Raw genomic sequence first — 57,671 nt, 5'->3', positions numbered from 1 at the left:
AACATTTTCAAGTCCATTTTCTTCCACCAACTCTGCTGCGGTATTTAGGATTGTCTCTGTATTTAACCTTCTTTTTGCACTCATATTAATCTCCTTTATATAAAACTATAATAAATTTATTATAAACTAATATGATTAGTTTGACAATAATTTAATTTGAACTTTCAAGAATATTTTAGGTGTATAATATAAGTAAAGAAACTATACGTATGAAATACAAAAATATCTGCAATTCCATAAGTTTATAAAGATTATGTATTTTTAAAGAAAGGATGAATGTGCAATGACTCAAAAGTTGTGGTTATGGTTATGGCTGTCCGTTGTTATGGTTATTTCCGGTGCATTGTTACTGTATCCTATTGGAACAACAGCCTTAAATATCATATTTGTTGTAGTTAAAATTGGCATGTTAGCGGGTTTAGTTATACTTCTATTTTTAAGAAAAAAACTTGGCTTTTATATTTGGGCTTTATTTTCTATCGGTGCTGTTGTAATGACTATAATTAAGTGGAACATAGTGGGAAGAGTTTCTTTTCTTATAATTGCCAGCATTGTTGTTGACATACTTATGCCTGTTGTCGCATATGTACTTATAAAAAAATATGGGGTCATTTAGAACTGCAGCTAAATGGATGAAATTTAGATAATAGATAGCTTTTTACAAAACCTATCTATTATTTTTTTGACAATGCTGCTAGAATTATAGCAGCATTTAAAATAAACCGGAGATATTGTTGTTATTCCGATTTTAAAGTAAATGACAGAAAAAGACCAAATAAAACAAGCACTGTTAGAGCTAGTACTGCGGTATTGAATCCAGCAGTAACAGCGGCTTGTTCTGAAGCCAAGTTATTTAAAGCTTTTTGCTGTGAAGCCGACATAATGCCTATAAATAATGAAGAGCCAATTGCTGCTGATAATTGTTGAAGTGTATTTAATATAGCCACTCCGTGTGGGTAGTATTCTCTCGGCAATTGATTAAGGGAGCTTGTTTGAGATGGTGATAATGTGCTGCCAACTCCAATACATACTACTATATAAATAATTGTAATCTTTGCAAGAGATGTATCAAGAGTCAGTCGTGACAAAATAAATAATGATACAAGCATTATAGCAAATCCTACCTGTATTAAAATTTTTGCTCCTAATTTGTCGTAAATTTTACCTCCTATAAGTGTCACAAATCCATTGATAAGTGTTGCTGGAAGCAGTATCATTGCAGCTACAAAAGTTGTTGTTTTAAGTGCTCCTTGAAGAAACATAGGTAACATTACATTCATAGTAAATATCGTCATCATGGAAATCATGACAAGTGCTACACCAATTGAAAATAAAGGAAATTTAAAAGTACGTATTTCCAACATAGGTTCTTTTAGGGACAATTGGCGTTTACCAAATGCTATCAATGTGATCATTCCAATAATAAATGTTATACCAACTATCTTCGTATTTCCACTGTCCAGACTACTTAAGCTGTATATAATTCCTCCAACCCCAATGGTTGATAATATAATTGATGTGATATCAATTTTTGGTTTTGTAAGAGTCGATACATTTACTAAATAAATATGTCCAAATATCATAGCTAGTATTATAAGTGGAATTAACATTATAAATAACACATGCCAGTTGAAAAATTGTAATATAAATCCTGAAATTGTCGGTCCAAGTGCCGGCCCAAGCTGAATTGCACAGGCACCTATAGCCATTGCTGAACCGCGTTTTTTCTGCGGTGTTATAAGTAGTATTGTATTCATCATAATGGGAATCATCATTCCAGTACCCGAAGCTTGCAGCATTCTGGAAATAAGTAATATTGGGAAAGTCTTAGAACAAGCTGTACATATTGTCCCAATCAAAAGTATTACCATAGCTCCCAAATACAACTTTTTTAATTCGAATGATTGGATTAAAAAAGCTGTAACTGGTACCATAACAGCTACAATCATCATATATGCAGTAACTATCCATTGTATTGTTCCCGCTGTGACGTTCATTTCCTCCATGAGAATGTTTAATGCAACATTTAATATGGTTTCATTAAATACTGCTAAGAACCCACTAAATGCCAACACTGCCAGCATTGCCTTTATATTAATTTGTGTTTTAGGTTTTAATGTTTTTGAATCTTTCATTGAATTGATCTTCCTCCTTTTTATTAAGTTCGTACAGTTAATGTCCAAAAAAAAGCAAGTAGTATTGACAACCGGATTTACGTTATCAAAACTACTCGCTGTATAGATATTATATAATAAGTTATATAATAAAATAAAGCTGTTTTGTGTAAAACTGTAAAATAAAATTATGTATAATATATCAGGAGGTATTAAGATGAAGGTATTGGTTTTAACAGGAAGTCCGCATTTACAGGGAACTACAGCATTTCTTGCCGATGAGTTTTGTGATGGCGCAAAAGAAGCAGGCCATGAAATAGTTCGTTTTGATACAGCAAGATTAGATATTCATCCGTGTATAGCCTGTTCTCATTGTCTTAAGAATGATGGCAAATGTGTATATGATGATGACATGTTACAAGTTTATCCGCATCTATTGACAGCTCATGCTGTTGTTTTAGTAACACCGCTCTATTATTTTAATATGTCAGCACAGCTTAAGCGTACTATTGACCGATTTTTTTCTGTTGATTCTGCACTGCGTAAGATGTCAAAAAAACTTTATTTAATTGCTGCTGGCGGAGTTAAGGATAATTGGGCAATGGATACTTTAAAAGTGAATTTTCATTCACTATGTCATTATCTTCATTGGCAGGAGGGAGGTATGCTTCTTGTTTTGGGTTCAAGCAGCAGAAAAGATGTAGAAAATAGTGAATACCAGAAAATGGCAAGAAATTTAGGATCGGGTTTATAGTTGTGACTGATAGACACAAGCTCAATATATAATGTTTTAAAGGAGAATGATTATGACAGCTATCATTGTGTATATACTGTTGATCATAGCAGTGAGCACCTTGTTTTCAGCTTATTCAAGTTTTAAATCTGACAGTGAAATCAAGGAGAGAATAAAAAGTAATTGGGGCAGAGAAAAAGATGAAAAATACAATGATGACGATATGAATAGCATTGCTGAGTATTTTAACAACAGGAGGGAAAAAAATAGAAGTGATTTTTTTATTGATGAAATTACATGGAATGATCTGAGTATGGATGATGTTTTTAAAAACATCAACGCCACGGAAAGCAGCCCCGGTGAACAATTTTTATACAACATGCTTAGAGAACCGCTGTACGATGAGAGAGAACTTAAAAATAGGGACAGATTGATAAAATTTTTTCAGGACAACCCAATTGAAAGGGGGAAAATCCAGTATATACTTGCCAGGCTAGGTAAAAATAGGAACTGTTTTATATCTGATTATTTTTATAAAAAAGAAAGTGAGAGAAAATCAAATCTTATTTACTATAGAATCCTGGGGGGAATACCCATTTTGGGAATTGTACTGCTGTTTTTCAAGCCCTATGCTGCATTGATTATAATCATGGTATCTTTTGGTGTAAATATATATAAACATTACAGCGAGAAGAAAAAAATAGTACATAAATTTGAAGCTTTTATGTACATACTCAAAATAGCCAAATATGCAGGGTTGATTTTAAAGGAACAGGTGGAGGAACTCCAAGGCTATAATGAAAAACTAAGATATGCTCTTAAGGGCATAAAAAGCATAAAAAATGCAGCTTTTAGTCAGAGTGGAGGTGCTACGGATTCAGGTATACTTACAGAGTACATGGGAATGTTTTTTCTGGTGGAACTTATAAATTATGAAAAAATGTCCGATATGCTTATAGAAAGAAGCAGTGAGTTCGAAGCTATATTTGAGGTCGTAGGTGTAATAGACAGCTGCATATCCATAGCATCATATAGAGAGAGGATGCAAAATTATGTGACGCCTAAATTGATTAGATGCAGTAAAAAGCAGGCTCAAGTCAGTATATTTAAAGAACTCAGGCATCCTCTTATAAAAAATTCGATACCAAATTCCATAGAAATTGACAATTCAATTTTAATTACAGGATCCAATGCTTCCGGGAAATCCACCTTTTTAAAGACAGTGGCCATAAATATTATACTGGCTCAAACAATATATACTTGCCTGGCCTCGGAGTTCAAATGCTGTTATTTTAGAATATACACTTCTATGGCACTTAAAGATAATATATTCAATAATGAAAGTTATTATATAGTAGAAACAAAGTCTCTAAAGAGAATAATAGACAATATAGGGGATGACATCCCAACCATATGCTTTGTAGATGAGATATTGAGGGGAACTAATACGGTGGAAAGAATAGCGGCTTCTTCTCAGGTACTAAAATATCTTACCTTAAACAATTGCATATGTGTGGCAGCTACCCACGATGTAGAACTTACATATATACTTGAAAAATATTTTTCCAACTATCACTTTCAAGAGAGGATAGTGGATAATACTATATCTTTTGACTATAAGATACATAAAGGAAGATCCCAAACTCAAAATGCAATAAAACTCTTAGGGATTTTAGGATATAATGATGATATAGTGGAAAAAGCTAAGGAAAAGGCATCAGAATTTTTAAAGGATGGAATATGGCAGGTAGAATAATTTTTATACTGTATTAAATTAAAATGGAAAGGGGAGTGTAAAAATTTTATACTCTCCTTTCCATATAGGTTTTAGTACAGGCTACATGCTATTGATTCTGCTGAAAGTCTTTTTTCTGCATTTCAAGCAGATAAGCAGGAGCTATTTTTATAATCTTATCTTCAACCTTTAGTACAATTGTTTCATAAGATTGACTTATACATTTAGGATTTGTTGTCTTGCTTATATATCCCAGAATGTCAGCGTTATAAATATTACTTTTCTTTTTATAGTATATGTCTTTTAAATCATTTGCCGAAGGGCTCAATAATTTCCATTCTTTCAATTTTTCTATTTTGTCATTTAAATTATTGAAGACTATAAGGGATTCTAAATCTAAAACTTTTTTGGAAATATCGATATTTTCCCTATTGGTTTTATATTTGATCATATCTAAGAACTCATCTTCGTAGATTGTTTTAATATCATATCCCTGATCTTTGAGTTCAGCTGCCTTTTGTTCTTTAGAACTCATTCCGGAATTGTCAACTAGGGATTTATCCTGAATTCCCACAACTAAATAGTCTGTTTTCTTTGATACACCGCTCTTTAATATACCGCCTAAATTTACCACTTCCTGCATGGCATCTCTTCTATTTAAATTTTCTAGATCTCCTGTAAAGACCACAGTTTTATTGTAGAATGGATTGGAGGTATCGATACTGTTACACTCAGGTTTAATTTCAGATATTTTAACTGTATTGAATTTATTATGAAAAATAGGACTTCTTTTTTTGAAAAGTTCTATTTTAGGATGTAGATCCTTAAAATTTTTAACTGGAACACTGGTATATGTATTGCAGAAGGATTCAAGGCTTTTCCTATGAGAGCGTTTCACACATTCGATGACTAAATTGGCACAGGTTATGGCGTCATCGAGAGAATTATGGTGGTGTCCTAAATCTATATCAAAATACCTGGCGCGGTCTTCTAGGGACTTACCTATTTTTTTACCCCTGCATAGTCTTGTTGATATCGGTATGCTGCAAACATATTTAAAATTTGGCATGGGTATCTTGTACAATGTCAGGCAATTTTTGAGTACAGACATGTCAAATGCAGCATTGTGGGCAACCATTAGGTTGTCCTTAAAATAAGTACTTATATTATTCCATATATCGGGAAAAAGTGGTGAGTTTTCAACGTCTTCTGGAGTTATCCCATTGATGGATATATTTTTTTTGCTGAACTCAAGAGTCGGTGGGTGAATTAAAAAATATTCCTTTTTGCATATCTCGTTATTTTTTACGGCAGCAATACCTATGGAACATGCACTGGTATATTTATTATTGGATGTTTCAAAATCTATTGCTACAAAATCAAATGACATAATATCCCTCTTTTTTATTGACCTTTTTAAATTTACTCTACTACATGATTATTATATATAATTTGCAGGTGTTTATCAATTCTAAGATTTTGGATTATACATCAACAGATTTACAAATAAAAATAAGATTGGATCAGGTATTGATAATGATGTGAGTATAGCGCTAGCTCCGTTAATTTAGAAATAAACCAAAAGTTTATTAAAGAAGCTAATGACTTTTAAACTTTTGAAATTAGTGGATAAGGTTGACAATAAGCATCCGCCAGCTAAACTAGCGGATGTCTGCTTTATTTATAACCGAATTATATCTTTTTCCTTCTCTGCAACTTTATTGTATAACATTTTACACAAATCTTCCTTATCTATTATATAATTTAAATAAGAATTTTTGAAATTTGTCAACTCCAGCACCTACATACCATACACCCACTAGCATAGAGAGTCCAATTTGTATAGCTAGACTTCCTAAATTATTAATTCTGTCGGTAGTCATAATAGTCAAACCCACGGCCCATCCACACAACCATGCAGGTAGATATATCCATTTAGTAAACAATCCTGAAATTATTACTGCCAGTAACCCCAAAACAAATAGGGTAATAAACAATTCCACATTCGGATTAAACTGCATTATGTCCATCATTTTCAATGCAAAACAAGCCCATATATCACCACATAAAAAACCTATTGAAATTTTAATCCCATCTTCAATTTTATTGCCATTAGCTACATAGACAGCTGCACAAATAAGAGCCACTGCTCCCGTTGAAATTCTAATATATGGACTTATAACAGCCCATATAGACGGCAATAGTGCAATTCCAAGCGCTAATGTTAAAATATCAGGCCATTCTTTTTTACTCATTTTTCCTCTTTCATCCTCCAATCTTTAATCTATACTCAGTAGAATCATATAATGTCATAGTATGAATTTTCCATTTAAGACCTCTCCTGCCTTAACATTTGCACATTTTTCAGGAATAATAATAATTCCGTTTGATCTACTCATAGTCATTAGATGATTGGAAGATTGTGATCCTACTTTATAAGCGTAATATTTTCCATCATGTTCTTTAATTTCTACGTATATATATTTTTTCCTTCCTATTTTGGCTTTAAAATCTTCCATTAAAATAACAGGGAATTCTCCTTTATTTTCAAATTGCTTACCCATCATTTTTTCAATTGCAGGTTTAACAAGTTCTTGAAAAGTTGTTATTAAAGACAATGGATTGCCTGGCAGAGAAAAAAATAGTTTTTCCTCATATGTGGCAAAAGTTACTGGTTTTCCAGGCTTGATTGCTACTGAGGTAAATTTTATATCTGCTCCTATTTCTTTTAACAGATCGTCTATAAAGTCGTAGTCTCCAACAGATGCTCCACCTGAGCTGACTACTATATCCGCATTTTCTAAGGCATATTTAATTTTTTCTCTTAAATTGTCCTTGTCATCTTTAATTACTCCTAAGGACAAGACTTTTGCACCTAAATTTTTAATTAAAGCTTTTAGTGAATATTCATTGCTGTTTCTAATTTTACCTCTTTTCAGTTTGCTATCTATACTGACTAATTCATCCCCAGTAATGATTAAGGCAACAGTAGGGCTTTTATAGACATTTACAGAACTATACCCTAATGAAGCCAATAAGCCTATTTCTACGGGCCTAATCTTACTTCCCCTATTTAGTGCCAATTCACCAACTTTAGTTTCTTCTCCAAGCTTGACTACATTATTATCTTTGTTTACAATTTGGGATACTTTTAATATACTGCCTTTAACTTCCACCTTTTCAATTTCTATAACAGCATCTGCACCTTTAGGCAGGGGCGCTCCTGTCATAATTTTAAAAGCTTCACCGGATTTTAGTTCATCTTCGCAATAGTCTCCTGCTTTTATTGATCCTTTGATCTCAAATTCTGCCGCGTTTTCTGCATCACAGTTTCTAGTATCATCACTTTTGATAGCATATCCGTCCATTGCGGACTTGTCAAAGGGTGGGAGATCATCTTTGGAATATATGTCCTCTGCTAAAATTTTGTTAAGACAGGATAGTATATCCTTTTTTTCTAAAGGAAGCTTTTTTGTATTTTCATTAATTATATTTAGAGCATTATCTACATCAATCATTTTTAATTCCCCCTATTTTTATATTATTATATAGACAAAACTTGAATCTGCCAAATCTAACATTTAAGCTGATTCAAGTTTTGCCTAATTTTCACATAAATAATCATAGATTAATTTGGGTATAAAATTTGGAGCCAACAATGCCAAAGAATTTAATAGTTAATCCAGCAGATCTTTGGCTTTAGTATAGTTGAAAATCGGTCCCTCCAGGCAGACATAGGTTTCGTTTATCTTGCAGTGTCCGCACTTGCCTACTGCACAGGACATTTTTCTTTCAAAAGAAACCCATATTTTGGATTCTTCCACATCATTTGCAAGGCACTCCTGAGCTGCAAAGTGCATCATTATTGGAGGACCAACTATAATAACATTATAGTCTTTAAAGGTATTAAATGGAATCTTTTTAATGTGCGCTGTAACCATTCCAGTTTCAAATCCATCTACTTTAGTATTATCTAAGGTATAGATTGTATTGAATACAGTTTTGAATTTTTTAAGATCATACTCGAACAAAACGCAGTCGATATCTTTGAAGCCGGCAATTAGATTTACGGATTTGATCTCTTTTGGATGTTCATAAAAGTAGTTTAAAAGGCCTTTGACTGGAGCGAAGCCGGTACCGCCGGCAATTACCACCAGGTCTTTGTTCCTGAATTTATCTAGGGGGAAGGAGTTACCATAGGGACCTCTCATAAACAGTGTGTCATTAGGCTGCAGGCCGAAAATTCCCTCTGTAAGTCTGCCTACCTTTCGAATTGTGAATTCAAGCCATCCAGCTCCCTTGCCGCTTACGGATATCGGGGCCTCGCCTACCTTGGGAATTGACAGCTGAAAAAATTGTCCGTACTTGATATTGTCCTTATCATATGCAACCCTGAAGGTATATTCGGCATTGGTTTCATGTATCACATCTAGAATTTTATAAGGTGCAGGTAAGGTGATATTGGTCATTATTTATTCACCTCCCTGGATGATGGTTCTTCACTTGATATTTTTTCTATTTCATCGCTCAAACTGTTGATAGTATCAGAAAATGAAATCTCCTCTGGACATCGGCGGCTGCAGCGGCCGCAGCCTACACACATATGCTCTGTACCGCCAAAACGGGCATTGTAATCATAAACCTTGTGCAGGGTTTTAAATCTCATTCTTTTACCGGCTGTTTCTCTAACTTTATGTCCACCTGCCATAGTTGTAAATTCTTCAAGCATGCAGGATGACCATACTCTTCTTCTCTCTCCCCTGCGGCTTGTTTCATTGTATATGATATCCGTAGTGTCAAAACAGCTGCACGTACCACAGACTGTATTACAGGCGCCGCAGCTTATGCACTTTGTATTGAAGCTATCCCATAATTTCAAGTTGTAAACTTTTCTCAAGAGATCAATATTGTCTATTTTAGGTAATTTTACTTTTGTTTGGTTTTGCTGAACAAATTCAGGAGTAAAATCCCTTGAGGTTTCCCCGCTGAAGTATTTTTTAAATTCCTCATCCTTTACTTCTATCAATAGGCCGTTGTCTTCAAATCTTACAGCTGCGCTGTAGTTGTCAGTCCGATTTGAACCCATGGAAACGCAGAAACAATTATCCCATCCTTTCCGGCATTCCATCATGAAGATCTTTATTTTATCACGTAATCGCTTATAATAATTATCCTCTTTATCGCCGTTTTTCAGGAAAATGGTGTCCAGCCTCTTGATGCCGTTAATATCACAGGGGCGGGCAAATAAAATGATATTTTTACTGTCATCAATACTACTCTCAATACATTTATCTTCCGTAAAATAAAGAAGTGTCTGACTAATAGGGTAAAAGACTTCTTTCGGTGAAAAATCAGATTTTTCATCATAGACGATCTCTGATACCGAATTGATTTCAGCATAGCGTATTAGGTCGGTATTAGGCTTCCAACCGCGATTTTCAAAGCGTTTAGGAGCATATATTTTGTATTCTTTTTTAAGTTCATCGATTATTTTGTCCATTCTTTCCGAACTCACATAATAACCCAATGATTACCCCTCCTATCTTTTTATAAATTATATTTGCAGCTAATTCGTTAAACTTTCCAGAATTGTATTGTCCAAGTGCAAATAGCCGTTGGTGATTTTTCCAATCCCCTTGTAAAATTCTGTATCGGCATACTTTTCTATATCACTGCAGAAGCTTGGAACCCAATTCAATAAATGCTTACTTAAAAAATTCATCTGTTCCTTTAAGCAGGGCAAAAATTTTGATTCATCCTGTATATTCAAAACTTCTTGTGCCTCTTGACATAGAAATGCCATAAATTCCAGTTCCAGGGATATATGATCTTCAAAGAGATTCAGCTTTTCCTCATCTTTTTTCAGACCCTTTGCCGCATATATAGTCATCACTTTATCCCGGGCATCCTGCATCATGATTTTCTTTTCACTGGTATACACCGACTCATAGGGAAATGCAGCAGAACCCTCCGCTATTCCTGCAGCAAGAAAAATTTTCGCATAATCTACAGCCAGGTCAGTCAATGCAGTATTACCATGATTATCCAGATATTTTCCAAGCATTTGGTATCCTTCCCTGAGTTCAATTTCACAGCAATCTACAGGAAAGTCCATGTTTTTCATCTGCATAAATAAGGGTTCATCCACTTCTGATTTATAAAGGCGCTCCAAAAAACGATACAAATTTTCACGGTTTCTCATAAGTGTCAGGTACTCTGGATTCTTATTCACCTATCTTTTCCTCCCGTCCTGCTGGCTGCACTCCTGCGGGATAACATCAATCCACTTGTCACGGCGCAAAATGTATCGAACAGAAGGGTGAGTGCCAACATCCCGAAGACTATATACATTTTCACTGCCAGCTTCTTTTAATGCCAGGGATACATCGCTGTCCGGATCATTGATATCGCCAAAAATCATGGCCCTGCCTGAGCAATTTTTTACACATGCAGGTTTTTCACCTTTTTCTGTCAATTGAGTGCACAGAGTACATTTATCCATTACTCTCATTTCGTTGTTGAAGTTGTTTATTTCATAAGGACAGGCTCTATGACAGCTCTTGCAGCCTATGCATTTTTCCTGATCAATGAGAACAACACCGTCGTCACTGCGTTTATAGCATGCCCCTGTAGGACAGACCTTGACACAAGCAGGATCAGCACATTGCTGGCACATAACCGGCAGCCAATACATCTGTACATCCGGATATGTTCCTGTAGGACCTATGGTCAGTACTCTATTTCTCGAAGAACCCAGTGCAACTTCATTCTCCATTTTACATGCTACACTGCATCCATAGCAGCCGATACACCTGTCTAAATCAATTACCAAAACATTTTGTTTCATTATTTAACCACCTCCGTAGGATCGGATGGTTGAGGGAGCCATGCCTTGAACTGTTCAGGTTTAGTCCAGACTCCTTTTGGCGGACCGTCCTCAGCTCTTGAAACCCTTACGAGAAATCCTCTTAAAGTGTAGGTCCCCACAACATCGTTGTATGGAGCAGTTGATTTTGAAAGTACGTTGACGTTCATTTCACGCCATCCTTCTGTTTCAGTATGGTAATTTTCGGGGAAAACAAAACGTTCCATATATACGGCACCAGGATTTATACCCTTTGTCACATTGGCTTTTGCCTTGATCTTGCCTCTTAGTGATTCCACCCATACCCAGTCTCCATGGGAAATGCCGTAGGTTTTTGCAGCTTCCGGGTGAATCCAGATCTCAGGAACGGGGTACATTTCACGCAGCCATGGAACATTTCTCAAGGTTGAATGATGATAAAATGGAAGTCTCCCATTGGTCATAACCAAAGGGTACTTTTTAGCAAGCTCACTGTCTTCAATAGGACTTTCAGAAGGTTCCAGATAGTATGGCAGCGGGTCATAGTCTTTTGAAGCAGGAGGCAGTTCACAAGTACTGTAAGGCATTCCCGTTCTTCCTAAGGTAATGAGACTCTCCAAATAGAGTTCAATTTTCTTGGAAGGTGTATCGAATCCTCTTGGCTTGCCTGTCTTTGGGTTATTCTGCTTGTAGACATAATACTGTTTCCACTCGTTTTTAGGAAGGAACTCAAAGGGAGCTTTTTCCTTAAATTCATCCCATGTCATATCAAAGGCGCTTGTACAGCGATTTAGAAGTTCATTCATATCTTTCCAGTAAGGAAGATCGTTTCCCATAAATTCTTCATCAAATGCTTTCTTGCAGTTTTCATGTCCAAGTTCTGCACAGCGTTTTGCCAGTTTGGACCAGAATAATGTTTCATCCATGGTTTCCCAAAGGTGGGTAACTGCTTGTCTAGCAAAGACTTTATTACAGGATTCCACGGGCATATCCGTCTCCAGCCATTCTGCTGCAGGAAGGAGCATGTCTGCATAATTGGAGAATGAAGTAGGGTACATATACATATGCACAACAAACTCCATTTCTTTAATAGCGGGAACCCATGACTTACTCTCGGCTACATTGGCAAACTTATTGCCGGAACGCTCAATCCAGACTCTTGGTTTATAAGGTTTTCCAGTCAGGATTGCCTCTTTGACACTACCAGGGTGTCCTGCCCACCAGAATAGAAGTCCTTTGTATTCGTTGCCGCCCAGACGCTTTTTGAGTTGTTCCGCTGGAAGCAATTTACGGGCAGCTGGTACTATATAGGTTGAAACAGCAGCATCACCGGGAATAACACCGCTTGTTTTAAAGCGTTGCATCAGTGATCCTGGCCTTTCGATGTTGCCCATCAGCGCATTGAGAATAATTGCTGCCATGGCTGCCTGTACTGAATTGGGGCTTTGATCGGTGGCAACGCCAAGGCAGAGACCTGCAGGAGAATTTTGTGCATATATATTGATGGCCTCTTCAATTTTACTTGCGTTAAGCCAGCATATTTCTGCCGCCTTTTGAATAGTATAGGGTTCCACTCTCTCCTTTAAAAGCTGAAATCCAGTTTTACATTCAGCTCCATTTACGCTAAAGCTGCCCTCCAGTGCAGGAGACAGATCATTATTCCAGGGATAGACTAGGGGCTTAGCTGAATTGGTTTTTGTATCCCACACTATAAAAGTATCTGGAACATTAGGGTCATTGCTCTTATTAGAACGTAAGAACATCTTGGTCTTGACATCCACCAGATAAGGCAGATTTGTCCATTTCAGGACGAAATCACTGTCGTAAAGTTTTTTATCAATGATATAGCGAGTCCAGGCCTGTAGTAGTGCCACGTCGCTTCCCGGTCTTATAGGTAACCAAACATCAGCTTTAGCTGCATCTGGTGTCATACGGGGATCGATTACAACGGTTTTTACTCCCTTGGCACGAAGGTCTGCAACGGCACCTCCGCCCATTGCAGGACTGGAGTAGGAAGGAGCTGCTCCCCACAAGACCAAGCATTTCATTGGTGTATCATCGGCATAGTAAATTTCCAGGCAATTTGAGTCGGCAATACTGTAGTCAGAACCACCATACATTAAATTATTGGCTAGAATACGCGGCAGATAACATTGAGCACAACCGGGTTCAAACCAGTTGGGAGTACCAAATACATTACAAAATCTGGCGATACTCCAAAATTCAGGATTTCCACCTCCTCCAGTAGAACAGAGTACAGCTTCTGCTCCATACTTTTCACGTGTTTCCATAAGTTTCTTGGCGAGAATATCAATGGCTTCATCCCAGGAAATACGCTTCCATTTATTTTCACCTCGCTTGCCCACTCTCAGCATTGGATACTTATTACGATTTGGATTATAAAGAGCTTGTATGCCGGAAAGTCCTTTGGCACACATGGATCCTTTGCTCATAGGATTTTCAGGATCGCCTTCAAGCTTGACTACTCTGCCGTTCTTGACATGGGCAATAACACCACAGTTGGAGATACATGCTCTGCAGCATGTTTTTACAGTTTTAGTAGAGGATGATACATCATCTTGTGATGACTCATTTTGAATTAATTCCCTTGAACCATTTAGGGCTGATGTAATTCCCGTTATATTTGTTGCGCTGAGAAAATCTTTTTTATTTGTTTTTTGTTCTTCCATTTAGTTGCCTCCTTTACTGATAAATAATTTTAGATAATTATCAAATATTGTGAGTAAAGTCATTATCTAAATTTAGCATAACATCTTATAAATTCAATTTCCAATTCAAAAAAAGTGATTGCTTATTCCAAAAATGAATAATTTATGATGCCTATTAGGATAGTAAAATATTTTAACTATTCCGTTTTTGAATCGATTATATAATAATTTTAAATTGATTGCAGGTACAAATTATGATTTACTAAATTAAATGGATAATTGTTTAAGAGACGTTTATCATCTATTAAAAACGATTAAACAATATTTAGATAGATATATTAATTTTGGTGGATGTTTAAAGATGCGTGAGTATAGGAGTCACGTGATGGAGGAATAATATGATAGATTCATATGAAAGAAACATAAATTATTTGAGAATATCCGTTACAGATTTATGCAATCTCAGATGTAGATATTGTATGCCTGAAAAAGGTATAACAAAGATACAACATGATCAGATATTGAGGCTGGAGGAAATATATAAACTGGCAAAAATTTTTGTGTCACTGGGAATAAAAAAAATAAGAATAACAGGAGGAGAACCTCTAATTAGAAAGGGCATCATAAATCTAATTGAAAACATAGGCAAGTTAAATAAAATTAAAGATTTTGCCATGACTACAAATGGAATACTTCTCAAAAAGTATGCCGGAAATTTAAAAAATGCAGGCCTCAATAGGGTAAATGTTAGTCTGGATACTTTAGATCAGAAGAAATACTATGATGTAACTAGGGGAGGATGCCTGAAAGATGTTTTTGAGGGAATTGAAGAAGCTAGGAAAGTGGGACTTGCGCCGATAAAATTAAACACGGTTTTGATCAGCGGATTTAATGACAGTGAGATAGAAAGCTTTGTCAATCTAACAAAATATGAGAAAATAGATGTCAGATTTATTGAACTTATGCCCATTGGACGGACAAAGGACTGGTCACTGAATAAATTTATATCCAATAAAACGGTTTTAGAGAAAGTTAAAGAATTAAAAAAAATTGAAAGAAAAGATGTGTCATCGCCAGCTGAATACTATAAATTACCTGATGGGAAAGGTAGGGTGGGACTTATAAGTCCTGTTTCCCATAAGTTCTGTAGAAATTGCAACAGAGTCAGATTGACAGCAGATGGTAAGCTCAAAGACTGCCTCCTTTCAGATTATGAAATAGATTTGAAATCGGCACTGAGAAATGGAGGAAATTTGAAAAAAATAATAATTGACTCAATTAACAACAAACCTAAGGAACATAATCTGGAGAAGGGAGAGTATGTAAAGAGGAACATGACGGCTATAGGAGGATAATGATCATTCATTGTTTCTATCAATTAACATTTTAATTAATTCTCTGACCTTGGGATTTTTTTGACTGTGTTTGTTGATAACAGCTCCCAATGTAGCTGGAATACTGGGGGAGATAGGTATTAAGACAACATTGTTAGCTAGTAATTGGCTGGCCAGTTTACATGCTATTAAAGCAGAACCAAGTTTAGCTTCCACACCGCCTAAAATAGTTTCAGGTCTTCCTCTAAATATAATATTCGGGACAATATGATGTTCTTCGAAAAAAGCCATGCATAGATGGGATATGCATGTATAGGTTTCCATCAGCATAAGAGGGATATTTTTTAATTGTTCCTGAGTAATGTGGTCTAGTTTTGCCAGGGGATTGTCTTTGTGAACTGCCAGGACAATTTTATCCGTTGAAACAGGGACAAACGGGTTTTTGCCGTTGGTTAAGTTTTGTTCATCCCAATAGGTCAATGCTATGTCAAAATTATTGCCTAGCAATTTACGAAATAATTGAGGCTCTTCCAATTCCTTGAGGTTAATTATAAATGAAGGGTTTTCCAATTCAAATCTGCTTACTGGAATGTGAAAGCCGAAACAGCTCATTATAGGCAGAGTTAATACTGTTATTCTGTATTTGTATCCAGGTTGTAGTTTTTTTGCCATGTATTTTAGATGATAGATTTCTCCTAATATATGTCGGGCCTGGGGTAATAATTGTTTTCCTTCCTCTGTTAATTTTACATGCCTGCGGCGGCGATTAAAAAGCTGGACACCTAATTCACGTTCCAGTGCCTGTATTTGTTTGCTGACAGAAGATTGGGCAATATTTAACTCTAAGGCGGTTTCCATGTAACTGCCCGTGTCTATTATGGTTACAAAATATTTTAATTGTTCTTCTGTCATCATAACTCACCTATTCCATTTTTGAATCAATTATATAATAATTTAAAATTGATTACAAGTATCGATTTTGATATCTTGATAATGAAGCAGCCTTTTAAGATACAAACTAATGTAAACTATTTCAAAAGAATGTATTGTTATAAGGCAATATTTAAAGTATAAAGAGGGGAAATAAGAGATGCCAATTAGCTTATTACGTGAGTTTATTGTGCTTTCTAAAAACTTGAATTTTAGTATAACAGCACAGCAGCTCTATATTACACAATCTGTACTTAGTAAGCACATCGCTTTATTGGAGAAAAAAATTGGCTTAACTTTATTGACAAGAAATCACCATGGTGTTGAGTTGACTGCAATAGGAAAATTATTTTTAGTAGAGGCCATTGCTATTGTAAACAGATATGATGAAGGTATGAAAAAAGTAAAGATGGCAGTATATGGGATTAAAGCGGAATTGAAAATCGGTTATTTATATGCACATACTAAAGATATCCTTGTATCATCTATACAGCTATTTAAAAAACATTATCCTCATATTGAACTAAAATTAATGGCTTGTGAATATGGAAAATTAGCTCAAAAACTTAAAAATAGTGATTTCGATTTAATCCTGACAGTTAATTTTGATAAAGATATTCTATCCTGGTGCAATACGTACAAGCTATATGAAGATGTTCTTTGAGCTGTAGTATGTAATGATCATCCCTTAGCTAAGCAGCGAAATGTTACGATTCATGAACTGAATTCAGAACGTATTTTGATGCCTTCAAATGATGATTTTAATGGATATGCTACATTTGTGAATGAGATTTTTAATTCGGAAAAATTATCCCAAGATAGGAAGATTCGATATAAGTGTATAAATTCTTCATTATTAATGGTCGAAGCGGGATATGGTGTTGCAATTGTACCACAAAAGCTCAAGGTTAATGCAAGCAAAAAAATTTGTTTTATACCACTTAAAGGAGAACAATATTCTTTTGATGTTATTGCAGCCTGGAGAAAATCAAATAATAATCCAGCGATAAAGAAATTCATTCATATATTGTCACAAGTCAGATATGATTGTTTTTGCAATGAGAAAATTGAATCGTTTTAAAATTAAAGGGCTATCTCTAATGAAAATAATTTTCAAAGGAGGTAGCATTTTTTACTTGTAATTTGTAAAATAAAATAATAGGGACAGCAGCTAAGCTTAAAGGAAAAAATTATTTGCTTGCTGAACGTATTCTATCTAAGGTGTTTAAAGGGTGAAGAAAAAGCAAAGTGGTACTTAGGGGGAAGAAAAATGATAAAAAATCTTAATGATTTAATAGAGCAAATTAAATCAAAAAGATGGGGAAAAAAGAAAAGGATCATTGTAGCTGCAGCAGAGGATTTGGATATATTGGAAATAGTTGAAAAGGCTACAGAACTTAAATTAGGAGAATTTATACTTGTAGGAGATAAAGAAAAAATAGAAAAAATAGCAATTAAAAATAATAAGAGACTATTATGTGAAACAATTGATGAGCCTGACAATAGAAAAGCTGTAGAAAAAGCAGTGGAATTTATAGTAAAAGGTGAGGCAGATATAATAATGAAAGGACTGCTGCATACAAGTACATTTCTAAAATCAGTGCTTAATAAAGAAAATGGATTGAATGCGGGTAGATTGATAAGTCAGATCTCAGTCTTTGACAAGGAGTTTGGAGAAGGGCTTCAATTACTGACTGATTGTGCTATGGCAATACAACCTAATTTGGATGAAAAAAAGCAAATCATAGAAAATGCAGTATCACTAGCAAGAAAAATAGGATATAAAAAACCAAGGGTAGCTCTGCTATCCGCACTTGAAATAATAAACCCAACAATACAAGATACAGTAGAGGCTGCAATACTAAGCAAAATGGGTGACAGAGATCAAATAAAAAATGCAGTAATTGATGGACCTTTTGCATTGGATAATGCAATATCACTGGAGGCAGCAAAGCATAAAGGAATTAAAAGTGAGGTTGCAGGAAAAGCAGATATCCTTGTAGCACCTAATTTGCAGGTAGGTAATGTTTTGACAAAAGCACTTACATACTATGCACATAAAGATGTAGCAGCAGCAGTAATGGGAGCGAAAATACCAATTATAATGACTTCAAGGACTGATATGATAAAAAATAAATTACTTTCAGTAGCCTTAGCAAGTTACATTTCGTGATAAGTTATTTGAAAGAGAGGTATGAAATGAAATATTGTATTCTTACTCAATTAAAATATATTGGAATGCTTGCTGAAAGAGATCTTGGTTATAGATCTGTTTTTATAACGGATGATAAAATTAAGCATTCCAAGTTATTTGCCAGACGACTAATGAGTGATGAAGTGTGATCTAAATAGAATTAAATTGTAAGTGAGGCTTGCCTAATAGGGTGAGCCTTATTTTTATATTTTGACAAGTCATAGTTTGTAAAATTTTAAAATAATACTCTTCTTGAGGTTTTTTTATTTTTTCGGAAAATACTAATTTTTAGCTATCTGTTTATATTGGACAAGTATATCTCTCTATCAAATTATAGTTAATAACTATTAATAATAATAAAAGCAATAATTAGTAACTATTGGAAATAAAACAGATGTTTAAGTAAAATTTAAAATGACGAATTATTAAATTTAAGAATGTTAGGAGGAGTAAAATGGATATAAAAATTGGAAATAAAAGATGGAGAATCGTTCTATTACTGACGTTATGTTATTTAATCTTATATATGGATAGATCCTGTATGTCTATGGCAGGTCCGGAAATGATAAATTATTTTGGATGGAATGCCAGTGAATTTGGTTTAGTTTCCACAGCTTTTTTTATTGGATATGCTTGTACTCAGATTTTAGGAGGATGGCTGGCAGATCGTTTTGGTGGCGGAAGAGTTGTTATGTTTGGAGCCATATGGTGGTCCGTATTTGTTTTCCTTACTCCATTTGGATCAACAATAGGCCTTATGGTTGTAATACGTATAGTGATGGGGATGGGTGAAGGTGTTTCACTTCCAGCCATGTCTACAATTATTGCAAAATGGGTACCTAAAAAAGAATCGGGACTGGCATGGGGTATAAGTATAATGGGTGTTTCCATGGGTATTGCATGTGCAATGCCGCTTTCGGCTTGGATTATTAAAATATGGAGTTGGCAGATGGTATTTCATTCATTTGCATTTCTAGCACCAATTTGGGTAGTTATTTGGTGGAAATTTGGAAAGGACAGGCCAGAAGATTATGCTAAAATAAGTAAGGAAGAACTGACGTATATAAGGAAGAAGACATCGGATGACAGCTCCAGTCCAAATGAAGATAATGATCTCACTTATAAGGACATATTTTCTACGCTGTCTGTATGGACAGGTGCATTGTCATTTTTCTGTACCAATTATTTATTTTATCTGTTTATGACGTGGCTTCCTACATATTTTGTAAAAGGAAGGGGATTTGAAATGGGAGCAAGTGCTATTTATACGATGATGCCCTATATTGTTGCAACTTTTACATATCCTATTGGGGGATGGCTAGCAGACAAAGCAGCTAAGAAATTTGGGCATAATATGGGTAGAAAATTATTTCCACTTATTGGAATGGTGGGGGCAGGAATATTACTTGTATTGGGCTCCAGGGCATCAGATCCTATTTCCGCAGTTGTACTTATATCCATATCAAATGGTATATTGTGTTTAACAATGGGAGGGTATTATTCTATGCCTATGATCTTCTCTTCCAAAGATGCAGGAAAAATTACTGGACTTTATGCGACTTTCGCTACAATAGGAGGTATATCAGCTCCGTTGCTTACAGGGATAATAGTTGATAGTTATGGATACTCAAGTGCTTTGTATCTGGGTGCAGGCATATCTATACTGGGTGCAATTATTTTATTGACAAGTCAAGTGAGACCTATAGTACCTATATCTAGGAGAAAATCATCAGATAAAAAAGTACAAGTGTAATTTTTGATTATTTGAGAAAAGGAGTACTGTAAAGTTATTTTTTAAAATAACTTTACAGTACTCTATTTTTATAATTTTGATTTGTCTTGTATGGCAGTCTCCTATTTTTGGCTATTTGTGTATGTTAGATAAGTATGTCTTTCCCTCAAAATTATAGTTAATAACTATTGATAGTGACAAAAATGATAATTAGTAACTATTGGAAATATAATAAACGTTTAACTAAAATGGAAGCATAGAAGTTTTTACAAAATATCAGGGAGGTAGTAAGGTGTCAAAATTAAGCGAAAACGAATTCAAAGCATACTTAAAGCAGGTGAGAGCTTTAGCTGAAGGTCCTTTTGAGGAAATTCAGAAAGAAGTTGAGGTAACAAATAAGTTCCCTCAGAAATTCTTTGACCTGGCAATTCAAAACAATTTATATAGATGTGCGTTGCCGGAGAAATATGGTGGATGGGGATTGAGCCCATTGCAGATATTACAAGTACAGGAAGAGTTCAGCAGGGGACCAGGAGGAATGCGTATGCACCTTCATTATGCAGTAGATATGAACTGGAGAATTCTCGATGATTTTGGAAATAGAGAATTGAAAGATGAATATATGGACAAATTTCAGGACAAGACAATTTTTACCTGCTTTGCTTTAACGGAAAAAACGGGTGGTACAGGTGCAGATTTGCATACAAGGGCTGTAAGAGATGGTGATGACTACATAATAAATGGTGAAAAGACTTTGATTTCTCATACAGATTGTTGTGAATTTGCATATGTAATTACTGTTACTGATCCAGATGCTCCTAATGATAAGAGATTATCTGCTTTCTTTGTACCAGTTAATACTCCTGGTTATGAAGTCGTTCCTATGCCTCATATGATGGGATGTCGCGGTGCCGGGCATGCAGGATTAAAATTTACCAATATGAGAGTTAACAAGAAGTATCTACTTGGTAAAGAAGGAGACGGACTTAAGGTGGCAATACACTCATTATCTGTGTCAAGGGCTCATATAGCAGTGAGTAATCTCGGCATGGCACAAAGGATGCTGGAAATGGCTATTGCGAGAGCAAAAGACAGAGTCACATTTGGTAAACCGTTGGTTAAAAGACAAGCAATACAGCAGATGATTGCAGATATGGGTACTGAAATATTTGCACTGAGAATGATGATCTATAATTTTGCTAAAGATTATGAAGAAGGTAAAGATATTGAAATGAAAGCAGCTATGTGTAAGCTTCATAGTATAAATACCGTAAAATTAGTGTCTGATTATTGTCTGGAGATATTTGGTGGTATTGGATATTTTGAAGACAATCCTTATGGACCGGTAGAAAGAATGTATCGTGATTGTCGTGCAATGTGGTTAGAAGAGGGACCTAGATCGGTTCAAAGATTAACGGCTGCGAGAAAATTAATTGCAAGTGGCGGTGTTATTGATTAATTTTCTTATTATAATTTGCAAGGTGGAAAAAATATTTTAGTTCCAAAGTAGAAATGCTTTGTGAAAGTATTTTTGAGTTAATCCGGACTTATTCGGCTATATGCAAGAATTTGATCCGGAAACCTTGCTGTATCTAAAATAGCAGTTATTACATGGAAAAGATATTATGAAATACATTCAATATATACACTTGGGATCTAAAAGAGAATTAGAACTGCTTGAAAAATAATGAGAGGTGGAAAATTAATGAGCTTATTGTATACCAAGGAGCAGAAAGAATTAATTGCTCTTGTAAAAGAGATGGCAGAAAATGAAATTAAGCCATATATTCAGGAATTAGATGAAAAAGGCGAATGTCCCAGAGAAATGTTTAAGTGTTCTTTTGATATGGGGCTTCATATGCTTGAAATCCCTAAGAGTTATGGTGGAACTGGTTTAAGCTATGAGACTACGGCTATGATTTTTGAAGAGCTGGCAAAGGTTGATGCAGGTTATGCAATTACTTTTGTTACTACATTTGTTGCTTTAAGAAATGTGATTCTTTCCGGTACTCCTGAACAGGGCAAGTATTTTGCTGATGTTATTGGGAAAGGCAATTTTGCATCTTTTGCACTTACTGAACCCAATGCAGGTTCAGATCCTGCAGCTATTAGGGGAACTGCTGTAAAAGACGGAGATGAATATATTTTAAATGCCTCTAAGACATTTATCACAAATGGAGCCTTGGCTTCATTGTTTGTAGGATTTTTCAAAACTGATCCGGAAGCAGGACATAATGGAATTTCGGCATTTATTATTGATGCAGATACACCGGGAATTACTATTGGAAAACATGAAGATAAAATGGGACTCCGCTTATCAAATACTACGGATGTCATTTTTGAAGATGTCAGAGTCCCTGCATCCAATATGCTGGGAAAAGATGGGGGCGGATTTAAACTGGCATTAAATGCACTTAATCTATCCAGAGCTTTCGTTGCCACTTTAGCAGTAGGTATTATGCAGAGGGCTTTAGATGAATCTATAAAATATGCAAAAGAAAGAAAACAATTTGGCAAGCCTATTATTAAATTTCAGATGGTACAGCAGATGCTGGCTGATATGGCAATTAAAATAGAGGCATCTAGAGTATTGGTAAATAATACTATGCGGTTAATGGACAATGGAAATCTTGTTCGTAAGGAAGGTGCTATTACTAAGACTTTTGTATCTGATTGTGATCAAGAAGTTACGTCCAATGCAGTCCAAATTTTTGGCGGATACGGATATAGCAAAGAGTACCCTGTAGAAAAGCTTATGAGAGATTGTAAAGTATTTCAGATTTTTGAAGGAACTAATCAAATCCAAAGAATGACTATAGCAGGTGTATTAGAAAGGGAATATAAATAAGGGGGAAGCAAGATGAATATTGTTGTTTGCGTTAAGCAGGTTCCTGATACGACGGAAATTAAAATTGATCCAGTAAAAAATACTCTCATTCGTAAAGGAGTTCCAAGTATTTTAAACCCATTTGACAAAAATGCTTTAGAACAAGCTCTTAAATTGAAAGACAGATATGGTGGAAGGGTCACTGTAATTTCTATGGGGCCTGACCATGCAAAGGAAGTTTTAAGGGAAGCTCTTTCTATGGGTGCCGATAAAGCATATTTAGTTACGGATAGGGCCTTTGGTGGTTCAGATACCTATGCTACTAGTTATATTTTATCTAAGGTAATTGAAAAATTAGGGTCCTTTGATTTTGTCCTTGTGGGAAAACAGGCAATTGATGGAGATACAGGACAGACAGGTTCAAGCATTGCAGAGCATCTGGGAATTTCTAGACTGAGTTATGTCCTTGATATTGAAATAAGTAAGAGTAAATGTATTGTAAAGCGTCAGGTGGAGGAAGGTATAGAAGTGGTGGAAACAAAATTACCGGTTCTCTGTACTTTGACTAAGGAAAGCAATAAACCGAGGTATGCAACTATTAGGGGGAAAATAGACTCGTTAAAAGCAGAAATAGAGGAGATTCACTTGACGGATGTGCCCGATATCGATACTACTAAAATTGGACTCAATGGTTCGCCTACAAGGGTAAAAGCAACTTTTACACCAAAGCGTCAGTCCAGTGGTGAAATAATGGAAGCTGTAAATCCGGAAAAAACGGCGAAAGTTTTAGTGGGTAAGCTTGTGGAATCAAAATTATTATAAAGGGGATTTTTAATTATGAGTTTTGAGGAATATAAAGATATATGGGTATTTATAGAATGCTTTCAAGGACAGCCAAAAAATGTTGGATTTGAACTTTTGGGGCAGGGAAGGATACTGGCAGATAGGCTCAAACAGAAATTATGTGCAGTGGTTATTGAAAGCAATGTCGATAAGGCAATTGATGGTGCAAAGTGTTACGGTGCAGATAAAATTTATGTAGTTCAGGGAGAAGAGTATAAAAATTATTCTTCTGATTCCTATGGAAATGCATTTTTAAAATTATGTCATAAATATAGGCCAAATACCATTTTAATAGGTGCCACTATAAGGGGAAGGGAACTTGGATCTAAAATTGCAGTTAGTCTGAGGACAGGTCTTACTGCGGATTGTACAGCGTTAAGTGTAGATGAGGATAATGCAAATGTTGTATGGGAAAGGCCTGCCTTTGGAGGTAATCTCTATGCTCAGATTCTATGCAGTGGCACACGTCCTCAGATGGGTACTGTAAGGCCAGGTGCTTTTAAAAAACCGGAAAAAGAGGAGAACAATATTAGCAAAATAATTACAGAAAATATCAGGATGGATAAAGTTTCTGCTCTTACAAAAGTAATAGATTTCATTAAATCTACGGAAGATGCTGGAGTTAAACTGGAGGAAGCGGAGTATATTGTGTCTGGTGGAAGGGGAATGAAAGGACCGGAAAATTTTGCAATGCTTAAAGAACTAGCCGATTTACTGGGAGGAGCCGTGGGAGCGTCAAGAGCGGCTGTGGATTCGGGCTGGGTTCCCCAATCAAAGCAAGTAGGACAGACTGGTAAAACTGTTTCACCAAGAGTTTATATTGCATGTGGAATTTCTGGAGCAGTGCAACATCTTGCGGGAATGAGTTCTTCAGATACTATTATAGCAATTAATAAAGATGAATCTGCGCCGATTTTTGAAGTAGCGGATTATGGTGTAGTAGGTGATGTATTTGAAATGGTTCCAGCATTAATTAAAGAAGTTCGTTCAATAAAAAACCTATAATTGAAGAATGTTTCAAGCTGTGTTCTTTCTTATAAGGAGATAAAGGGCTATGATAGGTGAAATTAAGATAAATAGCAGTCGAAAAAAAATATATGAAAAAATGGGATACTGGGGGGATAAAACTCTTCTGGATTATTGGAATGTATCTGTGAAAGATTATGCGGATCGAGAATTTGTTGTAGATGATAGAGGATACCGGTACACCTATAAGGAGATAGACGAAAAGGCGGGGGTTATTGCTTCTTATTTTATTAAGGTTGGTATTGAGCCAGGAGATGTAATTTCTTTTCAGATACCTGTATGGAGTGAATTTGTTCTGATTGTTGTTGCATGTATGAAAGTAGGTGCTGTAATTAATCCTATTGGTATGTGTTATGACGAAAAAGAAGTTGTTTATCTTTTGAATCTTACTGAGAGTAAAATTTTTATTTGTCCAACATTGTATCATAAGACCGATTATGAAAAATCGATTATATCGGCTAAAAAATATATAAAAAGTTTAAGTAATGTTGTGTTGTTGGATAATCTTAAAACGAAAAAAAGTGAAAATGTTACTTTGAAAGAAATTCTTTCTACTTATACTACTTTAGCAGATGAAGTTAAAGTCAATAGTAATGATGTTGCAGCTGTTCTTTTTACTTCAGGGACTACCGGGCACACAAAAGGGGTCATGCTTACACATAACAACATAATATTTAGCGAAAGATATTTTAACAGAGAATTAAGTCTTACTAAAGATGATGTTATGTTTATGCCTGCACCGTTAAACCATGCTACTGGATTTCACCATGGAATTATTGCCCCTATGTTTATTGGAGCAAAGGTTATTTTGCAGAGTAGGTTTAAGAGTAAAGAGGCAATTGAACTTATGAATGCGGAAAAATGCACTTATTCAATGGGTTCAACCCCTTTTATATATGATATTTTAAATGATATGGAAAATGAGGGGCTGCGTCTTAATTCGTTAAAATTTTATCTTTGTGGCGGGGCTCCAGTGCCTGGGAATATGGTTCGAAGAGCTTATGAATATGGTGTTAAACTGTGTGAAGTCTATGGTTCTACAGAAAGCGTTCCTCATGCATTTGTGAGATTAGATGAAACTTTGGAATTGATGGGAAGTACTTCAGGAAGACCTGTAGAGGGAGTAGAAGTTCGTATTGTAGATGAGAATAGGCAAGATGTTTTTCCAGGAACAGTTGGGGAAGAAGTATCTCGTGGACCCAATGTATTTGTAGGATATATTAATAACAAAAAAGCTACGGATAAAGTATTGGACGATGAAGGGTGGTTCTACAGCGGCGATCTATGTGTCGGCGATGAAGATGGCAATATTAAAATAGTAGGAAGAAAGAAAGACATGATTATCAGGGGAGGAGAAAATCTTAATCCCAATATTATTGGCAGCTATATTGTCGAGTGTCCAATGATTCAGGATCAGGCAGTGATAGGGATGCCTGATGAGCGGCTTGGCGAACGGATTTGTGCTTATGTTGTATTGAAGTCAGAACAGAGATCTTTAACGTTAAAAAAACTTTTAAAGTACTTGAAACAGAAAAGGATTCCCAAAAGGTATTGGCCAGAAAGATTGGAAATTATAGGTGAAATTCCTAGAACTGATAGTGGAAAAGTGAAAAAGAATTTATTGAGGGAAGATTTAAAATTACGTATGCATAAGGAGGAATTAGTTTGCGAGAACAGGAATTTGGGCCAAGGAGATCTAAAGAGACTGTAAAACCTGGAGTTATGTGTCAAGAGATAGTGTTCTATTATTGTAAACATTGTAAAAATCTTTTTCAGCTGTTTGGTGCTGGGGAAGGAAAAATCCTTACTTGCTGTGGCGAAAAAATGCAGTTATTGGATGCTAAATCTCCTTCAGAAGTTTCAGAGTGTGTGTTGATTGATTATAAAATAACGGGGGGATACAACGAAAATGCAGTAGAAGTTTTCTGGAAAATAAAAAAAAGGAATGTTTCAATAAAATGGATTTATATTAAAACTTTTACAGGGGGACAGATAAAGTATGTGACAAATCCCCAAAAAACATCTTTTATATTTGCGTTGGCGGATGAAGATGCCTATGCGTATTGTGATGAAGATCCCTGCTTGGAATGTGTATTTCAGTGTAAAAGGGGATTTGAAATCTATGCATATATGGGGGCAGGTGTGTTGATAAAGGTTCCTCTGGAAAAATGCATGCCAATTGGCAGTCCTGATCCTATAGCTTTTTCTCCTTTTTAATTATATAGCTTATAAATGTCTTTACAGGTATGGTGTGATAATGTTTTTTACCATAACACATGTATACTATGTGTGCATTGAATTTGGATGGCATGTCCAACTTAATGAGCTTTAAATTATGAAATTGAAGTAAATACGGAGTGTGTGCAACTATGCCAACTTTATCTGTAGAAGACATAATCCCACCAATGGCAACTTCATCGTCAAAAGCATATGTTGCACGTAAACCAAAGGGCTTTAAAAGTTTTTTAACGGATTTTCCAATGGATAGATTATCCCGGTAGGTGATTAGAGAATAATTATGGATATCTTTGAGATTAACGAATTTTTCTTTTGCCAAAGTATGATTAACGTTTACAATGAGAATAAATTCCTGAGATATAATCGGAATAAACTCAAGATCAGGTTCGTTTTCCAAAAAAGAGCAAAATCCAATGTCATATTTTTCGGACTTAATACCTTGTACAATTTCCGATGTCACATTAGTGAAGATATTAAATTTTGTTTTGGCATTTAGAGTTTTTAAAAATCGGTTAATTGCCTTGGGCAAAAAATTATATAATGTTGGGACACACCCTATATCAATACTTCCAGCGATATTTCCAGTTTCTTTTTTCACATAATCAATTCCTTTTTCTAGTTCATTTAGAGATGCACACACATAATGATAGAATTGTTTTCCATACTTTGTCAGTTTAGCGTTTCGACCATTTTTAACAAAAAGTTTAATACCAAGCTCTTCTTCCAAAGATGAAATGGAGCCACTTAAAGTGGGTTGTGTTATATACAGCTCTTGAGCAGCTTTAGTGAAATGTTGTAGTTCAGCCAGTTTTTTAAAATAATATAATTGGTTTAAGTTCATGGATATTCCCCCTTAAGTATATACTTAGTTTTACAAATTTTACAGTATGTTCATGTAAATTTTATCACAATATTATGATAATTTCTACATTTTAATAAATTTTCAGCAAGATTTATGCTAATATTTTCAATTATTATAATAATGTGAAATTTTTAAGTAGGAAGGAAGTAAAAAAGACAATGAGTTCAGAAATTGGTAATAAGCGATGGTTTATTGCATTTATGATGGTTTTTGTTTATGCTGCTATGTATCTTGGCAGATCGAGTCTTTCATATGTTGGACCCGTACTTATGAAACAATTTGGTTGGAATGCTACCCAGTTTGGTTTGGCTTCTACAGCATTTTTTATAGGTTATGGTCTTACAATGCTTCCATCTGGCCCGTTAGCCGATAAATTTGGTACTACCAGAGTCTTAATATTCGGTGTTCTTTTCTGGTCAGTGTTTGTTTTCTTAACGCCATTCGTTGCATCACTTGGAATGATTATCATCGTTCGTGCCTTAACTGGTGTAGGTCAAGGTACTGTTCTACCTTCTAATGGTACGTTGATGTCAAGATGGATGCCTCAGAAGGAAGTTGGTTTAGCACAGGGCATCGTTATGATTGGCACACCGTTGGGTATTGCTCTTACCATGTTAACTGCACCATTTATCATGGCAAGTTTTGGCTGGAAGTCAGTTTTTTGGATATTTGCTCTTATAGGCCCTATATGGACATTTGTTTGGTTGAAGTTTGGTAAAGACAGGCCTGAGGATGATCACAGGCTTTCTAAGGCGGAATTAGAGTATATTAAATCAGGCCAGGTAAACAAGGAAATTACTGGGGATGCTGCCAAAGTTGTTGCCAAAGATATTTATTCAACACCATCTGTATGGATTGTTGCTCTTTCTTATTTCGCAAGTAACTATCTATTCTTTATGTTTATGACTTGGTTGCCTACTTATTTTGCCATTGGGCGTGGTTTTTCAATGAAAACAGCCGGTCTGCTTTTAGTAGCGCCTTATATTGTAGCTATGTTTTGTTATCCCCTTGGCGGCAAATTAGCCGATTCATTTGCTAAAAAACTGGGAGATAATGTAGGTCGTAAAATGTTCGAGGTTATTGGGCTAGCTGGAGCTGCTATTTTATTAGTATTATCAAGTTTGTCTACTAATATTATTGTAGCTGTTATATATCTTTCTATTTCAAATGGGCTACTTTCTATCACTCAAGCACCTTTCTTTTCAACTGCTGTCATTTATTCGCCGAAAAATGCTGGCATGATTTCTGGATTATATGGATTCTTTGGCACAGCAGCAGGCCTTATAGCTCCGATTGTTACTGGTATCATAGTTGATTCTGCTGGTTATAACAATGCCCTTTTTGTAGGTGCTGCAGTTGCCGTAGTTGGTGCAGTTATAATGTTATTTGCCAAAATTAAGCCGGTTGAAGCAAAGAAAGCTAAGTTTAAAGGCCCTGTATCTATCTAAATTAATTTGAAAATTTAGATATTTCAATAAGTAACAATTATATAAAAAATTATAAGTGAAAGGATTGATCAAAATGGATGATAAGACGACAGAAAATTGGTTCAAAAATGGTGAACCTCTAAAAGGAAAGGTAGCAGTTATAACTGGCGGCGGGACAGGAATTGGACGTGCTACTGCATTGACATTGTCTGCAGCAGGAGCAAAAGTAGTGTTAGCAGGACGAAGAGTAGGAAAACTGACAGGAGTTCAGGAAGAGATCGAGGAAGCTGGCGGCGAGGCCCTAAGTGTTGCCACAGATATCTTGGTTCAGAAAGATATAGATAATTTAATGGCACAAGCCTGTAATGCTTTTGGAACAGTTGATATCTTAGCGAACATTTCAGGTATAGCAATTCCAAGAATAAATACCCTTGATATTAAAGCAGAAGATTGGGACAAAGTTCTTAATACTAATCTGAGGGCAACATTTTTTGTTTCTCAGGCTGCTGCTAGGATTATGGCTAAGAAGGATGGAGGCAGAATCGTCACTATGACATCAGAAAGAGGTGTAAGGGCTTTACCAAATATAGTTCCCTATTGTACTTCAAAAGGAGCTTTAATGTCCATGACAACTGCATTGGCTATAGATCTTGCTCCATACAATATTAATGTTAATGCTGTAGCCCCTGGATACGTCATGACAGATATGGTTTCAGGCCTGTTGGCTGACAAAGCAAGATTACAAAGCGTTCTTGATAGAACCCCTTTAAACAAGATGGGAACCGTAGATGAAATGGCAGCTGCTGTGCTTTATTTCTGCATTCCTCAATCATCATATACTACAGGGCAGACATTGATATTGGATGGTGGATGGGGTTGTCAGTAATCCGAAAAAATTGTTTTGATTAAGCGATAAGTTATTAGTAAAGACATAAAAATTAATAAAATAAAAAATGGAGGTAAGTTTATTATGAAGGGTAATATGGATGCTATTTTAAAAACTAAAGGTGCACCTAAAAGTGTGGAATTTGCTTCTGTGCCGATTCCTCAAATCACTCCTGATCAGGTGTTAGTTCGAATTAAAGCCAGTGGAATCTGTGGAACAGACCATTCTCTATATCATTGGAGTGAGGCAATCGCAAGTTCTTATGATCTCAGTTTTCCTGCTATTTTTGGGCATGAATTTTCTGGAGTAATAGCCGAAGTGGGAAGCCAAGTAGAGGGAATTAAGGTTGGAGAACGTGTTACTGTAAATCCTATAATATATTGTGGAAAGTGTAGTTATTGTGCAGAGGGGAATATCGAAGTATGTGACAACCGTCCGTTTTTAGGAACAGACTATGATGGCGGATTTGCACAGTATGTAGCTGTTAGAGCTGTCAATATAATAAAGCTCCCGGATACTGTAAGCTTTAAATCAGGGGCGTTGATGGAACCCTTGTGTGTAGCAATCCATGCTGTGGACAGAGTTAAACCTGAATTTGGAGATTCTGTTGTAGTCATGGGGCCAGGAGCTATTGGGCTTTTGATGCTTTTAGTTTTAAAAAATATGGGTGTTGGAAAGGTAATTGTAGCTGGAACTTCAGCTGACAAGGAAAGACTGGAAATGGCCAAAACATTAGGAGCCGATTATATCCTAAATACACAGGACGAAGGTGCTGTGAAAAAGGTAAAAGATCTTACTGGAAGCAAAGGTGCAGATGTTATATTTGATGCTACCGGCCATAATTCTGCAATTCAAATGGCTGTTCAAATGATAACTAAGCGCGGCAGAATAGGTGTGACGGGATTGCCTCCAAGACCAAGTGAACTCATGATGACTCAAATAGCAATGAATGAAATTAGCATTATTGGAAATAGAGCTTATGAACGTAAGAATTGGCTCCAGGCTTGTAAAATGATAGATCAGGGTTTAAACATAGAAGCAATTGGGACCCATACGATGCCTCTAAAAGACTTTGAAAAAGGCATTGATTTGATTGATCAGAAAAAAGGATTGAGAATTATACTTCAACCGTAGCGTTTTATAAAAAGAAGATATTAGTAAATTCAGTATTCCTGATATTTGGAACTGAATTTACTATTTTATAGATTTGGAGGATTGTAGAATGAGTATAAAACCAATTACGAAAATAAAAATTCTTGATTTGACAAGGTATTTGCCGGGAGGTTATGCTACACAGGTATTTGCAGATCTTGGAGCTGAAGTAATAAAAATCGAGGAAATGAAAAAGGGTGACTTTTGCAGGGGAGATGAACCGAAAATTAATGGTGTAAGTTATTATTTTTCTGCATTATGTCGTAATAAAAAAAGTCTGACAGTTAATCTCAAAGACAGCAGTGGAAAACGAATTTTTAAATTATTAGCGAAAAAAGCGGATATAATAGTGGAAAATTTTAGGCCTGGAGTTACCAAACGATTGGGAATTGATTATGCTGAAATAAAAAAAATTAACCCTAAAATAATTTATTGTTCTTTATCAGCTTTCGGGCAGAGCAATCCTGCAAGTTTAAAGGCCACTCATGATTTAAATTTACAGGCGTTAAGTGGATATTTATCGCTAAATGGAGGTAAACCTTCTCCCATACATTTGGCGGATGTGGCAACTGCAATGGTATCTGCCATAGGAATTTCAATAGCTTTGTTTTATCGCGAAGTAACTGGGAAGGGTCAGTATGTAGATGTAGGGATGTTTGATTCTTTTTCATGGTGGCTGAGTTTGTTGTATAGTAGATTTCATTTCCAGGGAAATAAAATTTCTCCGGAGACAATTGAGTATCCGGCGCTTTGCTATAATACCTATGCAACAAAAGATAACAAGTTGATGGCATTTGGCATGGTTGAGCCTAAATTCTGGAAAGAGTTTTGTGAAAAAACAGGAATGGAGGAACTCATACCTAAGCAATTTTTGAGACGCCATGAAGCTCCGGAAGAGTGGGAAAAACTATCTGCTTTGGTAGCAAGTAAAACTCAAAAAGAATGGCTAGAGTGGCTTAAAGGTAAAGATATTTGTATTGCTCCAGTTAAGAATGTAGCGGAAGCTGTAAAAGATATGATGGAAGATGATACTGGAATAGTTGATTATGTGAATTTTCCCGTAGTGGGGAGCATACTGCAAACGGCATTGCCATTAAAAATGTCGGAGGTTCCCGTGTCATTTCAATCAGCAACTCCGCCACCAGCATTAGGGGAAAATACCGCAGAAATATTAGAGAAAATTGGATTTAGTAAAGAAGATATAAAAGATCTGGCGGAACAGGGAGTTATATCTCTATATAAAGAATTGGATTAATAAAATAAACTAAATAAAGGAGAGGTTTATGAGTATGAAAGGCTTAGAAGGACTTAAAGTTATAGAGTTAGCTGGTTATGTGGCAGCACCAGCATGTCCAAGGATTCTTGGCGAGATGGGAGCAGAGATTATTAAAATTGAGCCGTTTACAGGAGATGAACAGCGTACACAGGGTGCCAGCCATGGAATGTTGAAAACGGATGTTGAAGATCCATCATTTGATATGAGCAGTATAAATAAAAACTGGCTGGCGGTAAATTTAAAAACTGACGAGGGAAGAGAATTTGCTTATAAATTGATAGAGACAGCTGATATTTTTATTACAAGTTTCAGGGATAAGGCTCTGGAAAGATTGGGCATGGACTATGAAACCATTCACAAAAAATTTCCACATGTTGTTTGGGGCCAAATGAGAGGTTACGGAGAAAGGGGACCTGAAAAGGATTCAAAGGGATTTGATGCGACATCTTATTCAGCTCGAGGAGGCCTTATTACGGCGTTTCCTCAGAAGGGCGAAAGTCCTGTTAATGTGGTATCTGCATTTGGTGATTTTAATGCAGCTATTGCTCTGGCAGCCGGTGTTTTAGCTGCTTTGGTGAGAAAAGACAGAACAGGAGAAGGAGATAAAGTTGTCGTCAATCTTTATCATACTGCCGTATGGGCTATGCAGATTGCAGTAGTTTCTCGTCAATTTGGCAGAGAATATCCAAGGTCTAGAAAAGAAGTCCCATGTCCGTCCAATAACTGTTATCAAACTAAAGATGGAGTTTGGTTTATGATCTGTTATGGTAATTATAATAAATATTTTGAGGACATGTGTCATGCCTTTGGCCTGGAACAATTGATCGGCAACAAGGAACTGGATACATTAGAAGCACTGGGGAAGAATGGCAAAAACGTTGATGTTATCAGATACTTTGAAGAAGCATTTGCCAAAAAAAATTGGAATGAGTGGGAAGTAATATTTAAAAAATGGGATATGCCTTACCAGAAATGCTTTACTATTGATGATATTATTTCGGATGAGGAGGCCTATGATAATGATATATTGAGGCATATTAATTACGATGCTTTTGGGGATAGAGTTATTCCAACAAGTCCAATTAGATTTGGGAGTATAGGTGATCCTGAGCTGTGGCTGAATAAACCAGTTGGATATGATACTATTGAATATATGAAAAAATATGGTTATTCTGAAGAGCAAATTGATAAGTTAATTGCTGATGGTGTTATTAAAGCTTACAAGGGCAAAAAACTCAATTTTAATAAAGTTAAAAAGGGACCTGGACTTTAGAAATTTTGACGCCCCTGAGTTTAAAACTTCCGGATCAATTACCTTGAGGGGAGTTGGATTTGCAAATGCGGCAGGTAGAGTTGCATCTATTGTAACACCTCCTATAATTGCTGCAATTTTGACAACTTATGGAACAAATGCAGTTTTTGCTACAGTATTAGGACTACTTGTATTTTTTGCAGTTGTTATAGGTGTTGCAGGGGTTGAAACAATGGGCAAATCACTGGAAGAGATAAATAAGGATGTATATTTATGATCATTTAAAATAAGTTAATGAAAAAAGTTTACTTTCATAACTTGCTAAATCATGAAAGTAAACTTTTGTAGAGGAGTCTGATTAATACTTGCTCATTGCCTTATAAACAGGCAGTCCTATCAATGTTAATACCAAACCTATTCCAGCGTTCATTGGCTGTGTGATTATAGTATTAATAAGAATATATAATCCACCAATGATTGCCACTGCAGGAATTATTGGATACATCGGCACTTTATAGGGTCTATATAAATCTGGCTGTTTCTTTCTCAATATAAACACACTATAGAAAGTAAGAATATAAAATATAAATATTACAAATATAGTGAGATCTGTCAATTGATCAAATTTACCTGAAAATATGTATAGTATACTTACAATGATCTCTAATATGCCAGCATTTACTGGAGTTTTAAATGTAGGGTGTAATCTAGATAGCCATGCACTTCCTGGTAGAGTCCCTTCTGTAGCCAGTTTATAAGGAATTCTCATACAAGTTAAAATATTTCCATTCAATGTTCCAAATACGGATATCAAGATACCTATAGTTATGATTTTTCCACCGTTTGTTCCAAATATTATTTTTGCAACATCTGCAGCAGGAGTTTCTGTTGCAGCTAAAGCTGATGAAGGCAATACGAATAAATAAGCTATATTTATCAATAAATATACGGCCATAACTAATGAAAGGCCTCCGATTATTGCTTTAGGAAGATCCTTTGCTGGGTTTTTCATTTCACCTGCAATAACGCCTACGCTTATCCAGCCATCATAGGCAAACATTGTTGCTATTAAAGCTGAACCCAATCCTGAAACTACCGGATGATCTGCTGCTGTCATTGGAAGCAAATTAACGGTACCGCCGCCACCTTTTGCAAATCCTACGATAATGATAGCTGCCAAAGGTATTAATTTACATATTGTTGATACTGTTTGAATGTAAGCACCTGTTTTCGAACCAAGGCAGTTCATTGCAAATAAGAAAACGGCCGTAATAATAGCTATAGTATTCAGCATTCCGACTGATATTCCCGTTAAATTAATAACCTGAGTTGAAAATATAATAGCTAATGCAGCTATTGTAGCTGGATAGAAAATAACTGTCTGTACCCATCCCAAAAGAAACCCCCAGATTTTACCGTATGCTTCCTCTAGATATACTATCATGCCACCTGTTTTTGGTATTGCCGCAGACAGTTCCGCAACTGTAAGTCCACCTGCTATTGATAAAATTCCTCCCAATATCCATGCAATAATTCCCAACCCTGGTGCTCCTGTTGCATTGAAAATTGCATGAGATTTAAAGAATACTCCGGAACCGATAACCATTCCTATAACAAGTGATACCGCTGGTATTAGTCCAATTTCTTTTTTAAGACTGCTTTCATTACTAATTGCTTTTTTCGATTCGTCCATTATTTTTCATTCCTCCAGTTTTATAATGGTGTTTTCTGATTATAAACTTTTAACAAAGTTGTTTATCCTTTTAATTCCTTCTTCTATATTTTGATTTGAAGTTGCATAAGATATTCTAACAAATCCCTCGCCGTGTTTTCCAAAACCAGTACCTGGAACCACAACAACTCGGGCTTCTTTTAATAACCTCATTGCAAATTCTTCTGAAGTTAACCCTGTTTTGGTTATGTTTATGAATGCATAGAATGCACCTTTTGGCTTTTTGCAAGACAGGTTCTCTATTGAATTGATCCCGTCATATATCAGTTTTCTTCTTTCTGCATACTTCTCAATCATATTATTTAATGAGTCCTGTGGACCTTCCAGAGCTTCTAGTGCAGCAAATTGCGTAGCTGAGTTAACACATGCACAAACATTTTCTTGCAATTTAGTCATATTACTAATTATTTCCTTGGGACCTGCTGTAAAACCAACTCTCCATCCAGTCATAGCATAACTTTTTGAGAAGCTATCTATGAGAATTGTCCTTTCCTTCATGCTCTTTATTGAAGTTATACTGGAGAATTTGACATCATCATAAACAAAACGTCTATATACTTCATCTGAAAATACCAACAAGTCATACTTTATAGCAATTTTGGCTATATCTTCTAATACTTCACGGCTCGCTACGCCACCTGTTGGATTTGCTGGTGAATTTATTATTATTGCTTTGGTTTTAGGTGTAATTGCTTTAGCAAGCTTATCAGGATTATAAATAAAACTGTCTTCTTCAAAAACTTGTACAAATTTTGGTACAGCACCACATATTAATACTTGATTGGGATAATTTGTCCAGCAAGGATCAGTAAGTATTATTTCATCACCTTGATTAAATGCGGTGATCATTGAAAGCATTAATGCTTCCATCCCTCCAGTAGTTATAATGATTTCAGTTTCTGGGTCATAATCAATTCCATTATATTCTTTTAATTTTTTTGACACAGCTTTTCTCAATGGTAAAATGCCAGCATTAGGAGTATAATGTGTTTCTCCAGCATCAAGAGCCTTTTTTGCAGCGTCAATTATATTCCGCGGAGTTATGAAATCGGGCTCCCCGACAGCAAAGCTTATTACATTATCCATTGTAGATGCAATATCAAACATTTTTCTAATAGATGAACGCGGAATTTCAGTGGCTTTTGATAATTTAATCATAATGTTCTCCTCCAGACTTTATTTTAGTTTTTTGCATTTATCTCTTTTTTATTAAAATTATTAATATATCATTTTAAATTTTATAATTTCATAAATTCAATCAATTCTTTTTTTGATGGGTAACCATCGTTATCTCCTGGTGACATCACTGCTAATGCTCCTATTGCATTTCCCCTCCTGATAGAATCCCTCATGCTCAATCCTTCCAGAAATCCACTTATAACTCCGGCTGCGAAACCATCACCAGCACCAACAGTATCAACCACTTTATCGACCTTAAATCCTTCTACCAAATAAGATCCTTTTTTTGATTTTACAAATGCACCTTTTTCCCCAAGTTTTATAATTGCAAATTTAACACCTTTTTTTAAATAAAAATCGGCAATTCCTTCTTTTTTATCACTTCCCGTTAATATCAATCCTTCACCTATACCGGGCATTACATAATCACATTTAGACGCCAGGTCGTTTATTGTTTTAACCATTTCCTCTTTGCTTGCCCATAATTGCGGCCTCAGATTGGGATCGAAAATGATCGGTATATTATTTCCTTTAATAGAATTCAATAATTTATAAACCGATTTCCTGGTATTCTCAGATAATGCCGGAAAAATTCCGGATATATAAGCACACTTGACTCCCTTCAAATCCAGATTGTTTAAATCATTTATATCGAAGTGAGCTGCGGCAGAATTTTTTCTGAAATAAAATATTTTAGGGTCTCCCTTGCTTACTTTTGATTTCAATTGAAATCCGGTAGGATAATCATTAGTTGAACGTATATAATCTGTCCCTATGTTTTCTTTTTTTAAGTTTCTCTTAATAAATATTCCAAAAGGATCTTCCCCCAATTTTGTGATGTATTCCACGGAATGTCCCAGTCTGGATAAGCCGACACATACATTGACTTCAGCACCAGCCAAATATTTTTTAAAATGATTTACTTCACTTAATTCTTTGTCCAATTCATCAGCTCCAGCTGCTCCAAATAAAACTAATGGTTCTCCAATTGTTATTACTTCACTCATTTTTTACCTCCGCTTAAAAGTTATTTATCCGACCGCTACCATTGCTAATACTCCTAACGCACTCTGTGAAAGCGACTGTCATCAAATCAAAGATTTGGGACATCTGCTTTTCTTAAAGTTGGAGATAAGCACTGCTACGCGCCTGGATAAGTTCTTCCCCTAAAGGATAACGTATTCTAAATGCTAAAGACACTAAGAATACTGTTAATAAGGTTCAGGTGGAGAAAAGTATTTCTTATTAGCAAACTCCATCTAAGCCTAAGAATCACTTGATATTAGTATTCCAACACCTTCTTAATCTCTTCTTTTATAACTGAAAAGTCTTCACATGGGTACTCTAAACTAACCGGAATATCTTTAGGAAATATATTAAGCACTTTTTTCCACGGTATACTTCCTTCATTTAGCAAAACTGTCTTAAGTCCATTGGCAGTTTTTTTAACGTCCTTTAGATGTATATGTCTAGTAAAATCCTTCAACAATTTTGCATTTTCCATCTCATCTTCATTTACCCAAGACCAGTTTCCAATATCATAGACGTAGCCAATATCAATATTTTCTTTTCTGCAAGCCTCTAAAAATTCAATAATATTCTTACATGTTCCATTGTCAATACTTTGATCATTCTCTATATTTATACTTATTTTAGCATTTAAAATATCCTTTATATCTTCCTTTAAATTACCCTTATATCTTCTGTAGTCTCCAAGGTTTAACTTTAAACTCTTGCAGTTGAATCTTTTAGCCTCTTCAACGTATTTTAAAATATTTTTTTTATCAACCTGACCATTTACAAATAGATATTTAGGTACACTATAATAAGTATTGATTCCAAATTTCTTGGATAGTTTAGAGAACATTTCTGGTTCTGTACTAAAATTTCTAATAAGTTCTCTTCTTATTTCAATATTACTGAGATTGAGTTCATTTAAATATTCAAATATTTCCTCCTGCTTAAAACCTTTTTCCATATAATTTTTAAAAACAAGGGTATTAATAACAACTAATTTTTTATCCATAATAAATACTCCCAATTAATTTAATGCATCAAAAATATCTCTAACCCTTTTATCAATTTCATTTAAATTGTTTTCATTGATATTGTTTGTAAAGTATCCACCTAATCCAACAGCAACTGCACCATTTTCAAACCATTCTCTAATATTACTTTTATTAGCTCCACCTGTTGGCATAAAATCTATATATGGGAAAGGTGCTTTTAATTCTTTTATATATGACGGTTTAAGTGAGCTTCCAGGAAAAAGCTTTATAACATCTGCTCCCATTTTATAAGCTCTAAATACTTCAGTAGGTGTCAGTGCTCCTAAAAAACAAAATATATCTTTTTCTTTACATATTTTGCAGACTTCCTCTACTGTACATGGTGAAACAATAAAGTCAGCTTCGTTTTCTATAGCTTCCTTGGCATCAGTTAGATTGACGATTGTACCTGCTCCAACTAAAATATCTGGAAATCTTTTTTTAAGTTTTTGTATTAAATTACCCGCGTTTTTAACGGTATATGTTACTTCTATTGCTTTTATACCGTTAACAATCAACTTTTCTGATATTTTTTCTGCTAATGTGAAATCTTTGCATCTGACAACTGCTATAATTTTTTTATTTATTTTTTCAGCAACATTGTATTTACTCATACTTATATCTCCTTTACTGTTTTTTATAAACCGGTTTCTAAAAACTATATAAAAAAATCTATTCTTTATATTATATTAAAATATGTTTTTAATCATTTTTTAAAAGACGGTTTATATCAATATCTTATAAATATATCAATGCAGAATTACATTGATATATTTTAAAGTACAGTTGATCCTCTTATTTCTAATTTTGCTTTTAATTGTTTATGCACTATATCATGGGCGCTTCCATTTTCTATTTTATCAATTAAAATCTTTGCCGCTTGAAATCCCATTTCACAGGTTGGTTGTGAAACAGTTGTAATTCCTGGATTTATAAGCTCTGCCCAGCCCCAATTATCATAACCACATATTGCAATATCATCTGGAATTTTTATGTTTAATTTTTTCATTGCCTGTAATGTATTTAACAGAACCACACCGTTTACTGCAAAAATCACTTTTTTACCATTATGACTGTTTTGAAATTTACGTATATTAATTTCAATATTTCCCTCTTCCTCGTGATCAATAACACATACATAGAAATTGGATGTATCTAGCCTTTTACTACATACATCTACAAATGCTTTTTCTCTCTCTTTTCTTGGAGTTATCCTTTTGGCATCTTCAGTGAAGAAAATAAGATTTGTAAATCCTGAATCTATTAAATAATTAATTGTTTGGCTTGTAAGTTCATAATTATTACTAGTTACAGTACTAAACTCTTCTTCACAAACAGTTCTATCAAGCATCACAATTGGAATTCCCATTTTTTTTATGCTGATTAATTTTTTTACGTTTTCACCTGTGCTATTTATAATTAGTCCCTCTACTCTTTGATCCAGTAAAGATTCAATATACTCTTCTTCTATACGAGGATTCCTATCGGAATTTACAATAATAATATTATAACCCTTGCTTTTGCATGCATCACCAATTCCTTTGATTAATATAGATGAAAAAGGATTTATCAAATCTGCTACTATAACTCCGATTAACTTACTTTTTTTAAGCTTTAAGCTTCTTGCAATGTTATTTGGTCTAAAATCTAATTTTTTAATTACGTCTTCAATTTTTTTCTTTGTTTTTTCAGACATATATTCAAATTTACCATTCAAGTATCTTGATATAGTTGATTTAGAAACACCTGCTGCTTTCGCCACGTCATCTATAACAATTTTTTTATTATTGTTCATATTTAATCTCACCTTACGAAACCGATTTCTAACATTAGAATATCATCTATTTTTAGCAATGTCAATATTATATCATTTTTCTGGAAAAGAAAAAATAATATAGATATTTTGTCAATGATAAAGAATTTTGATGGGATTTTTCGTACTTAAAATCTTTTACTTAAATTGTCCAACTTGTGTCATTATAAGTAATTTGTTACGTAAGTAGACAAGTTACAAAAAATATAATATACTTTATATTATATTGAGAAAAAGTAAAAAGTATTAAATGATCTACTATATAAAGTTAAAAAATACACAAAGTTATATTTTTAATATAAACATGAATTATAATTTTTCTATGAGGTGATTTACATGAGTTTTAATCCAGTATCGAGCAAAAAATTGTATTTACAAATTTACAATCAGATTCTTTCACAAATCCAATTGGGGGTATTTAAGATAGGTGACAAATTACCACCGGAAAGGGAGTTGTGCATGCAGTTTAATGTAAGCCGTGCACCTGTTAGGCAGGCTCTGAGTGCTTTGGAACTGAATGGATATATTTATTCTCGTCAGGGAGAGGGTGTTTTTGTCATGAGTACTCAACCAACTATCGGCGGTAATAAGTCAAATGCGGTACTGGAATCAGTAACTCCGGAAGAGATTGTTGAAGCAAGGATGAATATCGAGCCTATAATTGCTAAATTTGCAGCTGAGAGGGCTACGGATCAGGAAATTAAGAATATGCGGAAGATTGAAAAAAAGTTTGAAGAAGAGGCAAATAGGGGTATTTACAACCCGGAAACAGATCAAAAATTACACAATGAGATAGCAAAAGCTTCTCATAATGATTTGTTTATGAAATTTATAAGTGATATAAATAATGCTATGAAAGAGCAGAAAATGTGGACTTTCATTTGTGATAGAACTTTTACTAAACCGGAATACAGAGATATCAATGTAAATGAGCATAAGGCAATTGTCAAATCCATTGAAAATCACAATGGTGAAGAGGCAATGGAAAAAATGAGCAAACACATGTATAAACTGTACGACAGATATTGGAAAGAATAAAAGGTATAATATACTGCCAGATGAAATATTTCATCTGGCAGTTTCTTTATGATGACATTTTTGGTTGATAAATTATTTTTCTTATTGTATTTTACATATCCGCGGGCATAAAATTGTTAATAATGTTCTTGAAAATACCATGTAATTTCTTCAGTATTTTTCTTTAGGGAAATCTCTCTTTTAACTCCAAAGGAAAGCTTATTGGCTAAGAAATTCGTAATAATAATTTATCCAAGTTTTGTTCTTATCGTGGTAGAAAAATTTTTTTGGTTTCGAAGAAGAAGAAACATATTTCAAAGTCGGCATCATTTTGATTTTTAAAAAATTTATTGTTGACAGAAATTGAATTCAGAGTATAATAAAATTATAAGTTAACTTAGTAGACAAGTATACAAGCAGATAAATATTTAACGAGGTGATTGATGTGAAGGATATAAGTGTTGAGGAATTAAAACAAAAAGCTATTGAGCTCAGAAAAACAGCCCTTACTATGATTTATGAAGCAGGATCTGGGCATCCAGGTGGTTCCCTATCTTCAGCTGATATAGTAGCGGCACTTTACTTTAAGGAAATGAATATTGATCCTAAAAATCCTAATTGGGATGATCGTGACAGATTTATTTTATCCAAAGGCCATGTTTGTCCAATTCAGTATGCGGCATTAGCATTACAGGGGTTTTTTCCATATGAAACTATACACACCTTAAGAAAGTACGGATCAATCCTTCAGGGACATCCAAACATGAATAAGTGTCCAGGAATAGACATATCTACAGGATCCTTAGGACAAGGTCTTTCTGTAGGAGTTGGCATGGCCATTGCTGGGAAACGTGATGAAAAAGATTACAGGGTCTTTGTTATAGTAGGAGATGGAGAAAGCCAAGAAGGACAAATATGGGAAGCAGCTGAAACTGCAGTTAAATATAAATTAGATAATTTAGTTGTATTTGTTGATGATAATGGACTTCAATGTGATGGTGCTTGTAAAGATATTATGCCAAATCAAGATATAGAAAAGAAGTTTAATGCATTTGGTTTTGAAACAAGGAGAATTAATGGACATTCTATGGAGGAGATAGTTGAAACTTTAGAACATATAAGAGAAGCAAAGAATGGAAATCCTAAATGTATTGTAATGGATACTGTGAAGGGTAAAGGAGTATCATTTATGGAAAATGTAGCTTCATGGCATGGAGTTGCTCCTAATGATGAGGAATATAAACAAGCTATGGAAGAATTAGAAGGAGGCTTAAAGTAATGAGTATGATGAAAAAAGCAACAAGACAAGCTTTTGGAGATGAAATATTAGCATTGGGGAAAAAAAATAAAAATATATATGTTGTTGATATAGATATTGGTAAATCATGTAAAACTGGAGAATTCTCAAAGCAGCTGCCTAATCAACATATAAATGTTGGTATAGCTGAACAAAATGCTTGTGGAGTTGCTGCAGGACTTGCTACAACTGGAAAGATACCATTTGTAAGCACATATGCCATATTTGGTTCTTTAAGAATGGGTGAGCAGATAAGACAGGAGGTTTGTTATCCAAACCTAAATGTTAAAATTGCTTGTTCTCATGGCGGACTTACTCCTGCCAATGATGGTGCCAGCCACCAGTGTATAGAAGATATGGGAGTTCTCAGGACTTTTCCAAACATGACAATAGTTATGGGTGCTGACTATTATTCTTCTAGAAAGCTAATACAACAAGCAGCAGAAATCAATGGACCTGTGTATCTTCGTTTTACAAGGGATGCTATTCCAGTAATATATGGTGAAGATGAAGAGTTTACAATAGGCAAAGCAAAGAAGATAAAAGAGGGGAAAGGTATAGCTATTATTGCCAATGGAGATACTGTGTGTCTAGCATTAGAAGCATCCAAAGAATTAGAAAAGGAAGGAATTTCTGTAAAGCTGTTAGATATGCATACAATTAAGCCTTTAGATAGAGAGGCAGTAGTTGAATGCTTGAATATTGGAAAGATAATTACTGTTGAAGACCATAACGTTATAAATGGACTAGGAAGCGCAGTGTGTGAAGTAGTTGCAGAGGAAGGAAAAGGCAAAGTAGTCAGAATAGGGGTTCAAGATCAGTTTGGACAATCTGCACCTTATGAAAAACTTATGGAAATTAACGGGATTACCATAGCTAATATAGTAAAAACAGCTAGAAAAATGTTAAAGTAATAAAAAATTATAAAAATATAACAATATGTTAAATAAATTATGAGGAGAGATAAATTATGTTTGAATTAAACGGAAGAGTAGCAATAGTAACAGGAGCTGGTTCACCAAAGGGAATAGGACGTACTATAGCACTGACACTTGCAAAGCAGGGAGCTGCAGTTGTTATAGCAGATTTGAATACTGCAGGTGTAAAGAACACTGTAAAGGATGTTAAGGAAGCTGGTGGAAAAGCCCTGGGCGTAACATTGGATGTTACAAGCAAGAAATCAAACGAAGCCATGGTAGAAAAGGTGCTTTCAGAATATGGAAAAATAGATATCCTTGTAAACAATGCAGGTATCTCACAGAAGGTCACTGTTGAGGATATGACATTGGATGATATGAAAAGAATATTCAACGTAAACGTATTCGGGTTGTTTTTATGTACTCAAGCTGTAATGAAAGTCATGAAGAAACAAAAATATGGCAGAATAATAAGTCTTTCTTCAGTATCAGGCAAGAGAGGCGGTGGAATATTCGGAGGTGCACATTATTCAGCATCAAAAGCTGCAGTATTAGGATTTTCAAAGAACCTTGCCCGCGAGGTGGCACCTGATGGAATAACAGTAAACAGTGTTGCTCCAGGACTTATTAACACAGAAATATGGAAGTCGCTTCCAAAAGAGCAGGCCGATGCAATTATTGGGAATATACCTATGGGAAGACCAGGGGAAACGCAGGAAATTGCATCGACAGTTGCTTTCCTTGCTTCAGAGGAAGCTTCATATATAACAGGTGAGGATATAGACATCAACGGTGGACAGCATATGGATTAATCTATAAAGTTTTTATAATATTATAGCATAGGATATATGGTTGAATATTAAGATATCCTATATTATAAAAGTAATATTTTTAATAACTTTTTATTAAATATCAAAATAATGAAATGAATTTTCATAATTATTATTTTAGTGTAATAGTAATCGTTTGTAAATTATCTTAGAATTTCAATAAGTTTATATTTTGAAAAGGGAGGAAAGATTATGCGGGCAGCAGTTATAAGTAAACCATTCTCAATAGGTTTAAAAGAAGTTGATTTACCAGTAATAAAAAAAGATGATGAAGTTAAAATTAAGGTGGTTGTCACTGGAATATGTGGATCGGAAATTCATGCGTATCATGGTACCCATCCATTTCGTATTCCGCCAGTAATTTCTGGACATGAGTTGGCTGGAGTGGTGGAGGAAGTGGGCAAGAATGTAAAAGAAGTTTCAATAGGAGATAGGGTCACAGTGGAACCACAATATGGTTGTGGAGAATGTAGGCCTTGTAAAGAAGGGAATTATAATATTTGTGAGCACAAGAATATTTTGGGAACCCAAGAATGGCCAGGTTCTTTTGGCGAATATATTGTAGTTCCGGAAAGCACTGTAGTTAAATTGCCGCATAATGTATCTTTTAAACAAGGTGCGCTTATAGAGCCGATTGCAGTAGGTGTACATGCAGTTAGAAAATCTGGAGTAAAGTTAGGTGACAGCGTGGCAATACTAGGAGCTGGGCCAATAGGGTTGTCGCTTCTACTTTCAGCAAAAAGTTCTGGGGCAACTAAAATATTTATAACTGATACATTGAAATATAACCTTGATATAGCAAAGAAAATGGGAGCTACACATACCATTAATTCATCAGAGAAAGATGCGGTTGAAATAATACGAGCTGAAACCAAAGAAGAGGGAGTTGATAATGTATTTATTGCAGTTGGAATTGAATCGGTGTTAAATGATTCAATTAAGATTGTAAGAAGAGGGGGTAAAATATCTGAAGTTGCAATTTTTGGGAAAAAGCCGAAAATTGAGATCCCATATGTCCAAAACAAAGAAATTAATATTACAGGTTCTAACATGTATAATAGGTATGACTTTGAAATAGCAGTAGAGGCAATAGCAACCAATATATTTAATATATCTCCACTTATTTCAAAGGTTATGCCCATAGAAGAGATTAAAAATGCGTTTGAGATTGTAGACAAGAAGTTGGAAAAAGTTATAAAAGTACTGTTGGAGTTCTAAAGGGTATAAAATAACATATTTGAAGTTGTAATAAATTTAAGGAGGAGATATTGTGAATGTCAATCAGTTGGAAGAGCAGATAGTGAAAAAAGTGTCAATTCATTTAATTCCGTTTTTATTTTTATGTTTTTCTATTTCCATTCTTGACAGAGTAAATATTGGTTTCGCAGCACTGCAGATGAATAAAGAGTTAGGTTTTTCCAGTGGAGTTTATGGGCTGGGAGCAGGAATATTCTTTATTGGCTATTTTCTCTTAGAAGTGCCTGGCGGGGCAATCATGACAAAAGTTGGGGCATCAAAGTGGATTTGCAGGATAATGGTTTCCTGGGGTATAGTTTCATTTTTTATGATTTTTATAAAGACTCCAATGCAATTTTATATAGTACGATTTCTTTTAGGTATGGCTGAAGCTAGTTTTTTCCCATGTATGGCATGGTATTTAAGCAATTTTTATCAAGCTAAGAATCATGCAAAAGCTATAGCTGGATTTATGATTGCAATACCTGCTGCCAGTGCAATAGGATCTCCAATATCAAGTTTTTTATTAACTATTTCTTGGCATGGAATATCTGGATGGCAGTGGCTATTTATTGTAGAATCTATTCCATCTATAATAATAGGTATAATATCCTATTTTTATCTTGATGATAGTATTGAAAAAGTGAAATGGTTAAATGACAAAGAACGTAAATGGTTGATAGATGTTACAGCAAAGGAAAAGTTGGAAAAAGAAAGAAAAAAGCATTATACTTTCATGCAGGCTCTAGGTGACCGAGATGTCTTGGTATTGTCATTAGGATATTTTTGCTGGATTTTTGGCTATTATGGAATTGTTATGTTTTTGCCAACAATTAGTAGTAGTTTATCCAGTAAAATAAGTATTCAAAGTATTGGGTTAATTGTAGGATTGATGTATTTTGTTGCTATGATTACTATGTATATGGTTGGCCGTCATTCTGATAAGACAAATGAACGCCGTATTCATGTTGCTATTTGTCTATTGGTGAGTGCAGTTTCATTAATTGCTAGTATTTACTGTACGAAAATTAACATTACAACATCATTTATATTTTTAACTATTAGTTTATCAGGGGCATATGGTGCATACTCACCATTTTGGGCTATACCCCCATCTTATATTACAGGGCCTGCAGCAGCGGGTGCAATTGCACTTATTAATAGTATTGGCAATCTCGGTGGATTTTTTGGGCCTTATGCTGTAGGGTACATTAGAAAGGTAACAGGCTCATATAATGTAAGTATGTGGCTTTTAGCAGTGAGTATGATAATTAGTGCATTCATAGTAGCATTCATAATAAAACAATCAGGAAAAGCTCAACATATAGAAGAAAAAGTGGACTAATAGGTTATAATATTTAAAATTAGATTCTGACATCTAAATTAATAGTTGTTGGAATTTATATAGTATTATGTGTTTATCAAATGTTGTAATGTAATGCACAAAGGGGGTGAAAATTGTGAAAATAGGTGTTTTGACAAGTGGAGGAGATGCTCCGGGAATGAATGCTGCAATAAGAGCGGTAGTTAAATCAGCAAATCATTATGGAATAGAAGTTTTAGGAATAAAGCATGGGTATAAAGGATTGATAAATGGTGAGGTAATACTTCTAGGAGATCATGAAGTCGATAGAATCGCAGAAAAAGGGGGAACAATACTAAAAACTGCCAGATGCTCTGAATTCATGGAGGAGCGGGGGAGGCTAAGTGCTTTGGAAACTATAAAGAGACTTAGCATAGAAGGGTTAGTTGTGATTGGGGGAGATGGTTCCTTTAATGGAGCAGAAAAGCTCAGCAAGCTGGGAGTCAATGTTGTAGGACTTCCTGGGACAATAGACAATGACTTAGCTTATACTGAGTACTCCATAGGATTCGATACGACTTTAAATACTGTTATGGATTGTATAGATAAAATAAAAGATACGGATTCCTCTCATGAAAAAACAACTATTGTAGAGGTTATGGGAAGATACTGTGGGGATCTGGCATTGTATTCTGCTTTAGCTGGCGGCGGCGAGATAATATCTACCCCTGAAAGAAAATTGAATTTTGACACTATATGTTTAAAATTGGAAGATAACATCAATAAAGGTAAACTTGATAACATAATAATAATAACCGAAAGAATGTATAATATAGAAGAACTTGAAAAATATATACAGAAAAAGCTGAGTATCGCTGTAAGAAGTACAGTTTTAGGATATGTACAGAGAGGCGGGAAAGCATCAGTTTTTGATAGAATTCTAGCAAGTAAAATGGGTATTAGAGCTGTAAAATTGCTGAGACTGGGGGAAACATGCAGAGCCGTAGGAATCAGAAACAATAAAATAATAGATGTGGACTTTAAAAAAGTAAATTGTATAGATTCAGCTAAAGATAAAGAATATGATCTTTTGAATCAACTCTTGTAAAATTATTTATAGGAAGGTGGTATTGATATGGCATTAGTTACTACAAAGAAAATGTTTGAAAAAGCTTACAAAGGCAAGTATGCTATAGGAGCTTTTAATGTTAACAATATGGAAATAATACAGGGGATTGTAGAGGGAGCTAGGGCTCAAAAATCACCTGTGATTCTCCAAGCCTCAAAGGGAGCATTGAAATATATAGGTCCTAAGTATTTGAAAGCAATGGTAGATGCTGCTGTAGCGGATACGGGGATAGATATCGCTTTGCACCTAGATCATGGGCCAGATTTAAACACAGTAAAAATATGTATAGAAAACGGATTTACATCTGTAATGTTTGATGGTTCCCGCTATGATTATGAAGAAAATGTAAGGAAGACCAGAGAAGTTGTTAAGTATGCTCATGCTTGTGGTGTAGTTGTAGAAGCTGAACTGGGAGTACTTGCTGGAGTAGAGGATAATGTTCAAAGTAATATGAATATATACACTGATCCGGATCAGGCTGTTGATTTTGTTAATAGTACAGACGTTGATTCACTGGCCATAGCTATAGGAACATCACATGGAGCTTTTAAGTTCCCGGTGAATTTTAAGCCACAGCTAAAATTTGATATATTAGAGAAAATTCAATCAAAGCTGCCGGGATTTCCAATAGTCCTTCATGGGGCTTCAGCTGTTGATCCAGATACAATTGAAATTTGTAACAAGTATGGTGCGAAAATAGCTGGTGCAAAGGGGATTCCAGTAGAAATGTTAAGAAAAGCGTCTTCAATGGCTGTATGCAAAATTAATATGGATACAGATTTAAGGCTTGCAATGACTGCAGGAATAAGAAAAGTTCTAGTAGAAAAACCATCTGAAATAGATCCAAGAAAATATTTGGGTGCAGGAAGAGAATTGATAAGGAAACTGGTTGAGAAAAAAATAACCGATATACTCGGTTCAAATAATACATTATAAATATCTTTTTGACTTTAGAGTAATAGATAGACCTGCTAAGATCTATCTATTATCTTTATCATTATACAGTAGAAAATTTTTTATAAATTATATTGAAGTAAGGGATTTATTTGTAGGGCTTTGTATCCAATTTCCCTTATAATCGTATCGTGAGCCGTGGCAGGGACAGTCCCAGGTTAATTCATCAGCGTTCCATTGAAGTTCGCATCCTAAGTGAGCACATTTGGTTGATACCGTATATATATTTCCATCATTATCTTTATAAACTCCAACTTTCTGATCTTTATATTTTACTACTCCGCCATGGCCTCTTTGAATATTTTCTAAATTTTCATTAGGAATATTTATTCTCTGTGCGATAAAGTTCTTTGCTGTTATTATAAGATCATTAGCAGCATTTTTCATAGATGTTGATATATCAAATCTTTCAGGGGAAAATATTTCTGAAAAGTCATTTTCATTTTCAAGAATCATATCGCTTACTATCATTGCAGCTGCCATTGAACTTGTCATACCCCATTTTTTAAATCCTGTTTCGACATAAATATCAGGAGTTTTTGAGGAGTAATGACCTATATAAGGTATATTATCTAAAGTCATACAATCCTGCGCTGACCAATGATATTTTTCTATTGAATTTGGATAAAACTCTTTGGCTGCTTTTCTTAATTTATTATAAGCTCCACCTTCTTCATTTTCACCAGTTCTTTGAGCTATGCCTCCAAGTAATAGCAAATTTTTATAATTTCTAAATGAATACGAATTTTTATCAGCGCCTATATACATTCCATTTACATCTTGAGCATTTTCTAAAGCTATAACATAAGATCTTTCCTGATGCATTTTCATAAAATAATAGCCTGGAGTATTTAAAAATGGATAATGTGTTGCTACTACTATTTTATTTGCTTTAATTTTTGTTCCATTCTCTGTAATTACAGAATTTTCCTCAGTAATATCAAGTGCTGTTGTATTTTCATAAATAGTTAGCTTTTCTGAAATAGGTTTTAAAAATTTAAGTGGATTAAATTGTGCCTGATTCTTAAATTTCAATGCTTTTTTGACTTTAAAGGGGAGATTTACTTCATCCACTAATTCTGCATCGATTCCTAATTTTTTAGCTGCATCATATTCATCTTCAAGGGCTTGAGCATTGTCTAAACAATATACATATGCATCTTTGTATTCAAAATTGCAATCAATATTTTCATCATCAATTATTTCTTTATATTTTCGTATTGCAAGTTCATTGGCTCTGGCATATTGCTTTGCCCCTTTTTCGCCAAATTCTTTTATTAAATTATCATAAATTAAATCATGTTGAGATGTTATTTTTGCAGTTGTATTTTTCGTAACTCCACCTGCAATGCTTTTTGCATCGATGACAACAACTTCTTTTCCATTTTTATTAAGCATATATGCTGTTAGAAGGCCAGCTATCCCAGCTCCTATTATAAGAATATCACAGTTTATATTTTTATTTAAAGCATCTCTCTTTTTAAATTTAACCTCGGAATTCCATACACTTTCCATTTGAATCACCTCATATTTAGTATTCCACTTTTTTTGTAATATACACACACTTTTATATGGACAGTGTTAAAAACAATGACTGCATGTGCGATTGAGATAACATATAAATAACTTATATATACATGTTCTAAACATGTTGAAAGTTTAATAGTATAAATATTAATAGTAAGTATTTAGTTATATTGATTATATAAAGATTTTATATTTAAAATATAACGAATTTTTGGGGGGATAAATATTTATGGAGGATAGTGCATTTAAAAGTCGATTATTTGAAGATGTTCTTAATGGCAAGACACCTAAGAGAGTTCCAGAAGCTTGTGGTGTAAATACGTGTGCGGTTTTAGAACTTGCAGGTTATAATTTACGGCAAGCTCAATACGGCTATTCAAAAATTTTAGATGCAACAGATAGAATAAATGCAAAATATAATACTGATACTCTTATTGGGACATGGCCTTCAATGCCATACGTAACTAAAACTATTGGCAGTAGGACGAATATCATGGGTTCTGATGGATTTATGCAGCACCCTAATCTACGTATAATGGAAGACGATGAATATGATGAATTGATAGAAAATCCTTTGAAATATATATGGGATAAGCAAATACCGAGAGCTTTTAGGGAGTTTTCAAAACCCTGGCCATATAATGCATTTGCCCTATTGAAATCGTTTTTGTTAGAAAGAGAGATGTCGGATATAATGGGTAAGGCAAACTATGAGATGGAATTGAAATACAATAAATCAACAACACCAATGATAACGGGAATTTCTCGGGCACCCTTTGATTATCTGGCAGATTATTTTAGATCTTTTACTGGAGCTCTGATTGATATTAGAAGATATCCTGATAAAGTTATTCAAGCAGTGAAAGCTATAAAACCATTAATGGTTCGAGGGGCTTTGGCATCTTGTAGAGGGAAAAATCCAAATAGGAAAGATAATCGTATATTCTTTGCACTGCATATGGCTACATATATGCGTCCCAAAGATTTTGAAAAATTTTGGTGGCCAAGTTTTGAAGAGACGATATGGGATATTTATAACGCAGGATTTGGGATTGTGATTTTTGCAGAAGAAAATTGGATGAGATTATTGGATTATTTTGATAAATTGCCGCCCTTATGTCATATTATGTTTGAATATGGGGATTTGAAGATTATAAAAGAAAAAGTAGGTAAAAAACATATTATATCTGGAATGTATCCTGTTAGTTTATTAAGAAATGGTACAAAAGAAGAAGTTACTTCCAAAGCAAAGGAAGTGCTTGATATAATGGCGCCTGGGGGACATTATATTTTCGATTTTGATAAATCTGTTTTGAGAGCTGAACAGATCAACTGGGACAATTTTAAATGCTTGATTGACTGTGTAAAAAAGTATGGTGAATATTAGGAGGTAAAATTTGAATATGTCAAATGCAATGGATGATATTAAGAAAAAAAATAGAATTAACTGTGAATATTTTTTAACTCCAGAGGATGTTATAGAAAAGTATGATATTGATGCAGAAACTATTGAAGATGTAAGAGAATCTTTTGAAATGGCTGAAGATATGCTTTTGTATTTCACATTGACTACGCTTAGTAATTAATGGTGAGCTAATATGACGGATGCTAAAAAGTTGTAAGAAGAAAAAATTCAGCTGTTGTGATTATAATTATTATTTTTTAGAGAGGAAGGTGTAAGTATGATAATTATTGGTGAGAAAATTAATGGTGCGATTCCTTCGGTTAAGAAGGCGATTGAAGAACGTAACGGTGATTTTATAAAGTGTATAGCAAAGGCTCAAACAGAAGCAGGTGCTGATTTTATTGATTGTGCACCAAGTACTCAAGTAGATAAAGAATATGATGCTATGGTATGGCTTATTGGACTTATTCAGGAGGTTACCGATGTTCCTGTTTGTATAGACAGTCCCAATGTACTTCTTCTTAAACGTATTTTTGAAGAAGGTCATGTTAAGCGTCCTGGAATGATTAATTCAGTAAATGAAGAAGGCATGAAGTGTGAAATCATATTTCCATTAATTGCTGGAACTGATTGGCAAGTTATAGGCCTGACATGTGACAAAGATGGTATTCCTATGAATTCAGATAAAAAAATTGACATTGCAAAAAGCATTATTAATAAAGCACATAAATATGGTGTAAAACTTTCAAATCTACACATAGATCCATGTGTAATGGCTCTTGCTGCAGTCCCGGATTCCATGACCGATTTTGAAAAGTGTATTATCAAAATTCATGAATATGCTACAGAAGTAAAAGTAACAGGTGCAATTTCAAATATCAGTTTTCAGATGCCGAGAAGGAAATATATAAATGTAAGTTGTATGTCATTAGCTGTACATGCTGGACTCAATTCTGCAATACTGAATCCATGTGATCAAGATATGGCAGCTGCTATATATGCGGCAGAAGCACTTTGCGAAGTTGATAAAGGCGGACGCAAATATAATAGGGCCCATAGAAAGGGAGTATTTTAATAAATCACATTTTAAATGATTGTGAAGTTAAAAATTAAATAGGTAAAATAAAAATAAATGTATTAAAAGGAAAGAGGGAAATTATTATGAATTTTGAAGAACTCAAAAATGCTATAGCTGATCTGGAAGAAGAATCTGTCATGAAGATGATGAACGAGTTTATGAAAGACGGCGGTAAGGATGCTGGCGAAGCATTGAAAGCTTGTCAGGAAGGTATGGAAATTATAGGGGATCGTTTCGAGAAGGGAGATTATTTTGTTGGAGATCTTATTTTTGCTGGCGAAATAATGACAGAAGCCATGGATATTATTAAGCCTGCACTAGCTGTTAAAAGTGCCGGGAAATCGGCAGGGCGTATGATTTTTTGCACCGTAAAGGGCGACATTCACGATATTGGAAAAAACATTGTAAAGGCTATGTTAGAAGCAGCAGGTTTTGAAGTGCTGGATCTGGGCGTAGATGTTCCACCTGAAAAGATAGTGCAGACGGCAAAAAAGCAAAACATTAATATCATTGCACTGTCGGGAGTTCTTACTCTTGCTCTTGACTCCATGAAGAATACAGTGGAAGCATTTAAAGTAGCTGATATGCGCGATAAGATCAAGATAATAATAGGTGGAAACCCTGTTAGTGAAGATGCTTGTAAATTAATAGGTGCTGATGAATGGGCATATAGTCCACAGAAAACGATAAATGTCTGTAAGGAATGGGCTTTAGTGTGATTATAGTTGATGAGAGGAAGAGATCGATACAGAAGATGATTTAAGCTATAAAAAATTGTTGCGTAAGAAAAAACTCATTGAGGAAATATGTTAGCATTAAAGTTCAGAATATATTAAATTTAGTGAATTTTTGACATTATTCAAAAATTTTTATTGAGTGGTCTTTGTACTTTGAACTTTAAAATATAGGGGGATTAGATTATGGATTATAAATTGTTAACACAAGCAGTAGGGGATTTGGATGAAGACAAAGTTTTTGAAAAGAAGCTTGCGAACATGTTAGAGCTGATGCCTTCACCACAAATGCTGCAGAAGGTGTAAAAATTTGTCAAGAATGGGTGGAATGATATAACACATATGAAAGGTAGTGAATATAAATGAGCGCTAGTATTAACAAGACAAAGGCTATAATTTCCATAATGGCTGTAGCATTCTTGATGATGGGTGTTGGGGCAACTTCTCCAGCACTTGCAAGTATTGGACGTGCTTTTCCTGATATAACTTCTACATTGATTATGTTAATTGCTACACTTCCGCCATTAGTTTTAGTTCCATTTTCAATTTTGACTGGCAAATTAGCTGGAGATAAAGTAAAATATAGGACACTTGCGGTTATAGGTGTAATTTTTTTTGTAATAGGTGGTACAGTGCCATATTTTCTAAGTGATTTTACAGTTATTCTGTTTATGAGAGCTTTATTGGGAGTTGGACTGGGATTTATTACACCTTTGAGCGGAGCTCTTGTTATGAATCTTTTTAGTGGTCATGAGAGAGAAAATCTGATGGGAATTTCAAATCTTATTGCTAGTGTAGGTGGAATAGTATTTCAAATAGTAGGTGGGCTGCTTTGTGCCATTAATTGGAGAGATACATTTCTCATTTATCTCATAGGAGTTGCGGTTTTAATTATAGTTGTATTGATGTTACCAGAACCTTCAATATCACAGGGAAAAGAATCGGGTAATGCTCCAGAAAAAGTAAAAATGAATATCGTAGTTTATATGTGGGCTGTATTTTATCTTATATTCATACTTCTAACCTATCCAATGTTAACGGGAATATCTGGGCTGATACTTGAAAATAACTATGGAACTGCAGCAACTGCTGGGGTTACGCTTACAATGTGGACGGTTGGAAGCATGATTGGAGGTGCAATTTTTGGAAAAGTAGTTCAGACCATCAGCAGGTATGTAATTACTTTGTCATTAGTTTTTTGTGCAATAGGATACGTATTTATAATAATAGGAATAGGCGGAGGCTTAATGTTTTTTAATATAGGTACAACTGTATTTGGAGTTGGTGCTGGATTGATAGCTCCTGGGGTTATGTATTATGCAGGTCTTGCAGTTCGGCCTGCTGGGAGAGCAATGGTTATGGGATTAGTAATGGCGTTTATGAATTTAGGTGGTTTTTTATCGGCATTTTTCTTTTCATTTGTGGAGTCTTTGTTTCATATAACAGCCGACAACTTTCCTTTTGCTTTTGGAGCAGTATGCTTTATAGCCTTTGCAGTGATATATGGAATTTTTGTTATAAGCCAGTCTAAGAAAAAAAAGTATGTTAGTGTATAAAAAAATATAAATTAGGAATAAAATTGTAAAGGATGGGTGAGTAATATATGACAGATGTTAAAAGATTGCAAGAAGAGAGAATTAAGTTGTTTCACGATGTATATGACAATAAGATACCTGAGAGAGTGCCCTTGAATATTTCCATTCCATTTGAGCCGACGGCGCAATTTGGAGGAATAGGTTTGATGGAGGCACAGTGGAACTCACCTGTAACCGAGGGGGCAATAGATAAGCTCTGTCAGACACTGTATTCCGATGTATGTCCCTGCGGTGGAAGTATGAGGTATCCGTCTTTTTATCAAGTACTTGAATCACAGTCTTTTGTGATGGGTTCCAATGGATTTATACAGCATCCTGAAGTTGTAGGCATGCTACCTGATGATTATGATTATCTCATAGAAAAACCCTATGATTGTATAATTGAAAGGGTTATACCAAGGCAATATAAAGCGCTTGGCGGGAATCCCATGAGTACAGCAATAAATTTTGCCAAGAGCTTTGTATTGTATAATAATGATTTTGGTGAATTAGGAGCAATTCTCAATAAGATGATTGAAAAATATGGGTATTATCCAGGTATGCCTTTTGGAGAAGGAGGTTTTACTGAAGCCCCCTTTGATTTTCTGGCGGATCAGTTGAGAAGTTTTAAAGGCATAAGCGTGGATATACGAAGAAGGCCGGAAAAAGTAGCAGAAGCTTGTGAAGCGCTTTATCCAATAGTACTGAAAAAGGGCATGCCTTCAAAAGCATCGAATTATAAATCAATTGGGATGCCTCTTCATATGCCTACATTTATGCGAGAAAAAGACTTTGCAAAGTTGTGGTGGCCGAGTTTCAAGAAACTTCTTGATGAATATGCGTCCATGGGAATTCATTGTTCTATATTCTGTGAAGATGATTGGACTAGATACCTTGATTATCTCTATGAATTGCCTACAGATACAGTGATGATGTTTGAATACGGTGACATTAGAAAAATCAAGGATAAATTGGGCAAAAAGCATATAATAACAGGGCTATATCCGATGACTATGCTATTGACTCATACTAAGCAGAAATGTATAGATAAGGCTAAGGAGATAATAGATGTGCTTGCTCCAGGAGGAAAATACATGTTTGGAATGGATAAACAACCGTTATCGCTAAGTGACATAAATATGGAGAACTTTTGTGCAGTGACGGAATATATTCGTGATAATGCAAATTATCAGAATGCAGGGGAAACGGCTGGAATGCAATTTAACAAGAATGATTACAGTGCACTGCCTTCAAGAAAGATTGAAAGCAAATATTACAGTACCTGGGAGCAGTATAAGGAAAACTATCCGGAGGTTTCTGAATTTGGGAAAGACAAACTTCAGAAATTTGAAGAGGCAATATTTCAGTATCTCGTTTATTTGTTGGTATAAGAAATGTATCAATTTTTAGATACTTTTCTTAGTGTAAAATTACTGTAGTATAATTTAGAACAAAAAATAGAAAAAGAGATTTCCTTTTGGTAATATATTAATTGAGTAAAAAAATATACTAAAGGGAGATCTCTTATGGGTAATAGATAGTATTATAAATGAAATAGACGGATGCATTAGTATTTTAACAAGAGAATCATTGAATATAGACGAGATATTAAGTGTTGATGGAGGGTAAAATGGATAATCTCGGGGAATTAAAAAAACTGATTGTAAAATATATAGAGCAGCTGGATGAGGAAAAAGCAGTAAATTTGACCAATAAAGCCTTGAATAAGGGAATGGATCCTATAACCTTGGTGGAAACTGTAAATATGGGCATGGAGAGAGTTGGGAAATTATACGAAAATAAAGATTACTATATAGCGGATTT

The 57,671-nt window shown here is 34.8% G+C and carries 54 protein-coding genes and 2 pseudogenes (1 of these 56 running past the window's edge); 37 read left to right on the top strand and 19 right to left on the bottom strand.

Annotation, left to right across the window (positions count from 1 at the left end):
* Nucleotides 1-84, bottom strand: partial view of a TetR/AcrR family transcriptional regulator gene (locus ACFHWD_RS02170; RefSeq protein ID WP_150358653.1) — the start only. Its footprint begins 492 nt before the window's first position; 84 of the gene's 576 nt are visible here — the first part of the coding sequence; it begins with the start codon at nucleotides 82-84; the stop codon falls past the left edge of the window.
* A 199-nt stretch (nucleotides 85-283) separates the two neighbouring features.
* Between ACFHWD_RS02170 and ACFHWD_RS02165 the strand changes: the two genes are divergently transcribed.
* Nucleotides 284-616, top strand: coding sequence for a hypothetical protein (locus ACFHWD_RS02165; RefSeq protein ID WP_150358654.1), 333 nt, complete (start codon nucleotides 284-286; stop codon nucleotides 614-616).
* Nucleotides 617-737: 121 nt separating this feature from the next.
* Here the strand turns inward: ACFHWD_RS02165 and ACFHWD_RS02160 are convergent, their stop codons facing one another.
* On the bottom strand, nucleotides 738-2,135 hold the full coding sequence (locus ACFHWD_RS02160) for a DHA2 family efflux MFS transporter permease subunit (protein WP_150358655.1): 1,398 nt from the start codon (nucleotides 2,133-2,135) through the stop codon (nucleotides 738-740).
* Between the two features lie 196 nt (nucleotides 2,136-2,331).
* On the opposite strand from ACFHWD_RS02160, the gene ACFHWD_RS02155 reads away from it, so the two are divergent.
* Together ACFHWD_RS02155 and ACFHWD_RS02150 are read left to right on the top strand one after the other, a co-directional pair.
* Nucleotides 2,332-2,868, top strand: coding sequence for a flavodoxin family protein (locus ACFHWD_RS02155; protein WP_179977788.1), 537 nt, complete (start codon nucleotides 2,332-2,334; stop codon nucleotides 2,866-2,868).
* Between the two features lie 52 nt (nucleotides 2,869-2,920).
* Nucleotides 2,921-4,603, top strand: a complete 1,683-nt coding sequence (locus ACFHWD_RS02150; protein ID WP_179977787.1) for a DNA mismatch repair protein MutS — start codon at nucleotides 2,921-2,923, stop codon at nucleotides 4,601-4,603.
* An 88-nt stretch (nucleotides 4,604-4,691) separates the two neighbouring features.
* On the opposite strand, the gene ACFHWD_RS02145 is transcribed toward ACFHWD_RS02150, so the two are convergent.
* The 8 genes from ACFHWD_RS02145 to ACFHWD_RS02110 all read right to left on the bottom strand — a co-directional run bounded on the left by ACFHWD_RS02145 (nucleotide 4,692) and on the right by ACFHWD_RS02110 (nucleotide 14,116).
* Complete coding sequence (locus ACFHWD_RS02145; protein WP_150356652.1) at nucleotides 4,692-5,972, bottom strand: exonuclease domain-containing protein; 1,281 nt, start codon at nucleotides 5,970-5,972, stop codon at nucleotides 4,692-4,694.
* 358 nt (nucleotides 5,973-6,330) lie between these two features.
* Nucleotides 6,331-6,837, bottom strand: coding sequence for a DUF1097 family protein (locus tag ACFHWD_RS02140; RefSeq protein ID WP_179977786.1), 507 nt, complete (start codon nucleotides 6,835-6,837; stop codon nucleotides 6,331-6,333).
* A gap of 54 nt (nucleotides 6,838-6,891) precedes the next feature.
* Nucleotides 6,892-8,100 (bottom strand): gephyrin-like molybdotransferase Glp, encoded by a 1,209-nt coding sequence (gene glp / locus ACFHWD_RS02135; protein WP_179977785.1) that lies wholly within the window; start codon nucleotides 8,098-8,100, stop codon nucleotides 6,892-6,894.
* 159 nt (nucleotides 8,101-8,259) lie between these two features.
* Entirely contained in the window at nucleotides 8,260-9,051 is a 792-nt protein-coding gene (asrB, locus tag ACFHWD_RS02130; protein WP_378060052.1) for an anaerobic sulfite reductase subunit AsrB, read from the bottom strand.
* The gene (gene asrA, locus ACFHWD_RS02125) at nucleotides 9,051-10,109 is read right to left on the bottom strand and encodes an anaerobic sulfite reductase subunit AsrA (protein ID WP_106010010.1); all 1,059 of its coding nucleotides are present in this window, start codon (nucleotides 10,107-10,109) and stop codon (nucleotides 9,051-9,053) included. Before asrA ends, asrB begins: the two co-directional genes overlap by 1 nt.
* Before the next feature lie 39 nt (nucleotides 10,110-10,148).
* Nucleotides 10,149-10,814, bottom strand: coding sequence for a molecular chaperone (locus ACFHWD_RS02120; RefSeq protein ID WP_150356648.1), 666 nt, complete (start codon nucleotides 10,812-10,814; stop codon nucleotides 10,149-10,151).
* Nucleotides 10,815-11,429, bottom strand: coding sequence for a 4Fe-4S dicluster domain-containing protein (locus ACFHWD_RS02115; RefSeq protein ID WP_150356647.1), 615 nt, complete (start codon nucleotides 11,427-11,429; stop codon nucleotides 10,815-10,817). It abuts the gene before it with no gap.
* Nucleotides 11,429-14,116, bottom strand: coding sequence for a molybdopterin-dependent oxidoreductase (locus tag ACFHWD_RS02110; protein WP_179977783.1), 2,688 nt, complete (start codon nucleotides 14,114-14,116; stop codon nucleotides 11,429-11,431). Before ACFHWD_RS02110 ends, ACFHWD_RS02115 begins: the two co-directional genes overlap by 1 nt.
* A 377-nt stretch (nucleotides 14,117-14,493) precedes the next feature.
* Here ACFHWD_RS02110 and moaA point away from each other — a divergent pair, with 377 nt between their 5' ends.
* The gene (moaA, locus tag ACFHWD_RS02105; protein ID WP_179977782.1) at nucleotides 14,494-15,450 is read left to right on the top strand and encodes a GTP 3',8-cyclase MoaA; all 957 of its coding nucleotides are present in this window, start codon (nucleotides 14,494-14,496) and stop codon (nucleotides 15,448-15,450) included.
* Nucleotides 15,451-15,453: 3 nt separating this feature from the next.
* On the opposite strand, the gene ACFHWD_RS02100 is transcribed toward moaA, so the two are convergent.
* Entirely contained in the window at nucleotides 15,454-16,341 is an 888-nt protein-coding gene (locus tag ACFHWD_RS02100) for a LysR substrate-binding domain-containing protein (RefSeq protein ID WP_179977781.1), read from the bottom strand.
* Between the two features lie 178 nt (nucleotides 16,342-16,519).
* Between ACFHWD_RS02100 and ACFHWD_RS02095 the strand changes: the two genes are divergently transcribed.
* The 11 genes and pseudogenes from ACFHWD_RS02095 to ACFHWD_RS02045 all read left to right on the top strand — a co-directional run bounded on the left by ACFHWD_RS02095 (nucleotide 16,520) and on the right by ACFHWD_RS02045 (nucleotide 27,198).
* Entirely contained in the window at nucleotides 16,520-17,023 is a 504-nt protein-coding gene (locus tag ACFHWD_RS02095) for a LysR family transcriptional regulator (RefSeq protein WP_378060048.1), read from the top strand.
* A 15-nt stretch (nucleotides 17,024-17,038) separates the two neighbouring features.
* Nucleotides 17,039-17,440: pseudogene (locus ACFHWD_RS02090) on the top strand (LysR substrate-binding domain-containing protein); the annotation flags it as partial.
* A 189-nt stretch (nucleotides 17,441-17,629) separates the two neighbouring features.
* Entirely contained in the window at nucleotides 17,630-18,532 is a 903-nt protein-coding gene (locus ACFHWD_RS02085; RefSeq protein WP_179977779.1) for a bifunctional enoyl-CoA hydratase/phosphate acetyltransferase, read from the top strand.
* 26 nt (nucleotides 18,533-18,558) lie between these two features.
* Nucleotides 18,559-18,702: a hypothetical protein gene (locus tag ACFHWD_RS02080; protein WP_229981640.1), complete on the top strand. Its 144-nt coding sequence runs from the start codon at nucleotides 18,559-18,561 to the stop codon at nucleotides 18,700-18,702.
* A gap of 305 nt (nucleotides 18,703-19,007) precedes the next feature.
* Nucleotides 19,008-20,306 carry an MFS transporter gene (locus tag ACFHWD_RS02075; protein ID WP_378060045.1) on the top strand — a complete coding sequence of 433 codons (1,299 nt, stop codon included), beginning with the start codon at nucleotides 19,008-19,010 and terminating at the stop codon, nucleotides 20,304-20,306.
* A gap of 271 nt (nucleotides 20,307-20,577) precedes the next feature.
* Entirely contained in the window at nucleotides 20,578-21,744 is a 1,167-nt protein-coding gene (locus tag ACFHWD_RS02070) for an acyl-CoA dehydrogenase family protein (protein WP_150356640.1), read from the top strand.
* A 246-nt stretch (nucleotides 21,745-21,990) separates the two neighbouring features.
* The gene (locus ACFHWD_RS02065; RefSeq protein ID WP_378060043.1) at nucleotides 21,991-23,133 is read left to right on the top strand and encodes an acyl-CoA dehydrogenase family protein; all 1,143 of its coding nucleotides are present in this window, start codon (nucleotides 21,991-21,993) and stop codon (nucleotides 23,131-23,133) included.
* A gap of 12 nt (nucleotides 23,134-23,145) precedes the next feature.
* Nucleotides 23,146-23,934, top strand: a complete 789-nt coding sequence (locus ACFHWD_RS02060; protein ID WP_179977776.1) for an electron transfer flavoprotein subunit beta/FixA family protein — start codon at nucleotides 23,146-23,148, stop codon at nucleotides 23,932-23,934.
* A gap of 15 nt (nucleotides 23,935-23,949) precedes the next feature.
* On the top strand, nucleotides 23,950-24,960 hold the full coding sequence (locus ACFHWD_RS02055; RefSeq protein ID WP_179977775.1) for an electron transfer flavoprotein subunit alpha/FixB family protein: 1,011 nt from the start codon (nucleotides 23,950-23,952) through the stop codon (nucleotides 24,958-24,960).
* 49 nt (nucleotides 24,961-25,009) lie between these two features.
* Nucleotides 25,010-26,692 (top strand): medium-chain fatty-acid--CoA ligase, encoded by a 1,683-nt coding sequence (gene fadK, locus ACFHWD_RS02050; protein WP_179977774.1) that lies wholly within the window; start codon nucleotides 25,010-25,012, stop codon nucleotides 26,690-26,692.
* Entirely contained in the window at nucleotides 26,647-27,198 is a 552-nt protein-coding gene (locus ACFHWD_RS02045) for a hypothetical protein (RefSeq protein WP_378060039.1), read from the top strand. The genes fadK and ACFHWD_RS02045 overlap by 46 nt, the downstream gene beginning before the upstream one ends.
* On the opposite strand, the gene ACFHWD_RS02040 is transcribed toward ACFHWD_RS02045, so the two are convergent.
* On the bottom strand, nucleotides 27,176-28,060 hold the full coding sequence (locus ACFHWD_RS02040) for a LysR family transcriptional regulator (RefSeq protein ID WP_179977773.1): 885 nt from the start codon (nucleotides 28,058-28,060) through the stop codon (nucleotides 27,176-27,178). The two genes, ACFHWD_RS02045 and ACFHWD_RS02040, sit on opposite strands and share 23 nt — an antisense overlap.
* Before the next feature lie 179 nt (nucleotides 28,061-28,239).
* Between ACFHWD_RS02040 and ACFHWD_RS02035 the strand changes: the two genes are divergently transcribed.
* From ACFHWD_RS02035 to ACFHWD_RS02010, 6 genes are all read left to right on the top strand, one after another.
* On the top strand, nucleotides 28,240-29,529 hold the full coding sequence (locus ACFHWD_RS02035; protein ID WP_150356633.1) for an MFS transporter: 1,290 nt from the start codon (nucleotides 28,240-28,242) through the stop codon (nucleotides 29,527-29,529).
* 73 nt (nucleotides 29,530-29,602) lie between these two features.
* Nucleotides 29,603-30,394, top strand: coding sequence for an SDR family NAD(P)-dependent oxidoreductase (locus tag ACFHWD_RS02030; RefSeq protein WP_179977772.1), 792 nt, complete (start codon nucleotides 29,603-29,605; stop codon nucleotides 30,392-30,394).
* A gap of 84 nt (nucleotides 30,395-30,478) precedes the next feature.
* On the top strand, nucleotides 30,479-31,528 hold the full coding sequence (locus tag ACFHWD_RS02025) for a zinc-binding dehydrogenase (RefSeq protein WP_150356631.1): 1,050 nt from the start codon (nucleotides 30,479-30,481) through the stop codon (nucleotides 31,526-31,528).
* An 88-nt stretch (nucleotides 31,529-31,616) separates the two neighbouring features.
* Nucleotides 31,617-32,801, top strand: coding sequence for a CaiB/BaiF CoA-transferase family protein (locus ACFHWD_RS02020; RefSeq protein WP_150356630.1), 1,185 nt, complete (start codon nucleotides 31,617-31,619; stop codon nucleotides 32,799-32,801).
* 34 nt (nucleotides 32,802-32,835) lie between these two features.
* The gene (locus ACFHWD_RS02015) at nucleotides 32,836-34,095 is read left to right on the top strand and encodes a CoA transferase (RefSeq protein WP_179977771.1); all 1,260 of its coding nucleotides are present in this window, start codon (nucleotides 32,836-32,838) and stop codon (nucleotides 34,093-34,095) included.
* The gene (locus ACFHWD_RS02010; RefSeq protein ID WP_150356628.1) at nucleotides 34,025-34,351 is read left to right on the top strand and encodes an MFS transporter; all 327 of its coding nucleotides are present in this window, start codon (nucleotides 34,025-34,027) and stop codon (nucleotides 34,349-34,351) included. The genes ACFHWD_RS02015 and ACFHWD_RS02010 overlap by 71 nt, the downstream gene beginning before the upstream one ends.
* Nucleotides 34,352-34,432: 81 nt before the next feature.
* Here the strand turns inward: ACFHWD_RS02010 and ACFHWD_RS02005 are convergent, their stop codons facing one another.
* The 6 genes from ACFHWD_RS02005 to ACFHWD_RS01980 all read right to left on the bottom strand — a co-directional run bounded on the left by ACFHWD_RS02005 (nucleotide 34,433) and on the right by ACFHWD_RS01980 (nucleotide 40,828).
* Nucleotides 34,433-35,767, bottom strand: coding sequence for an amino acid permease (locus tag ACFHWD_RS02005; RefSeq protein WP_378060035.1), 1,335 nt, complete (start codon nucleotides 35,765-35,767; stop codon nucleotides 34,433-34,435).
* Between the two features lie 39 nt (nucleotides 35,768-35,806).
* On the bottom strand, nucleotides 35,807-36,964 hold the full coding sequence (locus ACFHWD_RS02000) for a pyridoxal phosphate-dependent aminotransferase (protein WP_150356626.1): 1,158 nt from the start codon (nucleotides 36,962-36,964) through the stop codon (nucleotides 35,807-35,809).
* Nucleotides 36,965-37,044: 80 nt separating this feature from the next.
* On the bottom strand, nucleotides 37,045-37,992 hold the full coding sequence (locus ACFHWD_RS01995; RefSeq protein ID WP_378060033.1) for a sugar kinase: 948 nt from the start codon (nucleotides 37,990-37,992) through the stop codon (nucleotides 37,045-37,047).
* A gap of 275 nt (nucleotides 37,993-38,267) precedes the next feature.
* Nucleotides 38,268-39,011 (bottom strand): sugar phosphate isomerase/epimerase family protein, encoded by a 744-nt coding sequence (locus ACFHWD_RS01990; RefSeq protein ID WP_378060031.1) that lies wholly within the window; start codon nucleotides 39,009-39,011, stop codon nucleotides 38,268-38,270.
* A gap of 15 nt (nucleotides 39,012-39,026) precedes the next feature.
* Nucleotides 39,027-39,647 (bottom strand): bifunctional 4-hydroxy-2-oxoglutarate aldolase/2-dehydro-3-deoxy-phosphogluconate aldolase, encoded by a 621-nt coding sequence (locus ACFHWD_RS01985; protein ID WP_378060029.1) that lies wholly within the window; start codon nucleotides 39,645-39,647, stop codon nucleotides 39,027-39,029.
* A gap of 161 nt (nucleotides 39,648-39,808) precedes the next feature.
* A complete protein-coding gene (locus ACFHWD_RS01980; protein WP_378060027.1) occupies nucleotides 39,809-40,828 on the bottom strand; it encodes a LacI family DNA-binding transcriptional regulator in 1,020 nt (339 codons plus the stop codon).
* Nucleotides 40,829-41,182: 354 nt separating this feature from the next.
* On the opposite strand from ACFHWD_RS01980, the gene ACFHWD_RS01975 reads away from it, so the two are divergent.
* The 8 genes from ACFHWD_RS01975 to fba all read left to right on the top strand — a co-directional run bounded on the left by ACFHWD_RS01975 (nucleotide 41,183) and on the right by fba (nucleotide 49,511).
* Complete coding sequence (locus ACFHWD_RS01975) at nucleotides 41,183-41,884, top strand: FadR/GntR family transcriptional regulator (protein WP_378060025.1); 702 nt, start codon at nucleotides 41,183-41,185, stop codon at nucleotides 41,882-41,884.
* Nucleotides 41,885-42,308: 424 nt separating this feature from the next.
* The gene (locus ACFHWD_RS01970) at nucleotides 42,309-43,142 is read left to right on the top strand and encodes a transketolase (RefSeq protein WP_378060023.1); all 834 of its coding nucleotides are present in this window, start codon (nucleotides 42,309-42,311) and stop codon (nucleotides 43,140-43,142) included.
* Entirely contained in the window at nucleotides 43,142-44,074 is a 933-nt protein-coding gene (locus ACFHWD_RS01965; RefSeq protein ID WP_378060021.1) for a transketolase family protein, read from the top strand. The genes ACFHWD_RS01970 and ACFHWD_RS01965 overlap by 1 nt, the downstream gene beginning before the upstream one ends.
* A 56-nt stretch (nucleotides 44,075-44,130) precedes the next feature.
* Nucleotides 44,131-44,889 (top strand): SDR family NAD(P)-dependent oxidoreductase, encoded by a 759-nt coding sequence (locus tag ACFHWD_RS01960; protein ID WP_378060019.1) that lies wholly within the window; start codon nucleotides 44,131-44,133, stop codon nucleotides 44,887-44,889.
* Between the two features lie 210 nt (nucleotides 44,890-45,099).
* A complete protein-coding gene (locus ACFHWD_RS01955) occupies nucleotides 45,100-46,125 on the top strand; it encodes a zinc-binding dehydrogenase (RefSeq protein WP_378060017.1) in 1,026 nt (341 codons plus the stop codon).
* 52 nt (nucleotides 46,126-46,177) lie between these two features.
* Nucleotides 46,178-47,488: an MFS transporter gene (locus ACFHWD_RS01950; RefSeq protein ID WP_378060015.1), complete on the top strand. Its 1,311-nt coding sequence runs from the start codon at nucleotides 46,178-46,180 to the stop codon at nucleotides 47,486-47,488.
* A 112-nt stretch (nucleotides 47,489-47,600) separates the two neighbouring features.
* Nucleotides 47,601-48,554, top strand: coding sequence for a 6-phosphofructokinase (pfkA, locus tag ACFHWD_RS01945; RefSeq protein ID WP_378060210.1), 954 nt, complete (start codon nucleotides 47,601-47,603; stop codon nucleotides 48,552-48,554).
* Between the two features lie 27 nt (nucleotides 48,555-48,581).
* Nucleotides 48,582-49,511: a class II fructose-1,6-bisphosphate aldolase gene (fba, locus tag ACFHWD_RS01940; protein WP_378060013.1), complete on the top strand. Its 930-nt coding sequence runs from the start codon at nucleotides 48,582-48,584 to the stop codon at nucleotides 49,509-49,511.
* An 87-nt stretch (nucleotides 49,512-49,598) separates the two neighbouring features.
* Here fba and ACFHWD_RS01935 read toward each other — a convergent pair whose 3' ends face one another.
* Nucleotides 49,599-51,044, bottom strand: a complete 1,446-nt coding sequence (locus ACFHWD_RS01935; protein WP_179977758.1) for an FAD-dependent oxidoreductase — start codon at nucleotides 51,042-51,044, stop codon at nucleotides 49,599-49,601.
* 241 nt (nucleotides 51,045-51,285) lie between these two features.
* Between ACFHWD_RS01935 and ACFHWD_RS01930 the strand changes: the two genes are divergently transcribed.
* The 8 genes and pseudogenes from ACFHWD_RS01930 to ACFHWD_RS01895 form a co-directional block, all read left to right on the top strand.
* Complete coding sequence (locus ACFHWD_RS01930; protein WP_179977757.1) at nucleotides 51,286-52,443, top strand: uroporphyrinogen decarboxylase family protein; 1,158 nt, start codon at nucleotides 51,286-51,288, stop codon at nucleotides 52,441-52,443.
* Nucleotides 52,444-52,459: 16 nt separating this feature from the next.
* Nucleotides 52,460-52,642, top strand: a complete 183-nt coding sequence (locus ACFHWD_RS01925; RefSeq protein ID WP_378060010.1) for a hypothetical protein — start codon at nucleotides 52,460-52,462, stop codon at nucleotides 52,640-52,642.
* A gap of 96 nt (nucleotides 52,643-52,738) precedes the next feature.
* Nucleotides 52,739-53,536: a dihydropteroate synthase gene (locus tag ACFHWD_RS01920; protein ID WP_179977755.1), complete on the top strand. Its 798-nt coding sequence runs from the start codon at nucleotides 52,739-52,741 to the stop codon at nucleotides 53,534-53,536.
* An 86-nt stretch (nucleotides 53,537-53,622) separates the two neighbouring features.
* Nucleotides 53,623-54,258, top strand: coding sequence for a B12-binding domain-containing protein (locus ACFHWD_RS01915; protein ID WP_378060008.1), 636 nt, complete (start codon nucleotides 53,623-53,625; stop codon nucleotides 54,256-54,258).
* 260 nt (nucleotides 54,259-54,518) lie between these two features.
* Nucleotides 54,519-54,605 (top strand): annotated as a pseudogene (locus tag ACFHWD_RS01910) (cobalamin-binding protein); the annotation flags it as partial.
* Between the two features lie 30 nt (nucleotides 54,606-54,635).
* The gene (locus ACFHWD_RS01905) at nucleotides 54,636-55,829 is read left to right on the top strand and encodes an MFS transporter (protein ID WP_179977754.1); all 1,194 of its coding nucleotides are present in this window, start codon (nucleotides 54,636-54,638) and stop codon (nucleotides 55,827-55,829) included.
* Between the two features lie 47 nt (nucleotides 55,830-55,876).
* Complete coding sequence (locus ACFHWD_RS01900) at nucleotides 55,877-57,238, top strand: uroporphyrinogen decarboxylase family protein (RefSeq protein ID WP_150358660.1); 1,362 nt, start codon at nucleotides 55,877-55,879, stop codon at nucleotides 57,236-57,238.
* Nucleotides 57,239-57,477: 239 nt separating this feature from the next.
* A partial coding sequence (locus ACFHWD_RS01895) for a B12-binding domain-containing protein (RefSeq protein WP_378060005.1) occupies nucleotides 57,478-57,671 on the top strand: 194 nt, incomplete at its 3' end.

Source organism: Clostridium sp. MT-14 (assembly GCF_042436595.1).
Classification (GTDB): domain Bacteria; phylum Bacillota; class Clostridia; order Clostridiales; family Clostridiaceae; genus Clostridium_B; species Clostridium_B aromativorans.
Note: the sequence above shows the minus strand (reverse complement) of the source record. Positions and strands in the feature narration are given on the sequence as shown.

Coding starts and splice junctions, on each gene's coding strand:
- ACFHWD_RS01915 (WP_378060008.1), top strand. CDS start 53,623: ATGAATTTTGAAGAACTCAAAAATGCTATAGCTGATCTGGAAGAAGAA.
- ACFHWD_RS01955 (WP_378060017.1), top strand. CDS start 45,100: ATGCGGGCAGCAGTTATAAGTAAACCATTCTCAATAGGTTTAAAAGAA.
- ACFHWD_RS01935 (WP_179977758.1), bottom strand. CDS start 51,044: ATGGAAAGTGTATGGAATTCCGAGGTTAAATTTAAAAAGAGAGATGCT.
- ACFHWD_RS02145 (WP_150356652.1), bottom strand. CDS start 5,972: ATGTCATTTGATTTTGTAGCAATAGATTTTGAAACATCCAATAATAAA.
- ACFHWD_RS01905 (WP_179977754.1), top strand. CDS start 54,636: ATGAGCGCTAGTATTAACAAGACAAAGGCTATAATTTCCATAATGGCT.
- ACFHWD_RS02030 (WP_179977772.1), top strand. CDS start 29,603: ATGGATGATAAGACGACAGAAAATTGGTTCAAAAATGGTGAACCTCTA.
- ACFHWD_RS02080 (WP_229981640.1), top strand. CDS start 18,559: ATGAAATATTGTATTCTTACTCAATTAAAATATATTGGAATGCTTGCT.
- ACFHWD_RS02095 (WP_378060048.1), top strand. CDS start 16,520: ATGCCAATTAGCTTATTACGTGAGTTTATTGTGCTTTCTAAAAACTTG.
- ACFHWD_RS01995 (WP_378060033.1), bottom strand. CDS start 37,992: ATGAGTGAAGTAATAACAATTGGAGAACCATTAGTTTTATTTGGAGCA.
- ACFHWD_RS02035 (WP_150356633.1), top strand. CDS start 28,240: ATGAGTTCAGAAATTGGTAATAAGCGATGGTTTATTGCATTTATGATG.
- ACFHWD_RS02115 (WP_150356647.1), bottom strand. CDS start 11,429: ATGAAACAAAATGTTTTGGTAATTGATTTAGACAGGTGTATCGGCTGC.
- ACFHWD_RS02100 (WP_179977781.1), bottom strand. CDS start 16,341: ATGACAGAAGAACAATTAAAATATTTTGTAACCATAATAGACACGGGC.
- ACFHWD_RS02040 (WP_179977773.1), bottom strand. CDS start 28,060: ATGAACTTAAACCAATTATATTATTTTAAAAAACTGGCTGAACTACAA.
- fadK (WP_179977774.1), top strand. CDS start 25,010: ATGATAGGTGAAATTAAGATAAATAGCAGTCGAAAAAAAATATATGAA.
- ACFHWD_RS02165 (WP_150358654.1), top strand. CDS start 284: ATGACTCAAAAGTTGTGGTTATGGTTATGGCTGTCCGTTGTTATGGTT.
- ACFHWD_RS02160 (WP_150358655.1), bottom strand. CDS start 2,135: ATGAAAGATTCAAAAACATTAAAACCTAAAACACAAATTAATATAAAG.
- ACFHWD_RS01920 (WP_179977755.1), top strand. CDS start 52,739: ATGATAATTATTGGTGAGAAAATTAATGGTGCGATTCCTTCGGTTAAG.
- ACFHWD_RS02055 (WP_179977775.1), top strand. CDS start 23,950: ATGAGTTTTGAGGAATATAAAGATATATGGGTATTTATAGAATGCTTT.
- ACFHWD_RS01990 (WP_378060031.1), bottom strand. CDS start 39,011: ATGGATAAAAAATTAGTTGTTATTAATACCCTTGTTTTTAAAAATTAT.
- ACFHWD_RS02015 (WP_179977771.1), top strand. CDS start 32,836: ATGAAAGGCTTAGAAGGACTTAAAGTTATAGAGTTAGCTGGTTATGTG.
- asrB (WP_378060052.1), bottom strand. CDS start 9,051: ATGACCAATATCACCTTACCTGCACCTTATAAAATTCTAGATGTGATA.
- ACFHWD_RS02075 (WP_378060045.1), top strand. CDS start 19,008: ATGGATATAAAAATTGGAAATAAAAGATGGAGAATCGTTCTATTACTG.
- moaA (WP_179977782.1), top strand. CDS start 14,494: ATGATAGATTCATATGAAAGAAACATAAATTATTTGAGAATATCCGTT.
- ACFHWD_RS01925 (WP_378060010.1), top strand. CDS start 52,460: ATGTCAAATGCAATGGATGATATTAAGAAAAAAAATAGAATTAACTGT.
- ACFHWD_RS02140 (WP_179977786.1), bottom strand. CDS start 6,837: ATGAGTAAAAAAGAATGGCCTGATATTTTAACATTAGCGCTTGGAATT.
- ACFHWD_RS02020 (WP_150356630.1), top strand. CDS start 31,617: ATGAGTATAAAACCAATTACGAAAATAAAAATTCTTGATTTGACAAGG.
- ACFHWD_RS02110 (WP_179977783.1), bottom strand. CDS start 14,116: ATGGAAGAACAAAAAACAAATAAAAAAGATTTTCTCAGCGCAACAAAT.
- ACFHWD_RS02065 (WP_378060043.1), top strand. CDS start 21,991: ATGAGCTTATTGTATACCAAGGAGCAGAAAGAATTAATTGCTCTTGTA.
- ACFHWD_RS02155 (WP_179977788.1), top strand. CDS start 2,332: ATGAAGGTATTGGTTTTAACAGGAAGTCCGCATTTACAGGGAACTACA.
- ACFHWD_RS01985 (WP_378060029.1), bottom strand. CDS start 39,647: ATGAGTAAATACAATGTTGCTGAAAAAATAAATAAAAAAATTATAGCA.
- fba (WP_378060013.1), top strand. CDS start 48,582: ATGGCATTAGTTACTACAAAGAAAATGTTTGAAAAAGCTTACAAAGGC.
- ACFHWD_RS02010 (WP_150356628.1), top strand. CDS start 34,025: ATGGTGTTATTAAAGCTTACAAGGGCAAAAAACTCAATTTTAATAAAG.
- ACFHWD_RS01960 (WP_378060019.1), top strand. CDS start 44,131: ATGTTTGAATTAAACGGAAGAGTAGCAATAGTAACAGGAGCTGGTTCA.
- ACFHWD_RS02150 (WP_179977787.1), top strand. CDS start 2,921: ATGACAGCTATCATTGTGTATATACTGTTGATCATAGCAGTGAGCACC.
- ACFHWD_RS01930 (WP_179977757.1), top strand. CDS start 51,286: ATGGAGGATAGTGCATTTAAAAGTCGATTATTTGAAGATGTTCTTAAT.
- glp (WP_179977785.1), bottom strand. CDS start 8,100: ATGATTGATGTAGATAATGCTCTAAATATAATTAATGAAAATACAAAA.
- ACFHWD_RS02005 (WP_378060035.1), bottom strand. CDS start 35,767: ATGGACGAATCGAAAAAAGCAATTAGTAATGAAAGCAGTCTTAAAAAA.
- ACFHWD_RS01980 (WP_378060027.1), bottom strand. CDS start 40,828: ATGAACAATAATAAAAAAATTGTTATAGATGACGTGGCGAAAGCAGCA.
- ACFHWD_RS02060 (WP_179977776.1), top strand. CDS start 23,146: ATGAATATTGTTGTTTGCGTTAAGCAGGTTCCTGATACGACGGAAATT.
- ACFHWD_RS02085 (WP_179977779.1), top strand. CDS start 17,630: ATGATAAAAAATCTTAATGATTTAATAGAGCAAATTAAATCAAAAAGA.
- ACFHWD_RS01965 (WP_378060021.1), top strand. CDS start 43,142: ATGAGTATGATGAAAAAAGCAACAAGACAAGCTTTTGGAGATGAAATA.
- ACFHWD_RS01975 (WP_378060025.1), top strand. CDS start 41,183: ATGAGTTTTAATCCAGTATCGAGCAAAAAATTGTATTTACAAATTTAC.
- ACFHWD_RS02025 (WP_150356631.1), top strand. CDS start 30,479: ATGAAGGGTAATATGGATGCTATTTTAAAAACTAAAGGTGCACCTAAA.
- ACFHWD_RS01900 (WP_150358660.1), top strand. CDS start 55,877: ATGACAGATGTTAAAAGATTGCAAGAAGAGAGAATTAAGTTGTTTCAC.
- ACFHWD_RS02000 (WP_150356626.1), bottom strand. CDS start 36,964: ATGATTAAATTATCAAAAGCCACTGAAATTCCGCGTTCATCTATTAGA.